Origin of the sequence: Brachybacterium rhamnosum (genome assembly GCF_039526185.1) — a bacterium.
GTDB classification, from domain to species: Bacteria; Actinomycetota; Actinomycetes; order Actinomycetales; family Dermabacteraceae; genus Brachybacterium; species Brachybacterium rhamnosum.
Genome location: NZ_BAAAIS010000002.1, coordinates 1,354,118 through 1,410,272 on the forward strand (window position 1 = coordinate 1,354,118; position 56,155 = coordinate 1,410,272).

The 56,155-nt window shown below is 74.3% G+C and carries 50 protein-coding genes and 1 tRNA gene (2 of these 51 cut by a window edge); 36 read left to right on the forward strand and 15 right to left on the reverse strand.

Annotated features, from left to right (window positions below):
• A protein-coding gene (locus ABD080_RS08015) for a heme-binding beta-barrel domain-containing protein (RefSeq protein ID WP_137769911.1) crosses the window boundary here: on the reverse strand, nt 1–528 show its 5' portion. The gene continues 120 nt to the left of window position 1, outside the view; 528 of the gene's 648 nt are visible here — the first part of the coding sequence; its start codon is at nt 526–528; its stop codon lies off the left edge, out of view.
• A 163-nt stretch (nt 529–691) separates the two neighbouring features.
• A complete protein-coding gene (locus tag ABD080_RS08020) occupies nt 692–1,441 on the reverse strand; it encodes a hypothetical protein (protein WP_137769913.1) in 750 nt (249 codons plus the stop codon).
• 173 nt (nt 1,442–1,614) lie between these two features.
• Here ABD080_RS08020 and mshD point away from each other — a divergent pair, with 173 nt between their 5' ends.
• From mshD to ABD080_RS08070, 10 genes are all read left to right on the forward strand, one after another.
• Entirely contained in the window at nt 1,615–2,499 is an 885-nt protein-coding gene (gene mshD / locus ABD080_RS08025) for a mycothiol synthase (protein ID WP_343904343.1), read from the forward strand.
• Nucleotides 2,500–2,501: 2 nt separating this feature from the next.
• Nucleotides 2,502–3,458 carry an NUDIX hydrolase gene (locus tag ABD080_RS08030; protein WP_137769915.1) on the forward strand — a complete coding sequence of 319 codons (957 nt, stop codon included), beginning with the start codon at nt 2,502–2,504 and terminating at the stop codon, nt 3,456–3,458.
• 93 nt (nt 3,459–3,551) lie between these two features.
• Nucleotides 3,552–4,139, forward strand: coding sequence for a DUF4190 domain-containing protein (locus tag ABD080_RS08035; protein ID WP_137769916.1), 588 nt, complete (start codon nt 3,552–3,554; stop codon nt 4,137–4,139).
• Between the two features lie 215 nt (nt 4,140–4,354).
• The gene (pstS, locus tag ABD080_RS08040; RefSeq protein WP_137769917.1) at nt 4,355–5,500 is read left to right on the forward strand and encodes a phosphate ABC transporter substrate-binding protein PstS; all 1,146 of its coding nucleotides are present in this window, start codon (nt 4,355–4,357) and stop codon (nt 5,498–5,500) included.
• Between the two features lie 99 nt (nt 5,501–5,599).
• Nucleotides 5,600–6,619 carry a phosphate ABC transporter permease subunit PstC gene (gene pstC, locus ABD080_RS08045; RefSeq protein WP_137769918.1) on the forward strand — a complete coding sequence of 340 codons (1,020 nt, stop codon included), beginning with the start codon at nt 5,600–5,602 and terminating at the stop codon, nt 6,617–6,619.
• Nucleotides 6,620–6,623: 4 nt separating this feature from the next.
• Complete coding sequence (gene pstA / locus ABD080_RS08050) at nt 6,624–7,787, forward strand: phosphate ABC transporter permease PstA (RefSeq protein ID WP_343904344.1); 1,164 nt, start codon at nt 6,624–6,626, stop codon at nt 7,785–7,787.
• Between the two features lie 29 nt (nt 7,788–7,816).
• The gene (pstB, locus tag ABD080_RS08055) at nt 7,817–8,602 is read left to right on the forward strand and encodes a phosphate ABC transporter ATP-binding protein PstB (RefSeq protein WP_137769920.1); all 786 of its coding nucleotides are present in this window, start codon (nt 7,817–7,819) and stop codon (nt 8,600–8,602) included.
• A 118-nt stretch (nt 8,603–8,720) separates the two neighbouring features.
• Nucleotides 8,721–9,488: an ABC transporter ATP-binding protein gene (locus ABD080_RS08060; protein ID WP_343904345.1), complete on the forward strand. Its 768-nt coding sequence runs from the start codon at nt 8,721–8,723 to the stop codon at nt 9,486–9,488.
• Entirely contained in the window at nt 9,485–10,828 is a 1,344-nt protein-coding gene (locus tag ABD080_RS08065) for an FtsX-like permease family protein (protein ID WP_343904346.1), read from the forward strand. The genes ABD080_RS08060 and ABD080_RS08065 overlap by 4 nt, the downstream gene beginning before the upstream one ends.
• Before the next feature lie 73 nt (nt 10,829–10,901).
• On the forward strand, nt 10,902–11,225 hold the full coding sequence (locus tag ABD080_RS08070) for a rhodanese-like domain-containing protein (RefSeq protein ID WP_103384981.1): 324 nt from the start codon (nt 10,902–10,904) through the stop codon (nt 11,223–11,225).
• A gap of 30 nt (nt 11,226–11,255) precedes the next feature.
• Here ABD080_RS08070 and ABD080_RS08075 read toward each other — a convergent pair whose 3' ends face one another.
• Nucleotides 11,256–12,017 (reverse strand): CPBP family intramembrane glutamic endopeptidase, encoded by a 762-nt coding sequence (locus ABD080_RS08075; protein ID WP_343904347.1) that lies wholly within the window; start codon nt 12,015–12,017, stop codon nt 11,256–11,258.
• Between the two features lie 67 nt (nt 12,018–12,084).
• Here ABD080_RS08075 and ABD080_RS08080 point away from each other — a divergent pair, with 67 nt between their 5' ends.
• Nucleotides 12,085–12,786 carry an SDR family oxidoreductase gene (locus tag ABD080_RS08080; protein WP_137769924.1) on the forward strand — a complete coding sequence of 234 codons (702 nt, stop codon included), beginning with the start codon at nt 12,085–12,087 and terminating at the stop codon, nt 12,784–12,786.
• Nucleotides 12,787–12,801: 15 nt separating this feature from the next.
• On the opposite strand, the gene ABD080_RS08085 is transcribed toward ABD080_RS08080, so the two are convergent.
• The 3 genes from ABD080_RS08085 to ABD080_RS08095 all read right to left on the reverse strand — a co-directional run bounded on the left by ABD080_RS08085 (nt 12,802) and on the right by ABD080_RS08095 (nt 15,064).
• Nucleotides 12,802–13,131 (reverse strand): metal-sensitive transcriptional regulator, encoded by a 330-nt coding sequence (locus tag ABD080_RS08085; protein WP_137769925.1) that lies wholly within the window; start codon nt 13,129–13,131, stop codon nt 12,802–12,804.
• Nucleotides 13,128–14,573 (reverse strand): adenylosuccinate lyase, encoded by a 1,446-nt coding sequence (gene purB, locus ABD080_RS08090; protein ID WP_137769926.1) that lies wholly within the window; start codon nt 14,571–14,573, stop codon nt 13,128–13,130. The genes ABD080_RS08085 and purB overlap by 4 nt, the downstream gene beginning before the upstream one ends.
• A 98-nt stretch (nt 14,574–14,671) precedes the next feature.
• Nucleotides 14,672–15,064, reverse strand: a complete 393-nt coding sequence (locus tag ABD080_RS08095; RefSeq protein WP_137769927.1) for a phage holin family protein — start codon at nt 15,062–15,064, stop codon at nt 14,672–14,674.
• 84 nt (nt 15,065–15,148) lie between these two features.
• On the opposite strand from ABD080_RS08095, the gene ABD080_RS08100 reads away from it, so the two are divergent.
• Both ABD080_RS08100 and ABD080_RS08105 read left to right on the forward strand, forming a co-directional pair.
• On the forward strand, nt 15,149–16,042 hold the full coding sequence (locus tag ABD080_RS08100; RefSeq protein WP_343904348.1) for an alpha/beta fold hydrolase: 894 nt from the start codon (nt 15,149–15,151) through the stop codon (nt 16,040–16,042).
• A 71-nt stretch (nt 16,043–16,113) separates the two neighbouring features.
• Entirely contained in the window at nt 16,114–17,241 is a 1,128-nt protein-coding gene (locus tag ABD080_RS08105) for a histidinol-phosphate transaminase (protein ID WP_343904349.1), read from the forward strand.
• Between the two features lie 21 nt (nt 17,242–17,262).
• Here the strand turns inward: ABD080_RS08105 and ABD080_RS08110 are convergent, their stop codons facing one another.
• A complete protein-coding gene (locus ABD080_RS08110; protein ID WP_343904350.1) occupies nt 17,263–18,954 on the reverse strand; it encodes an HNH endonuclease in 1,692 nt (563 codons plus the stop codon).
• A 342-nt stretch (nt 18,955–19,296) separates the two neighbouring features.
• Between ABD080_RS08110 and ABD080_RS08115 the strand changes: the two genes are divergently transcribed.
• The 4 genes from ABD080_RS08115 to ABD080_RS08130 are packed head-to-tail and all read left to right on the forward strand — an operon-like array spanning nt 19,297 to nt 24,275.
• Nucleotides 19,297–20,643, forward strand: coding sequence for an MFS transporter (locus ABD080_RS08115; protein WP_240811249.1), 1,347 nt, complete (start codon nt 19,297–19,299; stop codon nt 20,641–20,643).
• Entirely contained in the window at nt 20,640–21,242 is a 603-nt protein-coding gene (locus ABD080_RS08120; RefSeq protein WP_205750681.1) for a P-loop nucleotide/nucleoside kinase family protein, read from the forward strand. The genes ABD080_RS08115 and ABD080_RS08120 overlap by 4 nt, the downstream gene beginning before the upstream one ends.
• Before the next feature lie 34 nt (nt 21,243–21,276).
• The gene (locus tag ABD080_RS08125) at nt 21,277–22,581 is read left to right on the forward strand and encodes a Gfo/Idh/MocA family protein (protein WP_137769930.1); all 1,305 of its coding nucleotides are present in this window, start codon (nt 21,277–21,279) and stop codon (nt 22,579–22,581) included.
• A gap of 56 nt (nt 22,582–22,637) precedes the next feature.
• On the forward strand, nt 22,638–24,275 hold the full coding sequence (locus ABD080_RS08130) for a sensor histidine kinase (protein WP_343904351.1): 1,638 nt from the start codon (nt 22,638–22,640) through the stop codon (nt 24,273–24,275).
• A gap of 9 nt (nt 24,276–24,284) precedes the next feature.
• Here the strand turns inward: ABD080_RS08130 and ABD080_RS08135 are convergent, their stop codons facing one another.
• From ABD080_RS08135 to ABD080_RS08145, 3 genes are read right to left on the reverse strand one after another with little or no spacing between them, the layout of a single operon-like run.
• Entirely contained in the window at nt 24,285–25,745 is a 1,461-nt protein-coding gene (locus ABD080_RS08135) for a glycosyltransferase family 2 protein (RefSeq protein WP_240811250.1), read from the reverse strand.
• On the reverse strand, nt 25,742–26,731 hold the full coding sequence (locus ABD080_RS08140; RefSeq protein WP_137769932.1) for a HEAT repeat domain-containing protein: 990 nt from the start codon (nt 26,729–26,731) through the stop codon (nt 25,742–25,744). The genes ABD080_RS08135 and ABD080_RS08140 overlap by 4 nt, the downstream gene beginning before the upstream one ends.
• Entirely contained in the window at nt 26,728–27,093 is a 366-nt protein-coding gene (locus ABD080_RS08145) for a response regulator transcription factor (RefSeq protein ID WP_137769933.1), read from the reverse strand. The genes ABD080_RS08140 and ABD080_RS08145 overlap by 4 nt, the downstream gene beginning before the upstream one ends.
• Nucleotides 27,094–27,249: 156 nt before the next feature.
• Between ABD080_RS08145 and ABD080_RS08150 the strand changes: the two genes are divergently transcribed.
• From ABD080_RS08150 to ABD080_RS08175, 6 genes are all read left to right on the forward strand, one after another.
• Nucleotides 27,250–28,377, forward strand: a complete 1,128-nt coding sequence (locus ABD080_RS08150; protein WP_137771675.1) for a thiamine pyrophosphate-dependent enzyme — start codon at nt 27,250–27,252, stop codon at nt 28,375–28,377.
• Nucleotides 28,374–29,375, forward strand: coding sequence for an alpha-ketoacid dehydrogenase subunit beta (locus ABD080_RS08155; protein WP_137769934.1), 1,002 nt, complete (start codon nt 28,374–28,376; stop codon nt 29,373–29,375). Before ABD080_RS08150 ends, ABD080_RS08155 begins: the two co-directional genes overlap by 4 nt.
• Before the next feature lie 13 nt (nt 29,376–29,388).
• Nucleotides 29,389–30,813: a dihydrolipoamide acetyltransferase family protein gene (locus tag ABD080_RS08160; RefSeq protein WP_137769935.1), complete on the forward strand. Its 1,425-nt coding sequence runs from the start codon at nt 29,389–29,391 to the stop codon at nt 30,811–30,813.
• Nucleotides 30,814–30,874: 61 nt separating this feature from the next.
• Nucleotides 30,875–31,528 carry a fluoride efflux transporter FluC gene (locus tag ABD080_RS08165; RefSeq protein WP_240811251.1) on the forward strand — a complete coding sequence of 218 codons (654 nt, stop codon included), beginning with the start codon at nt 30,875–30,877 and terminating at the stop codon, nt 31,526–31,528.
• On the forward strand, nt 31,525–31,941 hold the full coding sequence (locus tag ABD080_RS08170) for a fluoride efflux transporter FluC (RefSeq protein WP_137769936.1): 417 nt from the start codon (nt 31,525–31,527) through the stop codon (nt 31,939–31,941). The genes ABD080_RS08165 and ABD080_RS08170 overlap by 4 nt, the downstream gene beginning before the upstream one ends.
• Nucleotides 31,938–33,740 (forward strand): copper resistance D family protein, encoded by a 1,803-nt coding sequence (locus ABD080_RS08175; protein WP_137769937.1) that lies wholly within the window; start codon nt 31,938–31,940, stop codon nt 33,738–33,740. Before ABD080_RS08170 ends, ABD080_RS08175 begins: the two co-directional genes overlap by 4 nt.
• Here the strand turns inward: ABD080_RS08175 and ABD080_RS08180 are convergent.
• Together ABD080_RS08180 and ABD080_RS08185 are read right to left on the reverse strand one after the other, a co-directional pair.
• Nucleotides 33,682–35,091 (reverse strand): flavin-containing monooxygenase, encoded by a 1,410-nt coding sequence (locus ABD080_RS08180; protein ID WP_343904352.1) that lies wholly within the window; start codon nt 35,089–35,091, stop codon nt 33,682–33,684. The genes ABD080_RS08175 and ABD080_RS08180 overlap by 59 nt on opposite strands.
• Before the next feature lie 37 nt (nt 35,092–35,128).
• Nucleotides 35,129–36,145, reverse strand: coding sequence for a BadF/BadG/BcrA/BcrD ATPase family protein (locus ABD080_RS08185; RefSeq protein WP_137769939.1), 1,017 nt, complete (start codon nt 36,143–36,145; stop codon nt 35,129–35,131).
• A 58-nt stretch (nt 36,146–36,203) separates the two neighbouring features.
• Here ABD080_RS08185 and ABD080_RS08190 point away from each other — a divergent pair, with 58 nt between their 5' ends.
• The 7 genes from ABD080_RS08190 (at nt 36,204) to ABD080_RS08220 (ending at nt 46,820) form a co-directional block, all read left to right on the forward strand.
• Entirely contained in the window at nt 36,204–37,673 is a 1,470-nt protein-coding gene (locus ABD080_RS08190) for a glycoside hydrolase family 3 N-terminal domain-containing protein (RefSeq protein ID WP_137769940.1), read from the forward strand.
• Between the two features lie 139 nt (nt 37,674–37,812).
• Nucleotides 37,813–39,474, forward strand: coding sequence for an ABC-F family ATP-binding cassette domain-containing protein (locus tag ABD080_RS08195; RefSeq protein ID WP_137769941.1), 1,662 nt, complete (start codon nt 37,813–37,815; stop codon nt 39,472–39,474).
• An 87-nt stretch (nt 39,475–39,561) separates the two neighbouring features.
• Nucleotides 39,562–40,869 (forward strand): bifunctional o-acetylhomoserine/o-acetylserine sulfhydrylase, encoded by a 1,308-nt coding sequence (locus ABD080_RS08200; protein ID WP_343904353.1) that lies wholly within the window; start codon nt 39,562–39,564, stop codon nt 40,867–40,869.
• A gap of 73 nt (nt 40,870–40,942) precedes the next feature.
• Nucleotides 40,943–41,659 carry an HAD family hydrolase gene (locus tag ABD080_RS08205; RefSeq protein WP_343904354.1) on the forward strand — a complete coding sequence of 239 codons (717 nt, stop codon included), beginning with the start codon at nt 40,943–40,945 and terminating at the stop codon, nt 41,657–41,659.
• The gene (locus tag ABD080_RS08210; protein ID WP_137769944.1) at nt 41,656–42,348 is read left to right on the forward strand and encodes an HAD family hydrolase; all 693 of its coding nucleotides are present in this window, start codon (nt 41,656–41,658) and stop codon (nt 42,346–42,348) included. Before ABD080_RS08205 ends, ABD080_RS08210 begins: the two co-directional genes overlap by 4 nt.
• A gap of 127 nt (nt 42,349–42,475) precedes the next feature.
• A complete protein-coding gene (locus ABD080_RS08215; RefSeq protein ID WP_137769945.1) occupies nt 42,476–44,395 on the forward strand; it encodes a redoxin domain-containing protein in 1,920 nt (639 codons plus the stop codon).
• A gap of 19 nt (nt 44,396–44,414) precedes the next feature.
• Entirely contained in the window at nt 44,415–46,820 is a 2,406-nt protein-coding gene (locus ABD080_RS08220) for a pyrophosphatase (protein ID WP_343904355.1), read from the forward strand.
• 12 nt (nt 46,821–46,832) lie between these two features.
• On the opposite strand, the gene ABD080_RS08225 is transcribed toward ABD080_RS08220, so the two are convergent.
• Nucleotides 46,833–47,417 carry a TetR/AcrR family transcriptional regulator gene (locus ABD080_RS08225; protein ID WP_137769947.1) on the reverse strand — a complete coding sequence of 195 codons (585 nt, stop codon included), beginning with the start codon at nt 47,415–47,417 and terminating at the stop codon, nt 46,833–46,835.
• Between the two features lie 78 nt (nt 47,418–47,495).
• Nucleotides 47,496–47,566: transfer RNA gene (locus ABD080_RS08230), tRNA-Gly, on the reverse strand.
• Between the two features lie 108 nt (nt 47,567–47,674).
• Here ABD080_RS08230 and dcd point away from each other — a divergent pair.
• Nucleotides 47,675–48,268 carry a dCTP deaminase gene (gene dcd / locus ABD080_RS08235; protein ID WP_168198032.1) on the forward strand — a complete coding sequence of 198 codons (594 nt, stop codon included), beginning with the start codon at nt 47,675–47,677 and terminating at the stop codon, nt 48,266–48,268.
• Nucleotides 48,265–49,065 (forward strand): hypothetical protein, encoded by an 801-nt coding sequence (locus tag ABD080_RS08240; RefSeq protein WP_343904356.1) that lies wholly within the window; start codon nt 48,265–48,267, stop codon nt 49,063–49,065. The genes dcd and ABD080_RS08240 overlap by 4 nt, the downstream gene beginning before the upstream one ends.
• Before the next feature lie 22 nt (nt 49,066–49,087).
• On the opposite strand, the gene ABD080_RS08245 is transcribed toward ABD080_RS08240, so the two are convergent.
• A complete protein-coding gene (locus ABD080_RS08245) occupies nt 49,088–50,431 on the reverse strand; it encodes an MFS transporter (RefSeq protein ID WP_137769950.1) in 1,344 nt (447 codons plus the stop codon).
• A gap of 143 nt (nt 50,432–50,574) precedes the next feature.
• Between ABD080_RS08245 and ABD080_RS08250 the strand changes: the two genes are divergently transcribed.
• The 4 genes in view from ABD080_RS08250 to ABD080_RS08265 are tightly spaced (at most 3 nt apart) and all read left to right on the forward strand, a layout consistent with a single transcriptional unit that may run on beyond the window.
• Complete coding sequence (locus ABD080_RS08250) at nt 50,575–53,511, forward strand: Na+/H+ antiporter subunit A (RefSeq protein WP_343904357.1); 2,937 nt, start codon at nt 50,575–50,577, stop codon at nt 53,509–53,511.
• Nucleotides 53,501–54,217, forward strand: coding sequence for a Na(+)/H(+) antiporter subunit C (locus tag ABD080_RS08255; RefSeq protein ID WP_343904358.1), 717 nt, complete (start codon nt 53,501–53,503; stop codon nt 54,215–54,217). The genes ABD080_RS08250 and ABD080_RS08255 overlap by 11 nt, the downstream gene beginning before the upstream one ends.
• Nucleotides 54,218–54,220: 3 nt before the next feature.
• Nucleotides 54,221–55,777 (forward strand): Na+/H+ antiporter subunit D, encoded by a 1,557-nt coding sequence (locus tag ABD080_RS08260; protein WP_343904359.1) that lies wholly within the window; start codon nt 54,221–54,223, stop codon nt 55,775–55,777.
• On the forward strand, nt 55,774–56,155 hold the 5' portion of the coding sequence (locus ABD080_RS08265) for a Na+/H+ antiporter subunit E (RefSeq protein ID WP_343904360.1). Its footprint extends 155 nt past the window's final position; 382 of the gene's 537 nt are visible here — the first part of the coding sequence; it begins with the start codon at nt 55,774–55,776; the stop codon falls past the right edge of the window. Before ABD080_RS08260 ends, ABD080_RS08265 begins: the two co-directional genes overlap by 4 nt.

Sequence of the window (56,155 nt, forward strand, 5' to 3'; positions counted from 1 at the left end):
CGCGGCGAGTCGCGGGTGGGAGACGCCCACGGCGGGGGCGGGCCCGTCGTCCCCCGCGAGGGCGAGCTGGATGCGCGGACCGCGCACCTCGCCGGCCCAGGGGCGGGCGTCGTCGCCGCTGTCGAGCTCCGCGGTGAGGGCGTAGGAGAGGGTCGCCTCGGGGGAGCCGGGCTTCGCGGTGCGGGCCCGCTCGAGGTCCTGGCCGGGGAGCGGCTCGCCGACGGTCCAGACGCCGCTCTCGCGCAGCAGCAGCGAGCGCTGTCCGCTGCCGGAGGGAGCGGGCGCGGCCGGCTCCTCCTTCGCGAAGGCGCTCGTGGGCGGGAGCGGGGCGGGGGCGTCGATCACGTGGATCACCGAGGTCCACGCGAGGGTGCCGTCCTCACGGGGCTCGCATCGCAGCTGCTGCTCCACACGCTGGTCCGCGGCGTCCTCGCCGTGGTGGACCGCGCCGGAGCCCTGCCACGAGCCCACGAGCCACGCGAGCGGGTAGAGCGACGGGGGGAGGGACGGGTCGAGCGTGATCGGCACGACGGCCTCAGCGGCGGTCGAAGAGGCGGGTGAGCACGAGGACCGTGAAGGCGAGCGTGCCGAGCCCCACGAGCACCACGAGCACCAGGAAGAACAGGGAGAGGAAGGACATGCCCCGCAGTGTATCGACTCCGCGGCCGCTCAGGGGTTCAGGGGCGGGTGCTCAGGTGAGCATCGCCGCGGCGAGGTGGGCGATGACGCCCGCGGTCGCGACGGGCCCCGCGGCGACGCCGAGGGCGGCGACCGGCTCCCGGGCCACGAGGGAGGAGCCCAGGAGCAGGTGGGTGCAGCTCGCGGCGACCGCGACCAGCGCGCCGAGACCGACGGCCGGGAGCGCGGCCATGGCACCGAGCTGCACGGCGAGCAGGGCGGTGATCCCCGTGCCCGCGAGGACGGCGAGGAGCGTGCGCGAAAGCACGGGCAGCGAGGTCGCGTCCAGGAGCAGGGTCGCGGCGAGGCCGGTGGCGATCGCGGTGACCAGGAGCGAGCCGCCGCCGGCCGTCGAGATCTCCTGGGCGATCGGCCAGCACGAGGCGACGGCGGCGAGGAGCACGCCCGCGACGGTGCCGGTGAGCGAGCTCGTGAGGTCGTGGCGGTCGCTGCGCAGCATCTGGTGGCCGAAGGAGGCGAAGACGCCCACCGCGGTCACGACGAGCAGGGAGGTCACGGGGGTGAGCCTCTCGGGCGCGAGCACCGTGAGCGCGGCGCCTGCGATCCCGGACCCCGCGACGACGATCCGGGTGCCGCGCGGCGAGGGCAGCTCGAGCAGGTCCGGCCAGGCCGCGCCGAGCAGCAGCGCGAGGCCCCCCGCGACGACCGCCATGAGGACGGGGGAGAGGGGGCCGGTGAGGGCGACCAGGGCGATGAGGAGCGCCAGGGCGGCACCGAGGGGTGCGCGCTCGGGTGCGGTCATGCGGGGCTCCTCAGCCTTCTCGGTGGCCTTCTCGGTCGTGCCCGGGACGTCGTCGGGACGCGCTCGGGGCGGGGTCGCGGTCGGCCTCCGGCGGGGCGGCGGTCGGGCGCTACAGTGGGCAGTCTACGAGCGCCCGCTCCCCGGGGCGGCATCGTGCGCATCGGAAGGACCACATGATCACGACGGATGCCCTGTCGGCCCAGCGGCGCGGCGCGATCGAGTCGCTGCTGACCGCCGTCATCGCACACGACGGGATCTCCCCGCTCGACGAGGCGGCCCGGCTCGCCCTCCGCGGCGAGGGGGCGACCCATCTCCTGATCGAGGACGGCGCCGCCGTCACCGGCTACGCGAGCCTGCTCGAGGACGGGACCGTGCAGGGCATGGTCCACCCCGCCCACCGCCGCGCCGGGCTCGGCACCGCGCTGCTCGCGGCCGTGCTCGAGCGGCGACCCGACGCCGGGGTCTGGGCGCACGGGGCGCTGCCCGGCGCCGTCGCCCTGCTCGAGGGCCGGGGCCTGCGCCAGGAGCGGCTGCTGCTCGTGCTGCGCCGCCCGCTGGACGCCGAGCACCCGCTGCCCCCGGTGCCCGCCACGGACCTCCCGGGGGTCGAGGTGACCTCCTTCGAGGCGGTGCGCGACGCCGAGGACTGGGTCGCCCTGAACGCCGCGGCCTTCGCCTCCCACCCCGAGCAGGGTGCGCTCACCCGGGAGGACCTGGACGAGCGCCTCGCCGAGCCCTGGTTCGACCCGGAGGACATGGTCCTCGCACGCACCCCGGAGGGCCTCGCGGGCTTCGTCTGGGTCAAGCGGGAGGAGACTGCCGACGCGGAGCTCCCTGACGCGGAGATCTATGTCGTCGCGACGGCGCCGTCCGCGCAGGGCCACGGGGTGGCCGGGCATCTGCTGGGCACCGCCCTGCGGCGGCTCGCGGAGCGCGGCGTCCCCGGCGTCGAGCTCTACGTCGAGGGCGACAACGCCCCCGCGCTGGCCCTGTACGAGCGCTGGGGGTTCGCCGTCTCGGGCCGGCACCTGCAGCTGCGCCGGGCGACGGAGGGCTGAGGGTGCGCGTCGCCCCCGGGACCCCGCCGCCCGTCCTCGCCGCCGGCGCCCTCGCCTGGCGCGAGGGCGCCTCCGGCGTGGAGGTCATGCTGGTGCACCGTCCCCGCTACGACGACTGGTCGGTGCCCAAGGGCAAGCTCGACAAGGGGGAGACCTTCCCCGCCGCGGCCGTGCGGGAGGTCGCCGAGGAGACGGGCTACCGGGTGCGGCTGCACCGCCCGCTCCCCGCCTCCGTGTACCTGCTGCCCGACGGCCGCACGAAGATCGTCCAGTACTGGACGGCGACGGTGCGGGCGAAGGTCGCGCCCGGCCCGGAGAACCCGCGCGAGATCGACGAGGTGCGCTGGGTGGACCTCGACGAGGCGACGGCCCTGCTCACCCGGCAGAGCGACGTGGTGACGGTCGAGTCGCTGCGCCGCCACCTCGACGCCGACGAGCTGCGCACGGTGCCGATCATCATCCAGCGGCACGCGGCGGCCGTCTCCCGTGCGAAGTGGCGCAAGGGGGAGAGCAAGGGAGAGAAGAGCAGGCCGCTGAGCGGCAAGGGGAAGAAGCAGGCGCAGGCCCTGCCGCCGCTGCTGGACGCCTTCGATCCGTCGCGGATCCTCTCGAGCCCCTGGAAGCGATGCCGGACGACGGTCGAGCCCTTCGCCAAGGAGGCGGGGCTGGACGTGCGCACGAAGGCCGAGCTGACCGAGGCCGGCCATGCGGACCGGCCCTCGCGCACGGCCGCCGTGGTCGAGCGGGTCATGCACGAGGCGCGCGCGACGGTCGTGTGCACGCACCGCCCGGTGCTGCCCACGATCATCGAGTCGGTGCGCCGGGTCTCCGCCCGCGGGGCGGCGCTCGAGCTGCCGCGCCAGGACCCGTACCTCGCCGCGGGGGAGGCGCTCGTGCTGCACACGACGCCCTCCGGCAGCGTCGTCGCGATCGAGCGACATCTCCCGAACATCGGCTGATCGGACGGGGCGGGCGTCCCCGCACGGCCGGTAGCATGCGGGGCTGGACCCCGGGGCACCACCGATCCGGGGACGAGGGGAGACGGGGCGACGATGAGCGACGGACACAGCGGCGGCCAGGGCGGCGACGGGAGCTGGGGGTACGGCACCTCCGATCCCTATTCCTCCTCCGACCCCTACGGCTCCTCGGATCCCTACGGCTCCACGTCCTCCGGCTCGGCCTCGGACCCCTACGGCGCGTACGACCCGTACGCGACGACGAGCTCCGCCACCGGCGGTGAGGACCAGCTCGCCTCGCCGGGCTTCGGGCCGGAGTTCGGCGGCTCGCCCGTCGCCGCGCCCGCCGACGCCGCCTACGCCACCCCCGCCTACGCGACGGCGGGCTACGGCATGCCCGCCTACGCGGTGGCGCCGCCCACGGCCGGCAGCGCGATCGCCGCGCTCGTGCTGGGGATCCTCTCCCTCACGCTGTGCCAGGGCATCGTCGGACCCGTCGGCCTGATCTTCTCGATCATCGCCATGCGCCAGACGGCACCCGGGGCGGTGCCCGTGCAGGGCGGTCGAGGTCTCGCGATCGCGGGTCTGGTGACGTCGATCCTCGGCACGCTGCTCCTCGCCTTCTGGATCGTCTACATCGTCCTCATGTTCGTGCTCGTGGCGACGGTCCCGACGGACTACTGACGCCCGCCGCAGGTCCTGTGACCGGACCGTGACCAAACCTGTGACGTAGACGATTCGTCCATCTGACCTGCGCATTCACGGAGACGTGGATCCCGTTCACCCAATGTTCATGCGCGTGGGGGAACCCCGTCACCTCCCCTCCCTACCGTCACTGCCGTCAGACCTCCAGACCTTCGACGGAACAGTCCGGGCTCCGGCCCCCGAAAGGACTCGCAGTGAACGTTCGCCAGAACAAGCTCGCCTCCCTCGCCGCGCTCGGCCTCGTGGGCGGGCTCGCCCTGACCGCCTGCGGCGGCGGGTCGGACACCGGCTCCACCTCCGGCTCCGGCTCGGACAACGGCGGCGCCGCGGCGTCCGGCGACTACGCCTCGCTCACCGGCAGCCTCGCGGGCGCCGGCGCCTCCTCGCAGCAGAACGCCCAGACCGCGTGGACCGAGTCCTTCATGGGCCTCGTCCAGGCGCAGGGCGGCTCGCTCAACGTCACCTACGACTCCGTGGGCTCGGGCACCGGCCGTGAGCAGTTCCTCTCCAACCAGGCCGCCTTCGCGGGCACCGACGCCGCCCTCACCGAGGAGGAGCTCGCCTCCTCCAAGGAGGTCTGCAACGGTGAGCAGGCGTTCGACCTGCCCGTCTACATCTCCCCGATCGCCGTCGTCTTCAACCTCGACGGCGTCGACTCGCTGAACCTCTCCCCGGAGACCATCGCCGGGATCTTCTCCGGCAAGATCACCAAGTGGAACGACGAGGCGATCACCAAGGAGAACCCGGACGCGACCCTCCCGGACCTCGACATCGTCCCCGTGCACCGCTCGGACAAGTCCGGCACCACGGAGAACTTCACCGAGTACCTCTCCGAGACCGCGGGCGACGTCTGGACCGACGGCCCCGTCGAGGAGTGGCCCACCTCGGGCGGCCAGTCCGGTGAGGGCACCTCCGGCCTCATCTCCACCGTCGAGGGCGGCAACGGCACCATCGGCTACGCCGACGCCTCGCAGGCCGGCAATCTCGGCACCGCCGCGATCAAGGTCGGCGAGGAGTACGTCCCCTACTCGGCCGATGCCGCCGCCAAGGCCGTCGACGCCTCCCCGCGCGAGGAGGGCCGCGAGGACCACGACATCGTCGTGAAGCTCGACCGCACGACGACCGAGTCCGGCGCCTACCCGCTCGTGCTCGTCTCCTACCTCGCGGTCTGCGGCTCCTACGCCGATCAGGCCACGGGCGATGCGGTGAAGTCCTACGCCTCCTACATCGTCTCCGCCGAGGGCCAGAAGGCCGCCGCGGACAACGCGGGCGCCGCCCCGCTCTCCGACGAGCTCTCCTCCGAGGCGCAGGCCGCGATCGACGCGATCGCCGTCGGCTGACATCCTGCACACAGCGCACACCGCCGTGGCGCCGGGCCGTTCCACGACCCGCCCCCACGGCCGCGCTCCCCGTCCCGTGATCCTCGAGGAAGGCCCATCGTGAGCAGCACCGACGTCGCCCCGGATGCACCGGAGGCGCCCGAGCAGTCCTCCCTGAGGAGCGGCGGCCGTCGCTTCGGCGACACCCTCTTCTCCACCCTGAGCGTCGGATCCGGGATCCTGATCTTCGTGACGCTCGCGCTCGTCGCGATCTTCCTGACCGCGGAGTCGATGCCCGCCTTCCGGGAGAGCAAGGAGCTCGCCGGGATCTTCGGCACCGCCGACCCCGCCTTCTCGCTGATCGGCGGGGTCGCGCCGTACATCTTCGGCACGGTGCTCGCGGCGCTCATCGCGCTCGTCATCGCGATTCCCGTCTCGATCGGCATCGCGCTGTTCATCTCGCACTACGCGCCCCGCCGCATGGCCGCCGGGCTCGGCTACATGATCGACCTGCTCGCGGCCGTGCCCTCCGTGGTCTACGGCCTGTGGGGCGGCGTCTGGCTCGTGCCCCGCCTCGAGCCGCTGTACGTGTTCCTCAACCAGACCCTCGTGTGGCCCTCGTGGGTGCCGCTGGTCCCCTCCGGCGAGGCGATCATCCCGCTGTTCGCCGGCGATCCCACCGCCCCCATGCGCAACCTGGCCTCCGCCGCCGTCGTCCTCGCCGTGATGATCCTGCCGATCATCACCGCCATGGCCCGCGAGGTGTTCCTCCAGGTGCCTCGGCTCCAGGAGGAGGCGGCGCTCGCGCTCGGCGCGACCCGCTTCGAGGTTGTCAAGACCGTGGTGCTGCCCTTCGGCCGCTCGGGCGTCGTCGCCGCGTCGATGCTGGGCCTCGGCCGCGCCCTCGGCGAGACGATGGCCGTGCTCATGATCCTCGCCCCGGGCGCCACCTTCTCGTGGCACATCCTCGAGGTCGGCATGCACAACACGATCGCCGCGAACATCGCCTCCAAGCAGGCGGAGTCCTCCGGGGCGGACATGTCCTACCTGATCTACACCGGCCTGGTGCTGTTCGTGCTCACGTTCATCATCAACGCGATCGCCCGGTGGATCGTCTCCCGCACGACCGTGAAGGGCTGAGGTCATGAGCACCGCCACCACCACTGCGAGCACCCTCTCCGGGGCACGGGCCGCCGAGCGCCGCCTGCCCCTCTGGCACCTGCTGCTGACGGGGGCCGCCTCCCTCGTGCTCGCCGCCCTGGTCCTCGCCACGTTCGGGAACCTGTCGATCGTGGGCGTGATCCTGCTGGGCTACGTCCTGCACCTGGTCGTCACCTACGTCTACTCGCGGGTCCGCGAGGGTCGGCGCTGGGCCGCGGACCGCGTGGTCATGCTGCTCGTGATCGGTGCCTTCGCGATCGCGCTGTTCCCGCTGCTCTCGCTGCTGTGGAAGGTCATCGTCGAGGGCGGCTCGCGGGTCGTGAAGGCCGCGCCGCACCCCTTCGCCTTCTGGACCTCGGACATGTCCGGGGTCATCGGCGGGGCCGACGCCGGCGGCGTGCTCCACGCCGCGATCGGCACCCTGCTCATCACCTTCTGGGCCTCGGTCATCTCGATCCCGATCGGCCTGTTCACGGCGATCTTCCTCGTGGAGTACTCCTCGACCGGCTGGAAGCGCACCCTCGCCATGGGCGTCACCTTCCTCGTCGACATCATGACCGGCATCCCGTCGATCGTCGCCGGCCTGTTCGGCCTGGCTCTGTTCCTCGCCTTCATGCCGGACCAGAGCGTGCGCATGGGCATCATGGGCTCCGTCGCCCTGTCCCTGCTCATGATCCCGACGGTGGTCCGCTCGAGCGAGGAGATGCTGCGCCTGGTGCCGCTGGACCTGCGCGAGGCGGCCTACGCGCTCGGCGTGCCGAAGTGGCTCACCGTGGTGCGGGTCGTGCTGCGCACCGCGATCGCGGGCCTCACCACGGGCATCACCCTCGCGATCGCGCGCGTGATCGGCGAGACCGCGCCGCTGCTGCTCACGGTCGGCATGGTCACCGGCGTCAACTGGAGCATGTTCGACGGCCGCATGGCCACCCTGCCGACCTTCATCAACCAGCAGTACCGTGCCGGCAAGGCCAACTGCATGAGCGACACCGTCACCAACGTGGTCAACGGCGACGTGTACTCCTGCTCGATCACGACGAACATCGACCGTGCCTGGGCCGCCGCGCTCACGCTCATCGTGATCGTCATGGTGCTCAACATCATCGCCCGCCTCATCAGCCACTACTTCTCCCCGAAGCTCAGCCGCTGAGGCGGCGGGACCGCGAAAGGACACACGAGATGGCAGCCCCCCAGCCCATCACCGTCGAGGACCTCAACATCTACTACGGCGACTTCCTCGCCGTGGAGGACGTCAACGTGACGATCCAGCCGCGCTCGGTGACCGCGCTCATCGGCCCCTCCGGCTGCGGCAAGTCGACGTTCCTGCGCACCCTGAACCGGATGCACGAGGTGATCCCGGGCGCCTACGCGAAGGGCACCGTCGAGATCAACGGCGAGAACATCTACGCCCAGGGTGTGGACCCGGTGAACGTGCGCCGCCGCGTCGGCATGGTCTTCCAGAAGGCGAACCCGTTCCCCACGATGTCGATCCGCGACAACGTGCTCGCCGGCGTGAAGCTCAACAACCGCCGCATCAGCAAGCGCGACGCCGACGAGCTCGTGGAGTCCTCGCTCAAGGGCGCGAACCTCTGGAACGAGGTCAAGGACCGCCTCGACAAGCCCGGCATGGGCCTCTCCGGCGGTCAGCAGCAGCGCCTGTGCATCGCCCGCACCATCGCGGTGCGCCCCGAGGTGGTGCTCATGGACGAGCCGTGCTCGGCCCTGGACCCGATCTCGACCCTCGCGATCGAGGACCTCATCCATGAGCTCAAGGACAACTACACGATCGTCATCGTGACCCACAACATGCAGCAGGCCTCGCGCGTCTCCGACCGCACGGGCTTCTTCAACATCGCCGGCACCGGCAAGCCCGGCCACCTCATCGAGTTCGACGACACCGAGAAGATGTTCACGAACCCGGAGAACAAGCAGACCGAGGACTACATCTCCGGTCGCTTCGGGTGAGCGGAGGCGGGACTCCCCCTGGGAGGAGCCCCGCCTCACACCACGGTCTGACGTCGGCCCCGGGAGATCGATCCCGGGGCCGACGCGCGTCCCGGTGGCCGCGACGGAAGCTCGTGCCATGACCACAGCGATCCCCTCCACCTACCGCTCCCCGTCCGAGCCCGACCCCTCCGCCGGCCCTGCCGTGCTCTCCGCCCGCTCCCTCGTCCGCGACTTCGGGGACTCCGGCCGGAAGGGCCCCACGACCCGCGCGCTCGCCGGGGTGGACCTCGACATCGCCCGGGCGGACTCCCTCGCGATCATGGGCCCCTCGGGCTGCGGCAAGACGACGCTCCTGCACGTCCTCGCCGGCATCCTCCGCCCCTCGGCGGGCACCGTGCACCACGACGGCACCGACCTCTCCTCGCTGCCCGACGCCGCGCGCACGCGGCTGCGGCGCGGCGCCTTCGGCTTCGTCTTCCAGGAGGGGCGGCTGCTGCCCGAGCTGACCGCGCTCGAGAACGTGATCCTGCCGCGGATGCTCGCGGGCACGCCGCGCCGCACCGCGACGGCGGACGCCCGCGGCTGGCTGGACCGGCTGGGTCTCGCGGGGATGCACGACCGCCGTCCCGGCCAGCTCTCCGGCGGCCAGGCGCAGCGCGTCGCGATCGCCCGCGCCCTCGCCGGTCGTCCCCCGGTCGTCTTCGCCGACGAGCCCACCGGTGCCCTGGACCAGGCCACCGGCCGGTCCGTGCTGGAGGTGCTCGTGGGCGCCTGCCGCGACTCCGGCGCGAGCCTCGTCATGGTGACCCACGACCCGCAGGTCGCCGCCGTCTGCCGGCGCACGGTCGCCATGCGCGACGGCGTCATCGTCCAGGAGTTCCAGCGCACGGGGGAGGCACGATGAGCGTCCTCGCCGCCGCGCCGCTGCTGCTGCGCCGACGCAGCGCCCTCGCTGACACGCTGCCCGTCCTCGCCTTCGCCGCCTCCACCGCGATCACCTCGACCGTCCTCGGCGGGCTGCTCGCCTTCGTGGGCCGCATGCCCGCGGATGCGCTGGGGCCCTCCGCCTCGGGGGAGGACTCGATCATGGGCATGCTCGCCTTCTGCGCGCTCACGGCGAGCGTGCTGCTGGTGCCGAGTGCCGTCGGCTTCGGCGGGGCCGCCGCGCGGCTGTCCCTCGCCCGCCGCGAGCGGGACCTCGCCGCGATGCGCCTGGTGGGCGGGACCTCCGCCCAGGTGGGCGGGATCGCGCTGCTCGACGTCGCCGCGCAGGCGCTGCTGGGCTCCGTGCTCGGCGTGCTCGCGCACCTCGCGGTGACCCCCGCGCTCACCGCGCTCGACTTCGGGATCGCCCCGTTCGCCGTGGGGGAGCTGCTGCTGCCCGTGTGGGCCTACCCGCTCGTGGTGATCGGCATCCTGCTGGTCGCCCTGGGCTCCGCGGCGGTCGCGCTCGCCGGGGTCGTGCTGAGCCCGCTCGGGGTGGCGCGGGAGTCACGCACCGTGCGGATGAGCCTGCTGCGGCTCGCGGTCTGGGCGGTGCTGATCGTGCTGCTGGTCGCCGCGACCCAGCTGGCCCAGGTCGTCTCCGCGGTCGCGGGTCTGGCCGGGATGCTGATCATCATGATCGTGCTGGTGGGCGGGGTCGTCGCCGGGGTGAACGTGGTGGGCCCGCTCGTGGTGTGGCTGCTCGGCCGAGCTCTCGCAGCCACGGCCCCGACCGCGGGGCTGCTCGTCGCCGCTCGCCGCCTCGCCGCGGATCCCCGCGCCGCCTGGCGCACCGTCTCCGGGATCACGATCGCCCTGGTCGTCGCCGGGCTGCTCACGGTGATCTCGAACCTCGGCGAGGCGTCGACACCGGAGGACGCGATCCTCATGACCGCGATGAGCACGGGCGGCCTGCTCACCCTCGCGATCGCCGCGGTGCTCGCCGCGATCTCCACGGGGATCACCCGCACCGCGCAGGTGATCGACGAGATGCCCGTGCTGCGGGCCCAGCACGTGGCCGGCGCGCAGGTGGGTCAGCTGCAGCGGGCGCGCATGCTGCAGGCGCTGCTGCCCGTGCTGCTGAGCTCCGTGCTCGCGGCGGGGACGGCGCTGCTGGTGGTCGTCGCGACCGTCGGCGCCTCGACGCCGGACCCCGCGGCGCTCGTGCAGTACGTGGCGACCGTGATCGGGGCGTACGCGCTCGTGCTCGGTGCGGTCGCGGTCTCGGCGCCGCTCGTCCGCCGCGGCGTGCGGGTCTGATCGGGAGGCGGGGAGGCGGGGATCCTCGCCTCCCCATCGCGCGCCCCGCCCCACTACGCTGGACGCCATGGAGATGCAGAACCAGGTCGTCACCCCCGCCGAGGTGCCCGAGGGCGCCCACCTGATCGACGTGCGCGAGCAGAACGAGTGGGACGCCGGGCACGCCCCCACCGCGACGCACCTCGCCGCGAGCGGGCTGCTCGAGAAGCTCGACGAGCTGCCCGAGGACGGCGACCTGTACATCGTGTGCCGCTCCGGCGGGCGCAGCGCCCAGGTGACCCAGTGGCTCAACGGCAACGGGTACGACGCGATCAACGTGGTGGGCGGCATGGACCTCTGGTTCGAGTCGGGCCTGCCGATGGTCTCCGACGGCGAGGGCGAGCCGTACGTGCTCTGAGCCCCGCCGTCGGCCGGCCGCCGGGCCGGACTACAGCGGGAGCACGTCCTTGACGAGGCCGTAGCCCACGAAGGCGAAGGCGTCGATGAGCGTGTGCGCGACGATCAGCGGCGCGGTGCGACGGGTGCGGCGGAACCACTGCGCGAACACGAGCCCCATGACGAGGTTCGCGACGCCCGGGCCGAGGCCCTGATAGGTGTGGTACGCCCCCCGGATCACCGCGGAGACCATGACGATGTGCCTCCCCGACCAGCCCAGGCGCTCGAGCCGCTGCACGAGATAGCCGACCACGACCACCTCCTCGATGATCCCGTTCTTCAGGGCCTGCAGGAGGAGCACCGGGATCGTCCACCAGTGCGCGTCGAGGGCCGCGGGGATCACCTCGACCGTGATGCCGAGGGCGCGCCCCACGAGGTAGAAGGCGAGGCCGGGAACGCCGATCGCCGCCGTGATCGCGACGCCCTGCCACAGGTCGCGGCCCGGCCGGCGCAGGTCCAGCCCCAGGTCGCCGAGCGCCTGGGCGAGGCTCCCCGCGGTGAGCGCGAGCAGCAGCACCGCGAGCGCCGCCGGCACGAGGGTGAAGCCGATCGAGAGCAGCTGGTAGAGCAGGTCGAGCCACGGGTCGCGCGCCTGCGAGGTGTTCAGCGAGGTCGACTGCCCGGCGAGCGGTCCCGCCGCGAGGGCCTGGACGAGCGCGATGAGCGAGTAGACGGCGCTGCGGCCCAGCGACAGCCCGAGCACGATGAGCAGCTCGGCACGGAGCAGCCCCCGGGTGGGGGAGACGGGTTCCATGGGGCACATGCTCCCACCCACCGTCTAGCGTCAGGAGCAGCGGCGGCACCGATGGCAGACTCGAGGCATGAACGACAGCACTGCCCTCCCGCGCGTCCTCGTCACCGGTGCGAACCGGGGGATCGGTCGCGAGATCGCGCTCGCCCTCGCCCCGGACCACCACCTCCTGCTCGGCGGTCGTGACGAGGCGGCGCTCACCGCGCTCGCCGCGGGGCTCCCCTCCGCGGAGACCTTCGTCGCCGACCTCGCGGACCCCGCCGCGACGGCGGCCGCCGTCGGCGCCCTCGACCTCCCCGGCGGGCTCGACGGCCTCGTGCACTCCGCGGGCGTGCTCGTCAGCGGCCGGGTCGAGGACCTCTCCACGGCGGACTGGACCCGGTCGCTCACCGTGAACGTCACCGCCGTCGCGGAGCTGACGCGGCTGCTGCTGCCGGCGCTGCGGGAGGCCCGCGGCACCGTCGTCACCATCAACTCCGGCAGCGGCTACACCGCCAAGGGCGGAGGCGGCGCCTATGCGGCCTCGAAGTTCGCGCTGCGTGCCCTCACCGACGCGCTGCGCGACGAGGAGCGCGCCCACGGCGTGCGCGTCAGCTCCGTGCACCCGGGCCGGGTCGCGACGGACATGCAGCGCCAGCTGCGGGACTTCGAGAAGGGCGAGTACCGCGAGAGCGACTACGTGGACCCCGCGACGGTCGCCGCGACCGTGCGGCTCGCGCTGGACCTGCCGGCCGAGGCGAGCATCGACGAGCTCAGCGTCCGCCCGCGCTGAGCTCGCGGGGCGGCGTCACTTCATGAGCCGCTTCACGGCGGCCATGATCTCCGCCATCTTGCGGTCCAGCTCCTCGGAGTCCCCGGACTCCGCGGCGTCGTGCACGCAGTGGTGGATGTGGTCGTCCACGAGGCCGAGCGCCACCGACTGCAGCGCCTTCGTCGCCGCGGAGACCTGGGTGAGGACGTCGATGCAGTAGGTGTCCTCCTCGACCATCCGGCCGATCCCGCGCACCTGCCCCTCGATGAGCCTCAGCCGTCGCAGGTAGGCGGCCTTGGAGTCCTGGTACCCGGGATCCCCGTGCGTGCCGTGGTCGCCGTGGGCGGCCGCCTCCGGAGCGGTCATGACGCGGTCGACCCCCCGGTGTCGCCCCCGACAGGGTCCTCGTCGAGGTGGCCGACGAGGCGCGCCGCGTAGCCGACGTAGGTCGCGGGGGAGAGGGCCAGCAGGCGGTCACGCTCGGCCTCCGGGAGCCCGAGGCCCTCGATGAACTCGCGCATGCCCTCGCCGGTGACGCGGTGACCGCGGGTGAGCTCCTTGAGCCGCTCGTAGGGGTTGTCCATGCCCGTGGTGCCCTGCACGCCGAGGGTGCGCATGACGGACTGGACGGCCTCGCCGAGCACCTCCCAGTTGCCCTCGAGGTCCGCCGCCATGGCGTCCGGGTCGACGTCGAGACCCGCGAGGCCCTTGCGCAGGTTCGCGATCGCGAGCAGCGAGTGGCCGAGCGCCGTGCCGATGTTGCGCTGCGTGGTCGAGTCGGTGAGGTCGCGCTGGAGGCGCGAGGTGACGAGGGTCTGCGACAGCGAGTCCAGCAGGGCACCGGAGATCTCGAGGTTCGCCTCGGCGTTCTCGAAGCGGATCGGGTTGACCTTGTGGGGCATGGTCGAGGAGCCGGTGCCGCCCTGCGCGGAGAGGCGCTGGCGGAAGTAGCCCTGCGAGATGTAGGTCCAGACGTCCGTCGCGAGGTTGTGGAGGATGCGGCCGGCGCGGGCGACGTCCGCGTAGATCTCCGCCTGCCAGTCGTGGGACTCGATCTGGGTGGTCAGCGGGTTCCACGTGAGGCCGAGGTGCTCGACGAAGCTGCGCGAGACCTCCTCCCAGTCCGTGCCCGGCACCGAGATCGCGTGCGCGGCGTAGGTGCCGGTCGCGCCGTTGATCTTGCCGAGGATCTGGTTGGCGGGGATCCTGCGGGCCTGGCGGCTCAGGCGGTGCACGAACACCGCGAGCTCCTTGCCGAGTGTCGTCGGGGTCGCGGGCTGGCCGTGGGTGCGGGAGAGCATCGGGACCTCCGCGGTGTCCCGGGCGAGCTGCGCGAGGTCGCCGATGACGGCCTCGTAGGCGGGCAGCCACACGTCGTGCACGGCCCCGCGCACCATGAGCGCGTAGGAGAGGTTGTTGACGTCCTCGCTCGTGCAGTAGATGTGCACGATCTCGGCGAGCGGCTCGAGGCTCGTGCCGGCGAGGCGGCGCTTGATGTAGTACTCGACGGCCTTGACGTCGTGGACGGTCTCGCGCTCGATCTCGGCATGCTCGGCGATGCCCTTGGCGCCGAACTCCTCGGGGATCGAGCGGAGCAGGGCGCGCTCGTCCTCGGTGAGGGTGCGCAGGCCCGGGATCGCCTCGCGGTCCAGGAGGTGGATGACCCACTCGGTCTCGACGACGAGCCGCGCCCGGTTCAGGGCCGCCTCGGAGAGGTGGTCCACGAGCGGGGCCACCTGCGAGCGGTAGCGCCCGTCGAGCGGGGTGAGGGCGATCGGGGGAGTGATGTCCGCGAAGGAGTGAGCCATGGGGGTGATTCTCCCAGAGATGCGGGCCGCCGTCGGCCCCTGCCCGGGGGTCGGGCCGGGCAGGGGCGGGATGCGCAGGGGAGGGCGGGCCTCCCGGGTCAGGCGTCCTCGCGGTCGCCGATCCCCGTGACGGCCTCCACGATCGCGGAGAGGATGCCGATGATGACGCCCGCGAGCAGCGCCCACCAGAAGGTGTCGAAGGCCAGCGTGAGCCCGAACAGGCCGGAGACCCAGCTGGTCAGCAGCAGGATCAGCGTGTTGATGACGAGCTGGAAGAGACCCAGCGTCAGGCACGTGATCGGCAGGGCGAGGAGGGACAGGATCGGCTTCACGATCGTGTTGAGGATCGCGAGGATGAGGGCGATCGCCGCGATCGTGAGCACCTGGGTGAGGATCGAGGCGGAGTCGTCGCCGAGGTGCATGCCGGGCAGGATCAGGGCGGTGACCCACAGGGCGAGGGACGTGACGATGATGTGGCCGAGGAATCGCATGCCCCCATCATCGCCGTCGGCCCGGGCGGGCGCACGGGGGATATCCCCGTGCCGGGCCCTCGATCGCGCTGCGAGGATCGGCGCATGAGCGCTCTCTCCCGCCATCTGGTCGTCGACGGCCGTCGTGTGCACCTGCTGGGGTCCGTCGGCTCGACGGACGGGACGGCGGTGGGGGACCCGGAGGGGGACCTCGTGCTGCTCGAGCCGGGGCTCGGGGCGGGGGCGGCGAGCTGGGGAGCGGTGCTCGACGGCCTCGCGGCGGCAGGGCCCGTCGGCCCGCTGCAGGTGCTCGCCCACGACCGTGCCGGCTACGGGGCCAGCGACCCGGCGGGCGGCCCCCGGGACCTGGGTGCGCTCGCCGCGGAGCTCGGGACGGTCGTCGCGGCGGTGCCGCACCGACGGCTCGTGCTCGTGGGCCACAGCTGGGGCGGACCCGTGGTGCGCACGCTCGCCGCCGACCTCGCCGCCCAGGGGCGCGCGGTCGCCGGCGTGGTGCTCGTGGACCCGGCGGACGAGCTCGCCGACCTGTACTTCACCCCGACGGTCGAGGTGATGAACCGCGTGCAGGGCCACGCGATGGTGCTGCTGGACCGGGCGCACCTGCTGCGTCGCCTCCAGCGTTCCGCGACCCGCGGACTGCCCGAGGCCCATCGCGAGCAGGCCGCCGCGTCCGTCGCGACCGCCGCCGCGGCGCGCACCGTGCGCGAGGAGGCCCGCCACATCACGCGCGGCCTGCGGCATCTGCGGCTCGACCCGCCGGACCTCCGCGGGGTGCCGCTCACGGTCATCTCAGGCAGGCGACCCGAGGGGCTCGGCCGGCGGCTGCGGGACGAGCTCACCGCGGCGCACCGCGAGCGCGCCGGGCCGAGACCGGGCGCAGGTGCGGGCCGGTTCGTCGCCGCGGAGCGGTCGGGGCACCTCGTCCCCGTCGACCAGCCCGAGCTCGTGGTCGAGGAGATCCTGCGGCTGCTGGGCTGAGCGACACTCTCCGCTCCTCGCGCCCCACGGACGCGGCGGTCGGCAGGGTCGGGACGGCATACCCTGACGGCATGCCCGACCAGCCCTCCCAGCCCCAGCCTGCCCAGCCCGTCGAGTCGATCCGCGTGCGGCCCGCCCTCGAGGCGCTCCCCGCCTACGTGGCCGGCCGGCCCCCGGCCGACGACGGGCGCCGCCGCTTCAAGATCTCCTCGAACGAGTCGCCGTTCCCGCCGCTGCCGGAGGTGCGGGACGCGGCGATCGCGGCGATGACGGGCACGAACCGGTACCCGGACGCGGCCGCGCTGCAGCTGCGCGAGGCGCTCGGTGCGGAGCACGGCGTGGACCCCTCCCAGGTGGTGCTCTCCACCGGGGCGGTCGCCGTGAGCGGCGACCTCGTGCGGGCGCTCGTGGGCGACGGGGACGAGGTGGTCTTCGCCTGGCGCTCCTTCGAGGCGTACCCGATCCTCGTGGGCTCGCACGGTGGGACCTCCGTCCCCGTGCCGCTCACCGACGCCCTCGAGCACGACCTCCCGGCGATGGCCGCGGCGATCACCGAGCGCACCCGGCTCGTGCTGCTGTGCACCCCGAACAACCCCACCGGCGTCTCGCTCACCACGGAGGCGATCGAGGAGTTCCTGGGGTCGGTGCCCGAGGACGTCGTCGTCGCGATCGACGAGGCCTACCGCGAGTTCCACGACCCGCGGACGGTGCTGGACACCGCCGCGCTGTTCCGGCGCCACGGGAACGTCGTGGTGCTGCGGACCTTCTCGAAGATGCAGGGCCTCGCGGGCCTGCGGATCGGGTACGCGATCGCGCACCCGCGCCTGGCGCGTGCGCTGTCCCAGGTGACGGTGCCCTTCGGGGCGAGCCTGCCGGCGCAGGCCGCGGCCCTCGCGACCCTGGAGCCCGCTGTGCGGGAACGGCTCGACGAGCAGGCGGCATGGATCCGCTCCGAGCGCGGACGGGTGCAGTCGGCCCTCGCCGCGCAGGGCTGGGAGCTCCCGGCCTCGCAGGGCAACTTCGTCTACTTCCCGCTCGGTGAGGACTCCGCGGCCTTCGCGGCCTTCGCCGAGGAGCGGGGGGTCGTGCTGCGCAGCTACGGCACGGACGGCGTGCGTGCCTCCATCGCCGAGGCGGAGGCGAGCGATCTGCTCATCTCTGCGGCCGCCGCCTGGCGGGAGCGCGCCGACCAGCGCTGAGCACCTCTCTCCCCGGGAGCGTCATCCCCGGGGAGGCCGGTGACCGGCGAGGAGCCTCTCGAGGGCGACCCCGAGAGGGTGGGCCGGCGCAGGCGGCCGGCGACGGCGACGGAGGTGCGTCCGCAGGCTCTCCTGGGTCGAGGAGCCGGGCGACGCCGAGACGGACGGCGCGCGCTTCGCGGGCAGGGGTCGGACCAGCGGGCGCGGCCCGGTGACGCGCGTGACGCCGCTGTGCCCGGTCCACGCCACGCGGTGCGCGGGCGGACTCTGCTGCGCGGTGCCGCCCGGCGGATCGGCATGCTCCGCCGCCGCACCGATCGTCTCGACCCGCGCGAGCTGCTGCTCCTTGTCGTTGCAGTGCGCGCAGAGCTCCTGGCCGTTCCTCGCGCTCGTGGGCCCGCCCCGTGCGTGAGGGTGCACGTGGTCGTGCTGGCGGGCGGCGGCGTTGCAGAACGGACCACGGCAGGAGGTGTCCCGCCAGGTGAGGAAGCGACCGAGCGCCGCGGGGAACGCCCGGCCCTGGGACTCCACCGCGACGAGCTCGCCGCTCGTGGGATGCGTGTACAGGCGTCGCAGCACCGCGCGCACCTCGGGGCCGTCGGCCCCGAAGGGGTCGGCGACGGGGTGGTCGACGGAGGACGGTGCGGGCGGCGTCAGGCAGGCGCGCAGCTGCTCGCGGATCGCCTCGGGCGGGACGGCTCCGTAGCCGGCGATGCGGGCGGGGTCCCCGGAGTCCGGCAGCAGCAGGGCGCGGTCGGTGATGATGACGCCGACGTCGAGCTCGACCTGCTCCATCGCGCCTTCGCGTCCCAGCACGGTGTCCACGAGGGAGTCCGCCATGATCGCCACGTGGCCGTCCGAGGCGCCGTCGGCGCGACGACGCTCCGCCTCGAGGGAGAGGCGCTTGTGCACGAGGTGCGCGTCGACTGCGGGCAGCAGGGCGGAGAACCGGGCCATGCCGTCCGCCCCCGGGGTGAGCGTGACGGAACGGGTGCGACGGGCCCGGCGATGGCGCAGGGTCGCGCCCTCGGGGTCGAGGCCCGCGATGATCCCGTGGGCCTCGTCCCTCCAGTCCCGCAGCCCGGCGCCGTCGAGGTAGGGCAGGCGCTCGCCGAGGGCCGCGTCCACCTCGCGACGCTGCGCGGAGGTGACCGTCGCGGTCGCCGTCGCGAGCGCGGTGGCGACCTCGGGGGAGAGGAGGTGGCGGGCGAGCGCGGTGCGGACCTGCGGCATCTCCTCGACGAGCCGGTGGGCCACGGCGAGGGCGCGCCCGGCGTGCGCGGGGGAACGGCTGGAGATCAGCGAGAGGTCGCGGCGCGCGATCGCGGCGGCGCGGTCGTCGAGCGCGGTGGGTGACGGGAGCGCGGCCTGCTCGTGCGCGGCCTCGTCCCGGGCGCGGGCCTCGACCTCCCGGCGGGTCTGCGTCTCGAGGGCCACGGCCGTGCGCGCCTCGAGCACCTGGAGCGCGGCGCGCAGGTCCTGCTGGACGGCGAGCAGGTGGACGAGGGTGCGGGAGCCCGCCTCCGCTGCGGTGGTGGGCGCCTCGGGGGTGAAGAGCTCACCCGGCTCCGCGGCGAGATCGGCGAGGCAGTGCGCCACGTCCCCGAGCAGGTGGCCGAGTCCCGCCAGGTCGCCGTCGCGCAGGCTCGCGGCCGTGGCCCGGAAGGGCGTGGGGCCCTCCTGGGCGGCGGGGGAGCGGGGCGTCGTCGACATGCCTCCATTCTCCCATGAGCGAGTCGATTTCGAAAGGGTGTACGACGAATCTGTGGACAGGTATCCGTGGACAGATGGTGACATCACTCGAGGTCAGTGGGTGTCCCCGATGTCAAGGACTGCACCGTGAATGTGGATGGATGGGCCGTGGGGAGGAAAGGTTGGACCTTGGGGTGCGGAGGGAGGGGCGTGCGGGAGCGGCGGGGTGGCGGAGGGTGACGCGGAGGTGGTCACCGGTGAGGTGCGAGCGGCTGCGCCGCTACCCTGGGAGCGTCGGACGAGGTGGATCGGCGCGCGCCGCGCAGGCCCTGCGCGGGGACGGCGCCGGCAGGGGAGGACTGCATGGTGCGGGGTGCCGCGACGAGTGCCCGGGAGCGGATGCCCGCACGGCTCGGGGGTCCGCGGGCGCATCTCGTCTGGATCGTCGCGATCCTCGCCTATGCGATCGCGGTCCTGCAGCGCACCACGATGGGCGTCTCCGGCCTCGAGGCGACCGAGCGCTTCGGCACCTCCGCCACGATCGTCTCCACCTTCGTCGTCCTCCAGCTCCTCGTCTACGCGCTCGCCCAGATCCCCGCTGGCCTGCTCCTGGACCGCTACGGCTCCCGCGTCACGCTCGTCGCCGGGGCGCTGCTCATGGGGAGCGGGCAGCTGCTGCTCGCCCATGCGGACGTCGTCGGCACCGCGATCCTCGCCCGCGTGGTCGTGGGTGCCGGGGACGCGCTGACCTTCTCGAGCGCGATCCGGCTCGTGCCCGCCTGGTTCCCCGCCTCCCGCGTCCCCGTGCTCACGCAGCTCACCGGCATCCTCGGCCAGGTCGGCCAGATCGCCTCCGCGGTGCCCTTCGTCGCCCTGCTCGGCGCGGCCGGGTGGACCACGGCCTTCACGGGCGCCGCCGGGATGAGCGCCGTCGCCGCGCTGCTCGTCCTGCTGATCGTGCGCGCCGTGCCGCCGGGTGCGCCGCGGCCGCGGGCCCGACAGGACCTGCGCCGGATGCCGCTGCAGGTCGCGCGGATCGTGCGCCATCCCTCGACCCAGCTGGGCTTCTTCTCCCACTTCACCGCCGGCTTCCCCGGGATCGTCTTCGCGATGATGTGGGGCTACCCGTACCTGACGGCCGGGGAGGGGCTCGGCCGTGCGGCGGCCTCGGGCGTGATGACGGTGCTCGTGGTGGTCTCGATCGTGGGTGGCCCGCTCGTCGGTGCGCTCACCCAGCGCCATCCGCTGCGCCGCTCGACCCTCGTGCTGCTCATCGTGCTCTCGATCGTGCTGCCGCTCACCGCGCTCGTGCTCTGGCCGGGGCCGGCGCCGCTGTGGCTGCTGCTGGTCATGGTCGCCGGGTTCTCCGTGGGCGGCCCCGCCTCCTCGGTGGGCTTCGACTTCCCGCGCACGGACCTCGCCCAGCACCGCCTCGGCACGGCGACGGGCGTCGTGATCATGGGCGGGTTCATCGGCGGGCTCGTGGCCACGCTGCTGATCGGCGTGCTGCTGGACCTCCAGCGCCCCGCGGGCGACTACGACCTCGAGGCCTTCCGCCTCGCCTTCGCCGTCCAGCTGCCGCTGCTCGCGCTCGGGGTCACGGGGATGCTGGTCTCCCGCTGGCGGCTGCGCCGACGGATGGCCGCGCGCGGCCTCCAGGTGCCGCCGTGGCGCGAGGTCTGGCGCAGCGGACGCTGGCGCCGGCTGTGAGCGCCCTCGCGGGATCGGCGGGATCGACGGGGCCGACGCTGCACCTCACCGTGGGGCTCCCGGGCACCGGCAAGACGACCTGGGCGCGGGCCTTCGCGGAGCGGCACCGGATCCTGCGGCTCGCCCCGGACGAGTGGATGAACCCGCTCTTCGGGGCGTCGGACGTCGACGGCAGCCGGGACGTGCTCGAGGGGCGCATGATCTGGACCGCCGTGCAGGTCCTGCGCGGCGGCTCCTCGGTCGTGCTCGACTTCGGCTGCTGGTCCGCGGAGGAGCGGTGGTCGCTGCGGGCGATCGCCGCGGCCGCGGGGGCCGGGTTCCGCCTGGAGTCCTTCTCCGTCCCCGAGCCCGAGCGGCGACGCCGCGCCGACGAGCGCTTCCGCGCCGCCCCGCACACGACCTTCGCGATGTCCGACGAGGACCACGACCGGTACCTCGCCCTGTTCACGCCGCCCACGGCGGACGAGATCGCGGGCACCCCGTTCCCTGCGCCGCCCGTCGGCCATGCGACGTGGACGGCGTGGGCGGACTCCCGCTGGCCGGCGCTGGGCGACATGGGGGCGGGAGACCCCTTGCCTCCGTCCCCGCACGTGCCGTAGCGTTCCTCCCGACACTTTATTTCAAGGAGGAAGTATGTCGTTCACGCTGGGCATCATCGGGATCGGACAGTTCGGGTCCCACTTCGCGGAGCTCTTCTCGGCCCATCCCGACATCTCCGCGGTCTACGCCGTGGACGACGTCCCCGAGCGCATCGACGCGCTCGAGCAGCGCCCCGAGCACGCCGTGAGCTTCGCCGGCCGCTTCGGCTCCGTCGAGGAGCTCCTCGCCTCCGACGTCGACGCCGTCGCGATCTTCACCCAGCGCTGGACCCACGGGCGCATCGCGATCGCCGCCCTCGAGGCCGGCAAGCACGTCTACTCGGCCGTGCCGATGGCGATCGAGGAGGCGGAGATCCGCGAGATCACCCGCCTCGTCCAGGAGACCGGGCTCGTCTACATGATGGGCGAGACCAGCCAGTACAACGCCGCCGTCGTGCTCGCCCGCCGGATCCACCGCTCCGGCGCGTTCGGCGAGGTCTTCTACGCCGAGGGCGACTACGTCCACGACATGGACCTCGGCTTCTACGACGCCTACAAGTACTCCGGCGGTGAGGGCTGGAGGTCGACCGCCTCCTACCCGCCCATGCTCTACCCGACCCACTCGATCGGCGGGATCCTCGGCGTGCTCGGCGAGCGCCACGCGGTGTCAGTCTCCTGCATCGGCCGGCCGGACACCCGCGGCGACGGCGTCTTCGACAAGACCGTCTCCCAGTTCGACAACGACGTCTCCAACGCCTTCGCCCTGTTCGAGATGGACAACGGCGGCGCCTTCCGCACCAACGAGCTGCGGCGCGTGGGCTACCCGAGCCACAAGCGCGAGTCCCGCTTCCGCTTCTTCGGCGAGGAGGCGAGCTTCGAGGAGACCGTCGACGTCACCTACTGGCACGACAAGGAGACCGTCCTCGAGGTCACCGAGCTCGTCGCGACCGGCAGCACGATGAGCCTGGACGACCCGCGCCTGGCCGACGTCTCTCCCACCCTGCGCGACGCCTTCGTCGCCGGCGCCTCGCCCGCGCACCACCAGACCCGCCTGCCCGCCGAGTTCCAGGGCATGCCCAACGGCCACGAGGGCGCCCACCACTTCCTCGTGGACGACTTCGCGCGCGCCGTCTCCGGCGGCCACCAGCCCGTCGTCAACGCCTGGCAGGCCGCGCGCTACACGCTCCCCGGCGTGATCGCCCACCAGTCGATGCGCGCCGGCGGCGCCCGCCTGGAGATCCAGGACCTCGGCGACTGCCCGCTGCCCGTCGTCGACCTCGACGCCGAGCAGGAGACCCTCGACAAGGCCGCGCTCGAGCGTGCCGTGGCGGAGGCGGGCGGCACGACGACGGGCGCCTGACCCGACACCGGCCCCCTGCGGCGCACGAGGGTCGGTGGCGTCGCTAGGCTTCACGGATGAGCCCAAGAACCCCTCTCGAGCAGCTCCGCCGTCGGCTGCTCGCCACAGGGCCGGGGCCCCGGCTGCTGGGTCCTCGTGCTGCGCTCGCCCACCAGCTCACGCTCTCGGCGTGCCTGCTGGTGGGCGTGCTGCTGGTGAGCGACCGGACGCTCGGCAACCCGGCCCTGTACTGGGGCGGCCAGGTCGCCGTCCACCTGTTCACCCTCGTCCTGCTCGTCACGGTCGTCGTCGGCCGCGCGGGCCGGGTGGCACGACCCCGCTCCGCGGACCTCCTGATCCTGCTCCCCGTCGCGGACCTGCTGGTCCTCGCCGTCTCGCGGTGGTCGCTCGCGAACGTCATGGGGTTCCAGGGTTTCCTCATGGCGGTGCCCTGCGTGTGGCTCGCCGCCCAGCTGCGCTACCGGGGCGCGATGCTGGGCATCGGCATCTCGCTCCTCTCCGTGCCGCTGGGCCTCGTGATCACCCCGGCGCTGGATCCCGTGGCCGTGCTCTCGAGAGGACTGGCCTCGAGCCTGCTCGTGGCCGCCATGGGGCTCGTGGTGGCGTCGGCGATGGTGCGGCTGGACGAGCACACGCGCCGCCTCGAGGCCGTGAGCGCGTCCCTCGGCGTGGTGAGTCTCGTCCTCGACGAGGACGGCCGCGTGCTCGAGTCCTCCGGCCGGCTGCGCGGCGCCTCCCGCGGCCTCGACGTCCACGACCTGCTCGCCGATCCCGTGTTCGGCGAGAGCGGGCGCAGTCCGTTGCCCCCGGAGCGTCACCCGCTGGCCCGTGCCGCCCGCGGCAGCGAGCTGGACGGTGAGGCGGTCTGGTCCTCGGGGGCGACCGGGCGCCGGGTCGCGCTCTCCGTCTCCTCCACGCGGCTCGACCCCGACCGCATGCTCGTCGTCGTGCACGACGTGACGGCCTCCCTGGGGGCGGTGCTCCAGGAGGAGCAGTTCCTCGCGAACATCTCCCACGAGCTGAAGACCCCGCTGACCTCGATCACCGGGTACGTCGAGCTGATCGAGGACGAGGTCGCCGAGGGGGCGGGCGGCGACCCCGAGACGATCCGCCGGCACCTGGCCGTGGTCAGCCGCAACGTCGAACGCCTCCAGCGTCTGATCCTGGGGCTGCTCGAGACCGCCCGCACCGTGAGCGGCGACCGGATCGGGTCCGGCGGGGGACCCCGTCGCGTCATCGCCCTGGACGAGCTCCTCCGCCGGCAGGTGGAGGCGCTCGAGCCGCGGCTGCGGGCCCGCAGGCTCCGCGTCGACCTTGCCGGGGTCGCCGCGTCCGTGGAGCTGGTCAACGCCGACCCCGAGCGGCTCGGGCAGGCCGTCGACAACGTGCTCACCAACGCCGTGAAGTACGCCCACGAGGGCGGGACCGTCACCGTGTCGCTCGGCACCGAGGGGCCCGATGCCGTCCTGGGTGTCGCCGACGAGGGCATCGGCATCGGCGCGGAGGACCTCGAGCGCCTGTTCACGCCGTACTTCCGGGCGCGCACGGCCACGGGCGCGGGCGTCGCCGGGTACGGCCTGGGGCTGATGATCACCCGTCGCATCGTGCGCGCGCACGGCGGGGAGATGGCGATCTCCTCCGAGGTGGGCGTGGGGACCCGGGTGGAGATGAGGATCCCGCTGGTGCGGACCTGAGGACAGGGGTCAGGAGGCGTCGAACCCGGAGCGGGTCATCTCGCCCCACACCGCCGTCCTCCCGCGCACCGCCTGCCACCAGCCCTGGAGACGCCACACCGCGGTGAGCTGACGGTAGCCGAGGTTCTCCAGCAGCGCGCAGCCCATCATGAGCAGGAGGTCCCCCGCGGTGGAGGCGCGTCGCAGGGAGATCTCCTCGAGGAGCACGGAGAGGATCGTGACCAGCACGCCGCATCCGATCGCGACGCCCAGCAGGGCGAGGGTCATCGTCGCGTTCACGGCACCGGTCAGCAGCGCGGCGAGGATGATCACCGCGCCGAGCACCTCGAACAGCGGCGCGAGCAGCTCGAACAGCCAGTAGTAGGGGAGCCCCAGCATGCCGATGCGCCCGTAGCGGGGGTTCAGCAGCATGCCGCGGTACTTCCACAGGACCTCCCACAGCCCGCGGTGCCATCGGGCGCGCTGGCGGTGCAGCACGGCCAGGGTGGAGGGCACCTCGGTCCAGCAGGTCGGCTCGGAGACGTACACGACGCGGTAGTCGCGGCGTCGCCGGCGGCACCAGCGATGGACCTTGAGGGTGAGCTCGAAGTCCTCGCCGATCGTGTCGGGGTCCAGTGCGCCGACGGCCAGCAGCACGTCCCGTCGGTAGACGCCGAAGGCGCCGGAGATGAGCAGCAGTGCACCGAGGCGGGACCACCCCGCCCGGCCCAGGCTGAACGCCCGGAGGTACTCGACCACCTGGAAGCGGGCCAGCCAGGGGCGCGGCATGCCCTCCGCGGTGACGCGGCCGGCGACGACGCGGCTGCCGTTGACGGCGCGGATGTTCCCCCCGGCGGCGACGACCCGCAGCGGGTCGTCGAGGAAGGGCTGGACCGCGAGGAGCAGGGCGTCGGGGTCCATGACGGAGTCGGAGTCCATGATGACCACGAGGTCCTTCGCGGCGAGGCCGATCCCCGCGTTGACGGCGTCGGAGCGCCCGGAGTTCTCGGTGTCGAGCACGACGAGCGGGATCGAGGGGTCGCGGGGCTCGAGCACGCCCCGCACGCGGCCGCGGATCTCCAGATGCGGCCCGGTGTCCACGACACGGCGGCTCTCGACGAGGTCGAAGGTCTCCCGGAGGACGGCGAGGGTCGGGTCCGTGGACCCGTCGTTGACGACGACGACCTCGTGGTCGGGGTAGTCGAGGGCGAGCGCGGAGCGCACCGACTCGATGATCACCGCGGACTCGTTGTACGCGGGGAGGATCACCGTCAGGCCCAGGGAGACCGGGGACGTGGCTGTCTCGGCGAGGTCGAGGACGGAGCGCCGTGCGGCCGAGCGCCGGGTGTCCGCGAACCCGAGCAGCACCAGGCACAGGTAGACGGCGTTGATCGCCACGAAGTACGCGAGGGTCGGCCAGGCGGTCCAGATCAGCACCGTCCGGACGACCTGGTGGGCGGTGGTGCCGGTGAGGTCCAGGAGCTCGATCACGGGTGGGCCTCCGGGGACGGTGGTGCGGGTTGCGCCGCGAGCAGCGGGGTGAGGAGGGGATCGGGCCGACGCGCCACCTCGGCGAGGGCCGCGGCGGTGACCTCGCGGGGCAGGGCGAGGAGGGCGAGCAGGCTGTGCGTGCGCACCGGGCCCCAGGGGGAGCGGGTCCCGTCCAGGAGCGCCGGCACGGCGGACGCCCGGCCGACCCGCTCGAGGGCGGTGGCGGCGGCGAGCTGCACCCCGGGGGTCGGGTCGCGGCGCAGGAGGCGGCCCAGCGCCGCGGCGTCGGCGGTGCTCGTGAGCTCCCCGAGCGTCTGGGCGCACGCGGCCCGCACGCGGCTCGACGGGTCGACGAGGCCTTCCCGGATCGCGGCCAGGGCGTCGGCGGACGCGGCACCCTGGGCGATGAGCGAGGTGACGACCACCAGCGCGGGGACCTCGCCGCGGCCGCGGAGACGCTCGAGCGCCGCGGCGACGGAGGCGCGGCCGGGGTACGACGCCGCCGCCCGGATCGCGATCGCCGCGACGACGGGTGAGGGGTCGGCGGTGGCCCCGCGGATCAGGTCCTCGTCGGTGGGGAGGGCGAGCTGTCCGAGCCGGCGGAGGGCGGCGGCGCGCACGGTCGTGCGTCGGGACCGAGCCCGTCTCCGCAGCCGGGGCGGGTGCCCCCGGTCCACGAGCAGGGCGACGATGCGCTCCCGGGAGTCGCCGCGGAGGGTCTCGAGCACGGAGAGGAGGCGCTCGTCCACCCGGTCGCCGAAGGCGCCGGAGGCGCGGGCGAGGGTGCCCTCGAGCGCGGGGTCGTCCTCCTCGGCGAGGGCGAAGCGCACGACGAGGGGACGGGCCCTGCGGTCCAGCTCCTCTCGGTGCCGGGATCTCCCCCGGCGCAGGGCGTGGGAGAGGAGGATGAGCAGGACCGTCGCGGCGATGAGTGTCCAGAGCGCGGCGAGGGCGACGAGGATCAGGTGCGGCGTGAGGAGCGTCATCGGCGGGCGAGCATCGCGCCGACCCGGGCTGCGAGCTCACGGGGCGAGAAGGGCTTGGTCATGTAGTCGTCGACCCCGGCGGTGAAGCCGTTCTCGAGGTCGCGCTCCTGGCTGCGGGCGGTGAGCATGAGGATCCTCAGCTGCGATCCCTCGGCGCGCAGCGCCCTCACGAGGTCCACGCCGGTCATCCCGGGCATCATGTGGTCGACCACCGCGAGGTCCACGTCGCGACGGGAGGCGAGCACATCGCGCGCCGCCTCGCCGGAGCCCGCGACGGTCACCTCGTGCCCACCCGCGCGCAGCTTGAGGGAGACGAGCTCCACGATGTCCGGGTCGTCGTCCACCACGAGAATGTGCGCCATGGGTCAAGCCTAGATGCCGGTGCGGCATGCGGTGCGACCGCCGGCGGGGCACCTCCCTGCACGGAGCCCTGCTTGGAACCTACGCCACCGTAGGTTAGTCTCTCCGCCGTGAGCGTGTTCCAGACGACGATCCCCGCCGTGGCCGACCAGGAGCCGATGATCCAGCTCCTCGCACCGGACGGCACACGGACCCCGCACGACGAGTTCGACGCCGTCCTCGACGGCAGCGCGGGCGGGGGCGGTGACGACGACCTCCAGACCCCCGAGCGCCTGCGCGGCTACTACCGCGACATGGTGATGATCCGCGCCGCGGACCTCGAGGCGACGAGCCTCCAGCGGCAGGGCCAGCTGGGCCTGTGGGCGAGCGCCCTGGGGCAGGAGGCCGCGCAGATCGGCGCCGGCCACGCGTCCCGCGCCCACGACTACCTCGTGCCCACGTACCGCGAGCACGGCGTCGCGTGGGCCCGCGGCATCGAGCCCTGGCGCCTGCTCGAGATGTTCCGCGGCATCAGCCACGGCGGCTGGGACCCCGCGGAGCTGCGCACCCACCCGTACATGATCGTGCTCGGCTCCCAGGCCCCGCACGCCGTCGGCTACGCGATGGGCCTGCAGCGCGACGGTCTCGTCGGCACCGGCGACCGGGACACCGACACCGCCGTGCTCGCCCTGTTCGGCGACGGCGCCTCGAGCGAGGGCGAGGTCGCGGAGTCCTTCACCTTCGCCGCCTCCTTCCAGGCGCCCACCGTCTTCTACACGCAGAACAACCAGTGGGCGATCTCCGTCCCCACCGCCGTCCAGTCCCGCGTGCCGCTCGCCCAGCGCTCCCGCGGCTGGGGCATCCCCTCGGTGCGCGTGGACGGCAACGACGTGCTCGCCGTCATGGGCGCCGTGCGCAGCGCCCTCGACGCCGCCCGCGCGGGGGAGGGGCCCCGCTTCATCGAGGCCGTCACCTACCGCATGGCCGCGCACACCACGAGCGACGACGCCTCCCGCTACCGTCCCGGCGCCGAGGAGCAGGAATGGGCGGAGAAGGACCCGATCCTGCGGCTGCGCCGCCACCTCGAGCAGCTCGGCGAGATCGGCGAGGACTACGTGAAGCGCTGCGACGAGGAGGGCCACGACCTCGCGATGCAGCTGCACCACCACATCCACGGCATGGAGGACCCGGACCCGGTGATGATCTTCGACCACGTCTACGCCGAGCCCCACCCCGTCGTGGACGCCGAGCGCGAGCAGTACCTCGAGTACGCCGCCCAGTTCGAGGACGAGGAGACCGCGCGATGACCGAGACCCGCTCCGGGCACGCCACGACGCTGCCCATCGCCAAGGCCATCACCGCCGGTCTCCGCGACGCCATGCGCGCCGACGACCACGTCATGCTCATGGGCGAGGACATCGGCCGCCTCGGCGGCGTGTTCCGCGTGACCGACGGCCTCTTCGACGAGTTCGGCGCCCTGCGCGTGGTCGACACGCCGCTCGGCGAGGCGGGGATCGTCGGCACCGCCGTCGGCCTCGCGATGCGCGGCTACCGGCCCGTCGTCGAGATCCAGTTCGACGGCTTCGTCTTCCCCGCCTTCAACCAGATCACCACGCAGGTCGCGAAGATGCACTACCGCACCGGCGGCCGCGTCACCCTGCCGATGGTCATCCGCATCCCGCACGGCGGCGGCATCGGCGCGGTCGAGCACCACTCCGAGAGCCCCGAGGCGCTCTTCGCGCACACCGCGGGCCTGCGGATCCTCGCCCCCGCCTCCGCGCAGGACGCCTACTGGATGACCCGCCAGGCCATCGAGTCCGAGGACCCGGTCATCATGCTCGAGCCCAAGAAGCGCTACTGGATCAAGGGCGACGTCGACCCCGACCACCGCCCCGAGCTGTCCCCGTGGCAGGCCCGCGTGCTGCGCGAGGGGACCGACGCGACGCTGCTCGCCTGGGGGCCGAGCGTGCCGCTCGCCCTCGAGTCCGCCGGCGCCGCGGAGGAGGACGGCACCTCGCTCGAGGTGATCGACCTGCGCTCCCTCGCGCCCCTGGACCTGCCCACCGTCACCGACTCGGTGCGCCGCACCGGCCGCCTCGTCATCGTCCACGAGGCGCCCGTGACCGGCGGCCTCGGCGGGGAGATCGCCGCCCGCGTCGCCGAGGAGTGCTTCTACCACCTCGAGGCGCCCGTGACGCGGGTGGGCGGCTACTCCACGCCGTATCCGCCCGCGCGCACCGAGCACGCCTACCTCCCCGACCTCGACCGGGTGCTCGATGCGGTGGACCGCGTCCTGCAGCACTGAAAGGATCACCGCCATGAGCTCCCAGCCCACCCCGTCGCTCGTCACGATCGACCTCACCGATCCCGGTGAGGGCCTCACCGAGGCGGAGATCCTCGACATCAAGGTGAAGCCCGGTGACGCCGTCGCCATCAACGACCCGGTGATCGAGGTCGAGACCGCCAAGAGCGCCGTCGAGCTCCCCAGCCACGTCGCCGGCACCGTCACCCGCGTGCTCGTCGCCGTGGGCGACGAGGTCGCCGTGGGCGCCCCGCTCATCGAGGTCGACACCGCGGGCGGCGCAGCGCCCTCCGGCGCAGCGACGCCCGACGTCGACACCGAGGTGCCCTCGCCCGAGGAGCCCGCGGCCGCGGCGCCGGACCCTGCCGACGCCGAGCCGAAGAACCTCGTGGGCTACGGCGCGAAGGAGGCCCCGCAGCGCCGGCGCCGCCGCCCCGCGGCCCAGGAGGAGCAGGCGGGGGACGAGCAGTACCCGGCCGAGCGCGCCCTCGCGAAGCCGCCCGTGCGCAAGCTCGCCCGCGACCTCGGCATCGCCCTGTCCTCCGTGATCGCGACGGGCCCCGGCGGCACCGTGACCCGCGAGGACGTGCTCGGCGCCCAGCAGCGCGCGATCTCCGGCACGACCTCCGGCGAGAGCGACGCCGACTTCTTCCCCGAGGAGTCCCCGCAGGTCCCCGAGGGGCTCGGCGGCGCCATGAAGTCCGTCCGCGACCAGCCCTTCGCCGGCGTCACGAGCGACGAGCGCACCACCCGCGCGCCCATCCGCTCCGTGCGCAAGCGCACCGCCGAGGCGATGGTGGCCTCCGCCTTCACCGCCCCCCACGTCACCGTGTTCAACGAGGTGGACATCACCGCGACCTGGGACATCGTCCAGCAGCTGAAGGCGTCACGGGAGTGGAAGGACGTCAAGGTCTCCCCGCTCGTCGTGGTCGCGAAGGCGCTGCTCGTCGCGATCCGCCGCAACCCCGAGGTGAACGCCTCCTGGGACGAGGCCGCCGGCGAGATCGTCTACAAGCACTTCGTGAACCTCGGCATCGCCGCGGCCACCCCGCGCGGGCTCATCGTGCCCAACATCAAGGACGCGCACCTCATGACCCTGCGCGAGCTCGCCGACGCGATCGACGACCTCGCCCGCACCGCCCGCGCCGGCCGCACCCCGCTCTCCGCGACCCGCCAGGGCACGATCACCATCACGAACTTCGGCGTGTTCGGCATCGACTCGGGCACCCCGATCCTCAACCCGGGCGAGTCCGTGATCCTCGGCGTGGGCGCGATCAAGGAGAAGCCGTGGGTGGTGGACGGCCAGATCGTCCCCCGCCGCGTCGTGCAGCTCGCCGCGAGCTTCGACCACCGCCTCATCGACGGCGCCCTCGGCGCGGAGCTCCTGCGGGACGTCTCCGCGGTGCTCGAGAACCCGAGCATGGGCCTGGTCTGGGGGTGACCGGTGGCCGGTCCGGGGCCACCCTGGGTCCGGTCGGGACGAGCATCGGTACCCTGATCCGGTGACCTCGACCCCTCCAGCCCGCGACAGCTCCGCGCGCCGCGACGACCCGCGGATGCACACGGTCGAGATGGCCGCCCTGCAGCTCGACGAGGTCGAGGCTTCGCGGGTGCTCGGCTCCGGCCCCGTGCAGCCCGGCGGGCTCACCGCGCGGCGCACCGCCCTGCTCGTCGGCATCGGCGGCGCCGTGGGCGGCGGCCTGCGGTACCTGATCTCGGTCATCGCGCCGACCGTCACGACGCCCACCCTCGTCGAGATCCCGTGGGCGACCCTCTGGGCGAACGTCATCGGCTGCCTCGCGCTCGGCGCGCTCACCGGCGTGCTCGAGGTGCGCCGCGCCCCGGCCTGGACGATGCCGCTGCTGGGCACGGGGCTGTGCGGCGGCTTCACGACGATGTCAGCGGTGGTTCTCGAGGGCTCGGCGATGCTCGGCGCCGACTTCCCGATCCTGGCCCTCGCCTACGGCATGCTCACCGTCTCCCTGAGCCTCGGCGCGGTGGTGCTGGGCCTGCTGATCGCCCGCCGGATCGCCCGCCCCGTCGCGGACCCGGCCCTCCACGACGGCTCCCGCACGCCCGCCGCGCTGCCCGGCCCGGGTGCCCGGGTGCGCTCCGCCGAGTCGCCGGTGTCGCCGGTGGAGGGGGAGGCCCGATGACCACCGCGCTGCTGGGCCTCGGAGGCCTGCTCCTCGTCATGATCGGCGCCGGCATCGGCACCGTCGGCCGCTGGGCCCTCGCCGAGCACGGGCCGCGGCTCCTCGCACGCCGCCTGCCCGAGGTCGACCTCGCCGTCGTGCGCCCCTGGATGACCTGGACGGCGAACGTCGTCTCGAGCTTCCTGCTGGGCATCGTCGTCACCCGCCTGGGCGCAGCGACCGGCGGCGCCGGCTACGTGTTCCTGCTGCTCGGGACCGGGCTCTGCGGTGGCCTCTCGGTGCTCTCGACCGCCGCGATGGACGTCGTGGACCTCGTGCGCCGCGGCACCGCCTCGATCGCGCTCGGCTACCTCATGCTCTCCGTCGGCGTCTCCATGGCCTTCCTGTGGCTGGGGCTGGTGATCGGCTCGTGACCACCCGTCCCCATCCCGGCGCGCTCCTCGCCGCCGGCGGCGTCCTCGTGCTCGTCGCCGTCGTCTCCGTCCTCGCGGCCGACGCCGCGGGCGGCGGCGCCCTCGCCCTGGCCGACGCGGGCGCCGTCGCCCGGCACGGCGGCCCCGTCGCCTCCCTGATCGCCGATCTCGCCGCCGCGGTGCTGCTGGGCGGCGCCGTCGTCGCCGGCTGGCTGCTGCGCGAGGACGAGGACCGCGTGCGCGCCATGGCCCTCGTCGCGATCGCCGGCGGCGTCACGACCCTCGCCCGCGGCGTGTCCCTCCTGTTCTCCTACGCGGTCGCGACCGGGCAGCCCGTGGGCAGCGCACGCTTCGGCTCGGACCTGCTCGTCTTCGTCTCCACCGACCTCGGGGTCTGGCTGATCACGGCGGTGGTCCTCGCGGCGATCGCGACCACGGCCGCCGCGACCGGCTCCTCGGTGGGCCTCGCCCGCACGGTCGCCGTGCTCGCCGGGATGCTCGCCTTCAGCGCCGCGATGACCGGGCACGCGGCGGGGGACTCGAGCCACGAGGTCGCGACCTCCACGATGCTCGTGCACCTGCTCGCCGTGGGCGTCTGGCTCGGCGGCCTCGGCACCCTCCAGCTGCTCCCCGAGCGCTCCCGGGACGACGCCCGCGTGGTGCGCGGCTACTCGCACCTCGCCCTCGTGTGCTGGATCGCCCTCGCCCTGAGCGGCGTGTGGGCGCTCGCGGTGCGGATGAACGGCCCCGGCGACCTGCTCACGAGCGCCTACGTGCAGATCGGCCTCGCGAAGGCGGCCCTGCTGATCGCCCTCGGCGTGCTCGGCGCCCTGCAGCGCCGCGAGCTCGCGACCGCGGGGACCGTCTGGGCGCGGGGCTCCGTCGCCGCCTACCGCCGCCTCGCCCTCCTCGAGCTCGTGCTCATGGCGCTCGCCGTCTCCCTGGCCGCGGCCATGAGCTCCTCCCCGCCGCCCGCCGAGCAGTCCACGCCGCCCTCGGGCCCCGCGGGTCTGCTCACGGGCTACGTGCTGCCGCCCGCGCCGGAGCTCCCCGCGCTGCTCGCCCAGTGGCGCCCCGCGCCCTTCCACCTGGCGCTCTGCGCGGTCGTGCTGCTCGTGTGGTGGCGCGCCGCCGCCCCGGCCCGCCCGCGCCGCGCGACGGTGCGCCTGCTGCTGGGGCTCGGGGCGCTGCTCGTGCTCACGCAGGGCCCCTTCGAGGTCTACGCGACCGTCGCCTCCTCCGCGCACCTGCTGCAGCACGTGCTGCTCGCCGCGCTCGCCGGGGTGCTGATCGGCAGCGCCCTCACGGTGCCCGAGCGGTGGCGCGCCCTCACCGGGCGGTCGCAGCTGCTGCTCCTGCTGCCCGCCGCGGCGCCGCTGCTGCTGGTGGGCGCCGCCTATGCGGTCTCACCCGTGCTGCACCTCGCCCTGGACTCGCATCCCGCGCACCTCGCCCTGCAGCTGCTGTCGCTGCTCGCGGGGGTGCTGCCGGTGCTCGCCGTGCGGGCCTCGACACGGCCGCTCCTGCTGGCCGCCGTGCCGCTCGCGCTCACCGCGGCGGGCGGGGCCGCGCTGCTCGGCACCGACGTGCTGCTCGCGGCGAGCTGGTTCGGCGCGACCGGACGCACCTGGTGGGCCGACGCCCTCGCCGATCAGCGCCGCGGCGGCGCCGCGGTGCTGGGCGTGGCCCTGCTCACCGCGATCGCCGCCGTCGTGACGCTGCTGCTCCGCCGCTCGCGGATCAGGAGAGCAGCGAGCGCACCGTCCGCAGGCGCGCGAGGAGCTGCTCGCGGTCGGTGAACGGCACGAGCCGCTCACCGGTGCCCTCGACCGCGGCGGGCCGGCGCGCGCCGCCGCCCAGGAGCGACCCGAGCCGGCCGCGCAGGCCCTCACCGCCCGGGGCCGGGGCCGTCGGGACCGCGGAGTCCGAGCCCGCGCGCAGGCGGCGGAACTGCTCGATCCCCGTCGACCCTGCGGCGCCGTCGAAGCGGGCGCGCAGGAGGTAGGCGGCGACGTCGGCCTGCTCCACGAGCACCGGCAGCACACCGCCGGTGACCCGCTGCTGGCCGAGCACCACGAGGTCGTCGCGGCCGCGCGGGAACGCGCCGAGGAAGAGGTCCAGGTCGCCGTTCGCCGTGCGGGGCACGACGCCCTCGGGGAGGTGGCCGGCGCCGGTCTCGTAGCCGGTCGCGAGGATGATGAGATCCGCGGCGACCGGGCCGAGCCCTGCGACCACGGGACGGCCGTCCTCGATGCCGGTCACGGCGCCCACGGGGGTGATGCGGCCCTCGCGCACGCGGTCCAGGACGTCGTCGGAGACGATCACGGAGTCCTCGAGCAGCGGGGCGGTCGGGGCGGGCAGGCCGACGGAGGCCGGATCGCCCGCGGCGCGGGAGACGACCGCCTCGGCGATCCTCCCGTTGAGGCGGCCCAGCACTGCCGGCTCGCGCGCGGCGAGCACGTCGCCGGGGGTCCCGGCGATGCGGCGCGGCACCACCCAGTGGCCCGTGCGGACGGACCACTGCACCTCGAGGGCGCGGCGGGCGGCGTCCACGGCGATGTCGGCCGCGGACTGCCCCGAGCCGACGACGAGCACGCGCCGGCCCTCGAGGCCGTCCGCCCCGTTCCACTGCGAGGAGTGGATGACCGTGGTGCCGTGGCCCACCTCCGACGCCCACGCGGGGCGGTGGGGGCGCTCGGCGATGCCGTGCGCGGAGACGACGGCGCCGTAGACCTGGATCTCCCCGGTGGAGAGCTCCACCTGCCACACGCCGTCCTCGAAGGGGCGCGCCGAGCGCACCTCGACGCCGGGGCGGAAGTGCGCGGTGAGGTCATGGCGCGCGGCGTAGGCGCGCAGGTACTTCGCCATCTGCCCGGGCGTGAGGAACTCGGGGAAGGACACCGGCTGCAGCATGTCCTCGTACTGCGTGCTCTCGCGGGAGGAGACCATCTCGAGCGCGGGCCACACCGGGGAGTCCTCGCGCTGCAGGTTCCAGATGCCGCCCACGTCCTTCGCGCGGTCCACGAGGTCGAAGGGGACCTCGAGCGCCTTGAGCGCGGCCGCGGCGGCCAGTCCCGCCGGACCGGCACCGATGACGAGCACCTTCGCGCGCGTGGGGACCGGATCGTGCGGGTCGTGCTGCTCGGGCATGGAGAGCCTTTCGGATCGAGGAGCGGGCGGGCCCATCCTAGACGCCCGCGGTGGCCGCCTCCCGGGCCAGCTGGAGCGCGCCGGGGAGGCCGTCGATCGCCTCGCGGTGCTCGCGGCCCGCGGCCTCGAAGCCCGTGACGAGCTCGTCGTGGATCGGCCCCGGGGTCGCGAGCACCGAGCCGGCGAGCACCACCGGCAGGTCGAGCGCCGGATCGAGCTGCCGCACCGTCTCCGTCACGTGCCGCACCACCGAGTCGAGGATGTCCCGCGCCGTGGGGTCCTCGGGGACCGTGCCCGGCAGCGGCGCGAAGCGGCCCAGCTCGGCGAGGTTGCCCGGAGGGGCGATGCGGGCGATCGCCCGCGCGAGGTCGTCGCGCACGTCCCCGGTGGGCGAGGGCGGGAGCAGCCCGTCGCGCAGGTCGAGGTCGAGCATGTCGCCCAGACGCTCGGTGAGCAGCGTGCGACGGCCGCGGCCGTCGATGTCCGCGGCGACGACCTGCAGGGTGCGCCGTCCGATCCACACCGCGGAGCCCACGTCCCCCAGCAGGGGACCCATGCCGTCCCGCCGCGCGACGACCCGGCGGTCCTCGATGCGCACCGCGACGGCGCCCGTGCCGGCCCGGACGAGCAGACCCGAGTCGCCCACGCCGCCCGCGAGGAAGGACGTCAGCAGCCCGCGCCCCACGACGATCCGGGAGGCGGGGATCGCCGGGCGGGCGAGCGGGGAGAAGAGGCCCTCGCCGAGGGACTGCGCCTCCTCGAGCTCCGTGTGGGCGAGGCCGTGCACGCCGAGGGACACGGCGACCAGGTGCGGGGGAGCGCCCCGCTCCACCCGCAGCGCGTCGATCGCGCGATGGGCGGTCGCGCCGAGGAGGTCGAGCTTCTGCTCGGGGCGGGCCCCGGGCGTCGCCCCCGGGCCGTCGAGGTCGAGGACGGGCGACGTGCCCGCGGCGACCGGGGCGAGCACCACCCGGCTGCGGGTCGTGCCGATGAATCCCGCGAGCACGAGCGGGGCGCTCGACGAGGGGCCGGAGGAGGGGGTGACGGGGTCCATGGGCTCTCCCTGCGCAGTCCTATCCTGAGCGGGACGCACGTCCCGAGGAGGTGGGCACATGATCGCACGGTCAGCAGGGGATCCCGTGGCCGGGGAACCCGCTCCGGGGACGAGCCCGCTCCCGCTCGCGGCCCGCCTCCCCGCCGGCGATCCGCTCGGCACCCTCGAGCGGATCGCCGCCCGTCCCGTGCACCCGGCCGTGCTCGAGCTGCCGGCCGTGGACCCGGGCCCCTGGGCGGAGCTCGCCGCCGCGGCCCGGGAGGTCCAGCCCGGGGCGCTGCTCGCCGTGCGTGCGCAGGAGGACCCGACGGCGGGGGACCCGACGGGGGAGGGTCTCGCGGCGGGGGCGGGGCTCCTCCCCTCGGCCGCGGCGCTGGGCACCGTCGACGACGTGGACGCGACCCGCGCCCTCGGCGACGCGCTCGGCGACCTGCTCGCGGGACTCGGCATCGACGTGCTCCTCGGCCCCGTGCTGCACGTGGCGAGCGGACCCGACCCGCTCGTCGGCACCGCCGCCGTGGGCCGGGACGGGGACCTCGTCGCCCGGCACGGGCGCGCGCTCGCCGCCGGCGTGCGGGACGCCGGGATCGCCGCCTGCGGGCTCGCCCTGCCGGGACTCGGCGGGATCCCGTGGGCCGACGCGGCCGGGGACCGGCCGGGGGAGGGGGTGCCCCTCACCGGTGCCCAGTGGCGCGACCACCTGCTCCCGTGGGCGATCGCCCCGTGGCTCGACGCCGTCCTCGCCGCCCCCGTCGCGGCCTCCGCGCTCGGCGAGGGGACCGCCGCCCTCGCTCCCTGGCCGCTGCGGCTGCTCGAGGAGTCCGCCCACGCCCCCTTCCACGGCCTGCTCGTCGCCGGTGAGCTCGGCGTCGCCGCCGCCCGCGACGGCCTCGACCTGCCCGCGGCGGTCCTCGCCGCCGCCCGCGCCGGGGCGCACGTGCTGCACGTCGGCGACCCGTCGGCCCTGGCCCCCGCCGCCGCGGCGCTCCGGGAGGCCGAGCGAACCGGGGAGCTGCCCCCGGAGCTCGTCGCCCGGCGCACCGGGGCCGCCGCGGAGCGGCTCGCCGCGCTGCGCGCCCGGCGCCGTTGGCTGCCCACCCCGGATCCCGCGGCGGCCGCCGCGGTCCTCGCGGCGCGCTCCGCCGCCCTCGGCCTCCGGGCCGTGCGGGCGCGCCGCGCCGCCCTCGACCTGCGCCCCGTCGCCGTCGTCGACCTCCGCGCGCAGGCCGGCGCGGCCGCGCTCGTGGACGCGCTGCGGGCGCGCCACCTGCAGGCGGAGTCCCCGCTCTACGCGGCGGATCTCGAGGCCGCGCCGCAGATCCTCGCGGTCACCGGCCGCGGGACCCGGGACCCGGGGGAGACGGAGCGCCTGCGCGCGCTGCTCGCGGCGCGGCCGGACGCGATCGTCGTCCACACGGGACCGCGCGAGACCCTGCCCGAGGCCGAGCGCACCGTGAGCGCCCTCGGCGCCTCGAGGACCATGCTCGACGCCGCCGTCGCCGCCCTCCTCGGGGATCGACCGGCCTGACCGGGGAGTGCGCGCGGGTCACGCGGAGAAGCAGCGGAAAAGAAGTGGAGCGACGGGACGGACGGTCGTACCGTCGTCCCCATGCGTCTGTGACCCGCCCCCGTCCGTGCCCGCTTCCCGCACCCACCGGAGCTGATCCATGTCCCAGAACGCCTCCTCCCTCGCCGCCCTGCACCTGCGCGCGGAGGGCATCTCCCACGCCTTCGGCGACCGCCGCGTCCTCACCGACGTGAGCCTCACCGTGCCCGCGGGCGTCCCCACCGGCCTGCTCGGCGAGAACGGCTCCGGCAAGTCCACCCTGCTGCGGATCCTCGCCGGCGAGCTGCACCCCGACGTCGGCACGGTCGACGCCCCCGGCCCCGTCGGCATGCTCCACCAGGAGCTGCCCCTGGACCCCGAGCGCACCACCGTGGACGGCGCCGTCCAGGACGCCCTGCGCCACGCCCGCCGGCTCGAGCGTGAGCTCACCGCCGCCGGGGAGGCGCTCGCCGAGGTCGGCGAGGGCGGACCCGCGGGTGACGCGGGCGCCGCCGCGGCCGCGGCGCGCTACGACGAGCTGCTCGCCCGCGCGACCCTCGCGGACGTCTGGAACGCGGAGGTCCGCGCCGCGGAGGTCCTCGCCGGCCTCGGCCTCGCGGGCCTGCCGGGGGACCGGCTGATCGCCCGGGTCTCCGGAGGGCAGCGCGGGCGCCTCGCCCTCGCCCACCTGCTCATCACGCGCCCCACGACGCTCCTGCTCGACGAGCCCACCAACCACCTCGACGACGAGGCCGCGGACTACCTCGCGACCCTGCTCGGGGAGCATCCCGGGCCCGTGCTCATCGCGAGCCACGACCGCGCCTTCCTCGATGCCGCGACCCGCGGCCAGCTCGACCTCGACCCCGCGCCCCGCCCGCTCGAGGAGGAGCCCGGCGGGCTCACCGCGTACACCGGCACCTTCACCGACCACCTCCACGCCCGGCTCGACGCCCGCGAGCGCTGGGAGCTCCGCTTCCGCGACGAGCAGGAGGAGCTGAAGCGCCTGCGCACCCAGCTCCAGGACTCCCACCAGGTGGGCCACGAGGGCCGCGGTCCCCGCACCGAGGCGCGCGCCTCGAAGAAGTTCTACTCCGACCGCAACGCGACCGTCGTCTCCCGCCGCGTGCGCGACGCCGAGCGCCGCCTCCAGGAGCTCGAGCGCACGCAGGTGCGCAAGCCCCCGGCCGAGCTGCACTTCACCGGGGTGCCCGGGGCGAGCCGCGCCGACGGCGGCGTGCTGCTCTCCGCGGCCGACGCCGCCGTCGAGGGACGGCTCGCCCCGACCTCGGTGAGCCTCAGCGCGGGGGAAAAGCTGCTCATCGCCGGCCCCAACGGCAGCGGTAAGTCGACCCTGCTCGCCCTCCTCGCAGGGACCCTCGAGCCCACCTCCGGCACCGTCTCGACGACCTCCCGGCGGGCCCTGCTCGCCCAGGACGAGGAGGTCGACGAGGACACGACCGTGCGCGCCCTGCTCGGCGGCCAGCCCGGCGAGGCCGCCCCCGAGCTCATGGGGCTCGTCCACCCCCGCGACCTCGACCGGCCCCTGGGACTCCTCTCCCGGGGCCAGCAGCGGCGCGCCGCCCTCGCCGCCCTTCTCGCCGACCCGCCCGGGCTGCTCCTGCTCGACGAGCCGACCAACCACCTCTCCCTCGACCTCGCGACCCGCCTCGAGCGGGCCGTTCAGGACTGGGAGGGCACCGTCGTCATCGCCTCCCACGACCGCTGGCTGCGACGGCGCTGGCGGGGACGCACGCTCGAGATCGGCGACGACGCCCCGTCATGACCGTTCACGTTCCTGGCCGCTGAGCACCGGCGCGGGCGAGGCTGTGCCGCATCCGGCACCCCGCCGCCCAGCACCCCTGGAGGAACGATGACCGACACCGCCGCGCCCGGCCCGCGCTTCGAGACCCTCGCGATCCACGCGGGGCAGGAGCCCGATCCCACGACCGGCGCCCGCGCGCTGCCGATCTACCAGACCACGAGTTACGTCTTCGACAGCGCGAAGACCGCCGCGGACCGCTTCGCGCTCGCCGAGCTGGGCCCCATCTACACCCGCATCACCAACCCCACCCAGGAGGCCGTCGAGAACCGCATCGCCGCCCTCGAGGGCGGCGCGGCCGCGCTGCTCGTCGCCTCCGGGCAGAGCGCGATCACGCTCTCGATCCTCACGGTCGCCCAGGCGGGGGACAGCGTCGTCGTCTCCCCGAGCCTGTACGGCGGCACCTACAACCTCTTCAAGAACACCCTCTCCCGCCTCGGCATCGAGCCCGTGTTCGTCGGGGACCCCGACTCCCTGGACTCCTGGCGCGCCGCCGTGCGCCCGAACACCAAGGCCTTCTTCGCCGAGACGATCCCCAACCCCCGCCAGGACGTGCTCGACATCGAGGGCGTCTCCGGCGTCGCCCACGAGGCGGGCGTCCCGCTCATCGTCGACAGCACCATCGCGACCCCGTACCTGCTGCGCCCCCTCGAGCACGGCGCCGACGTCGTCGTCCACTCCGCCACGAAGTTCCTGGGCGGGCACGGCACCACGATCGCCGGTGTCATCGTCGACGGCGGCACCTTCGACTACGCGGCCGAGCCGGAGCGCTTCCCGCTGCTCAACGAGCCCGACCCGAGCTACCACGGCCTCGTCTACACCTCGCTGGTCCCCGCGCTCCCGCCGTACGCGATCCGCGCCCGCGTGGCCCTGCTGCGCGACCTGGGCCCCGCGATCGCCCCGCACAGCGCCTTCCTCATCGCCCAGGGCCTCGAGACCCTCCCGCTGCGCGTGCAGCGCCACGTGGAGAACGCCAAGAAGGTCGCGGAGCACCTGACCACGAAGAAGGGCATCGTCTCCGTCGCCTACGCGGGCCTCCCGGAATCGCCCTACTTCGAGCGGGCGCAGAAGTACCTCCCGCTCGGCGCGGGCTCGGTGCTGGGCTTCACCCTCGAGGGCGGCCTCGAGGCGGGCACAGCCTTCGTCGACGCCCTCGAGCTGCACTCGCACGTCGCGAACGTCGGCGACGTGCGCAGCCTCGTCATCCACCCCGCCTCGACGACGCACTCGCAGCTGAGCCCCGAGGAGCAGCGCGCGGCGGGCGTCGAGCCGGGCTTCGTGCGCCTCAGCGTGGGCATCGAGCACATCGACGACATCCTCGCGGACCTCGACCGCGGCTTCGCGGCGCTCGGGCTCTGAGGAGCGACCACCCGGGCCGCGCTGGGCGGGTGCCTCGGCACCCGCCCAGCGCGGTCGATACGCTGGGGACATCATGAGCCGACGCCCTGCCCCCGCCCGCCCGCAGCCGCTCCCGTCCCCGCTCGCGAGCTGGCCGCCCGCGTGGACCCCCGCGGCCGTCGTCTTCGACTGCGACGGCCTGCTCGTGGACACCGAGTCGCGCTGGGTCGTGCTCCAGGACGCGTACCTCGCCTCCCACGGCGCCGCCTTCGACGAGGCCACGCGCCGCGCGGTCACCGGGCAGTCCGCGGAGGTCGTCGTCACCACGATCGCCGAGCACGTCGGCAAGGAGCCGCTCCTCGTCGCCGACGAGCTGTTCGCCGCGCACCGTGAGGACGTGACCGAGCAGGAGCCCCCGCTCCCCGGCGCCGTCGAGATCGTGCGCGCCGCCGCCGCGGCCGTCCCCGTCGCCGTCGCCTCGAACTCCCCGCGGGACATGCTCGACGCGAAGCTCGCCGCGATCGGTCTGCTCGACGTGGTGGACGCGACCGTCAGCATCGACGACGTCGCCCACGGCAAGCCGGCCCCGGACCTCTACCTCACCGCCGCCGCGGCCCTCGGCGCCGCGCCGGGCGACTGCCTCGCCCTCGAGGACTCGGAGGTGGGCGGCCGCGCCGCGACCTCCGCGGGACTGCACCTCCTCGCCGTGCCCTCCGTCCCCGGCCAGGCGCCGGAGGCCCCGCGCACCCTCGCCTCCCTCGAGGACCCCGTGCTGAGGGAGTGGGTCGCCGGATGGGAGCGCCGCCGATGACCGCCGACGCCCCCCGCCCCGTCCCGGACCGCTTCCGCGCGGCCTTCGGCGACTGGACCCCGCAGGCCGTGGTCTTCGACTGCGACGGCCTGCTCCTGGACACCGAGACCGTCTGGCAGAGCGCCCAGGACGCCGTCGTCGCCCAGATCGGCGCCGTGCTGCTCCCCGAGGACGACGAGGTGCTCCACGGCTCGACGATCGAGGTCGCCGCCGAGGTCCTCGCCGCCCGCTCCGGACGCGAGGAGCCCGCCGTGCTCGCGCTGCTGCGCCGCGAGTTCGACCGCGAGCTCTCCGGCGGGATCCGCCTCATGCCCGGCGCCGAGGACACCCTGCGCGAGGCCGCGGCCCGGGTGCCGCTCGGCTGCGCGTCGAACTCGTGGCTCGAGGCGCTCGAGCACAAGCTCACCGCGGGCGGCCTGCGGGACCGCTTCACGGTGCTCGAGGCCTCCGACACCGTCGAGAACCCCAAGCCCGCACCGGACATGTACGCCGCCGCGGCCCGCGCCCTCGGCGTCGAGCCCGGCGCCGCCCTCGCCCTCGAGGACTCCGGCACCGGGGCCCGCGCCGCCCGGGCCGCCGGGCTGCGCCTCATCGCGGTGCCCGCCGCCGGCGCCACGGCGCCGCCGGCGGACCTCGTGCTCGGCAGCCTCGCGGACCCGGAGCTCGCCGCCTGGATCCGCACCTGGTGACCCAGGTCGCGTCCGGCGGCCCGCAGATGACACGGATGTGACGCACTCGTCCGCCCCCGGGCGCGTCGTGTCCGCTCCTGGTGGATGAGTTGGCCACCGTCCAGGCTCGCGGTGTTCACTGGTCCCCATGACGACCCCCGACGACGCCTCCCGGCCCCTCACCGCCCGTGCGCACGGTTCCGCCCTCCGGGGCCGCGGCTGGCTCAACACGGGCGGGGCGGACCTCAGCCTGGAGGACCTGCGCGGCAAGATCGTGCTCCTCGACTTCTGGACCTTCTGCTGCGTGAACTGCCTCCACGTCCTCGACGAGCTGCGGCCGCTCGAGGAGAAGTGGGCGGAGGAGCTCGTCGTCATCGGCGTGCACTCCCCGAAGTTCGAGTTCGAGAAGGACCCGGTCGCGCTCGAGGCGAACATCGAGCGGTATGAGGTCACCCACCCCGTGCTCGACGACCCCGAGCTGCTCACCTGGACCGAGTACGGCGCCCGCGCCTGGCCCACCCTCATGGTGCTCGACACACAGGGCCGCATCGCCGGCAACCTCTCCGGCGAGGGCCACGCCGCGAACCTCGACCAGCTGATCGGCCGCCTCGTCGCCGAGGGCGAGGCCGACGGCTCCCTGCGCCGCGGGCCCGCCCCCACCGTGCTGGCCGAGCGCGTGCCCCAGACCCTCCGCTTCCCCTCGAAGCTCGCCGCCCTGCCCGACGGCCGGCTCGTCGTCTCCGACGCGGGCCAGCACCGGCTCGTCGTCTTCGAGGTCGACGGCGCGACCGTCGACGAGGTCATCGGCGAGGGCCGGCGCGGCCGCACCGACGGCGACGCGGAGACCGCGCAGCTCGCCGAGCCCAACGGCGTCATCGCCCTCCCGGAGGAGATCGCGGAGGAGGTCGGCTACGACCTGCTCGTCGCGGACACCGCCAACCACCTCCTGCGCGGTGTGAAGGTGGGGCAGGACCGCCTGCTGCGCCCCCGCACCGCCACCGAGGTCACGACCGTCGCCGGCACCGGCGCGCAGTGGATGCAGGGCGAGCCGCTGCCCCGAGGCGAGGGCGACCCCCGCAGCTTCTCCCTCTCCACCCCGTGGGACCTCACCTGGTCCCATGCGCTGAACCGGGCCGTGATCACCATGGCCGGCATCCACCAGATGTGGACCTTCGACCCCGTCACCGGGGCGCTCATGGTGCTCGCCGGCACCACGCAGGAGGGCCTCGTCGACGGCCCCGTCGTCAGCTCCTGGTGGGCGCAGCCCTCGGGCGTCGACGAGCTCGCCGACGGCCGCATCGTCGTCGCGGACTCCGAGTCCTCGGCCGTGCGCGTCATCGACCCGCAGACCATGACCGTCTCGACGCTCGTGGGCAAGGGCCTGTTCGACTTCGGCCACGTCGACGGCCCGGCGGAGGACGCGCGCCTGCAGCACCCGCTCGGCGTGACCGCCCTGCCCGACGGCCGGATCGCCGTCGCGGACACCTACAACGGCGCGATCCGCCTGATCGACGAGCACGGCGCCGAGGACGGCTCCGCGACCGTCGTCACCGTCGCGACCGATCTCGACGAGCCCTCCGGCGCGATCGTCGGCCCGCCCGTGGACGGGATCGGCCAGCTCGTCGTCGTGGAGTCCGGTGCCCACCGTGTGACCTGGGTGCCCGTCGCGAAGGCCGCCGAGCGCGTCCTTGACCACGGTGCCCAGCGCTCCGAGCGCCCCGCGACCGAGGTGGGCCCCGGCCCGCTCACCGTGCGGGTCCTGTTCACCCCGCCCGAGGGGCACAAGCTCGACAACTCGCTCGGCCCCTCGACCCAGGTCACCGTCTCGACGACCCCGCAGACGATGATCACGGCGGGCGGCGGGGTCGGCACCGACCTCGAGCGGACCATCGAGCTGGACCCCGCGTACACCGAGGGCGTGCTGCACATCAACGCGCGCGCCGCCTCGTGCGATGCGGACCCGGCCGTCGAGTTCCCCGCCTGCCACATGCACCAGCAGGACTGGGGGGTGCCGATCCGCGTCGTCGAGGGCGCCCCCACCACCCTGGACCTCTCGCTGCTCGCCTGACCCCTCCCGGAAGCTGATCGTGGACCTCATCACCGACTTCCCGCTCGGCGACGACCTCGCCGTCGCGCTCCTCATCCTCGGCGTCCTCTCGATCGCCGCGCTCGTCGCGGGGGCCGTCGTGCCCTCCCGGCTGCGGCGCGACGAGGACGGCGCGGAGATCGACCCCGAGCTCGGCCTGCGCCTCGGGCGCGGGCTCAGCGCGGGCGGCTCCGTGATCCTGTGGATCGGCCTCCCGCTCGTGCTGCTCGCGCTCCTCCTGCCGGGGGACACGGACCAGCGGATCCTGCGCTCGGCCCTGATGCTCGTGGGGCTGCTGCTGGGGCCGCTCGCCGCGTGGCGCGGGACCGCCGTGCAGATCGCGGCGCTCGGCCTGGACGAGGAGCGCCGGGGGACCCTGCTGCCGCGCCTCGGCGCGCTGACCGTCGCCGGGGCCCTCGCGCTCGTGGTGCTCCCGGTCTCGCTGTCCCTGTGGTTCCTCCAGCAGGCGGCCTCCGCCCCGCTCGTGGCGCTCGCCGCGGGCGCCGCCGTCTCCGCCCTCGCCCTGCGCGCGACCGCCGTCACCGCGGACGCCGCGGGCGACGCGGCCGCCCTGCTCGTGGGCACGGACGAGCACGAGCTCGCCGCCGACGCCGAGGACAACCTCGGCGCCCCGCTGCTGCGCTCGGCGCGGATGGCCCGCCGCGGCGGCGGCCTCGCCGCGGACCTCGTCGCCGTCGCCGCCGCCCTCGCGGCCCTCGGCCTGCAGATCGGCCTGCCCGTGCTCGCGGGCGAGGCGGTGCTCGTGGTGCTGCTCGCGCTCGGCACGTCCGTGCTCGTCGCCCTCGCCTCCGCCCTCTGGCCGGTGGTGCGCGGGGAGGGGCCGATCGCCGGGCGACTGCGCCTGGGCGGTCTCGCGCCCGCCCTCGCCGGCGGCGTCGGCGCCGTGGTCGCCGCTGCGCTGTGGCTGCCCTCGGCGTACAAGAACCTGCGCTTCGACCAGGTCGGCATGGGCAAGTTCACCGACACCGCGATCGCGGGCAACGAGCCGATGGCCCGCACCGATCTCGAGCCGCAGATCGAGTCCGCGGTCACCGACATGTCGCAGTGGATCTCCGCGACCGACGACTCCCGGGACGCCGGCGCCTTCCTCGACGTCCTCACCCTGTACACGATCTCCCCGGCGACCGTGGTCGCGGGCGCCCTCGCGCTCGGCGCCCTCGTGGCCCTCGGCGTCGTGCTGCTCGGCGGGACGCTCGCGGACCGCCACGGCCGGAGCGTGCTGCGCGCGGCCCGCACGAGCCGCACCGGCGGGGCCCTCGGCACCGTCGCGGGCCTCGGCTCCGCGGCCCTCGTCGCCGCCTCCGCCCTGGGCCTCGTGGTCCTCGTCACGGCCGTGATCAGCGTGCTCTCCGCCGGGATCCCCGCGCTCGCCCTCGCCCTGCTCGTCCATGCGGGTCTCGGCGCCCTCGTCGTCGTGAGCGGCTTCGGGGCGTCCTTCCTCGCGACGACCCTGCTGGACCGTCCCGGCGCGGACCGCGAACGGCGCGAGGCGGCCACCGCCTCCGCGACCGGCCCCCGCCTGGCGCTGCTGCTCGCCGCCGTGCTCGGGGGCCTCGCGGCCGTCGGCCCCGTCGTCACGACCGTCCAGGTCGCCGCCCGCGCCTCCTCGGTGTGGGAGGAGCGGGCGCTGCACGCGGTCACCCCGCAGTCCGTGACCCTACTGGGCGGCCTCGCCCTCGGCATCATGGCCGTGCTGCTGGTCCTCGCCTCGCTCGCCGACGCCGCGCGCCGGGCGGGCGCCCTCGCCGTGGTCGCCGCGCGCGCCGCGCTGCTCGAGGACCAGGACCGTCTGAGCGTCGGCGACCTGCGTGACGGCTCGCGCCGCGCCGCCGTGCCGGCCCTCGCCGTCGCCCTGCTCGCCCCCGTCGTCGCCGCCTACGGGCTGGGGCCGAGCGCCCTGGCCGGCTACGTGGTCGGCGCGGCGCTCACCGCGGCCGGGCTCGGCGTCTGGGCGATCGGCTCCGCCGCGACGCTCGAGGGCGCCGCGGACACGATCGCCGCGGGCCGTTACGGCGGTCCCGGCTCCTGGGGCCATTCCGGCGCCCTCGGCGGCGCCGTGCTCACGGGCGTCCTGCGCTCGACGCTCGGCGCGACCGCCGCCCCGCTGCTGCTGGTCGGCGCGCTCGCGGGGGCCCTCGTGGTCTCCTCGCCGGTCGCGATGATCACCGGCGGCACGAGCCACTACCTGCGCTGGGGCGTGGCCGTCGTCGCGATCGCGATCGTCGTCGTCACCTGGGTGGTCGCCGCGACCGCTCCCGAGGTCGATCTCGAGGACGGGGAGGGCGAGGTCTCCGCGCCGCTCTTCGGCCGCCGGGACGACCGCGACGACGAGGAGCTCGAGACCATCGACTCGATGAGCTGGGAGAGCGACGAGGACCGTCGCTGACGGCCTGCGGGATCAGGCCGTGGGATCCGCGCCGAGACCGCGCAGGACGAAGTCCTCGAGCGCCTCGGGGGAGTAGCGCCGGGCCGTCGGTCCCACGACGAGGCCGTTGACGATCCGCACCGTCGCGTCGACGTCGAGCGCGGGCGAGAAGGAGCCGTCGGCCACGCCGTCCCGGACGATCGTGCGCAGCACCTCCTCGATGAGCACGACGTGCTCCCGCATCCGCGCCGCGTTCTCCGCCGTGAGGGCGGTGCGCATCGTCGAGGACTGCGGCATGTGGAAGGTGAGGGACAGCTCGAGCTGGGTGCGCACGTAGCGGCGCACCGCCTCGACGGGGGAGGGGGCGCCCGCGGTCGAGGCGCGGAGCTGCTCGATGTATCCGGCCGTCTCGTGCATCGCGTACGCGACCAGGAGCGTGTCCTTGTCCGGGAAGTGGTTGTACATGGCGGTGCGACCCACCCCGGCGCGCTCGGCGATCGCCGAGAAGGTCACCGCGTCGAAGTCCTGCGCCTCGAGGAGCTCGCCGAGCGCCGCGAAGATCTTCTCCCGAGTGCGCTCGCGGTGCTCCTCGAGCGAGCCTCCGATGATCTTGGGCATCACGCCTCCGGGGTCGTGGGGCCCACGCCCCCGTGTACGCAGGAACCGCAGGCCGATGGCCTGCGGTTCCTGTCCGAGAGCGGGTGACGGGAATCGAACCCGCGCTGTCAGCTTGGGAAGCTGAAGTTCTACCATTGAACTACACCCGCATGCGCCGGCATCGGCCGACGACCTCCGAGAGCATACCCCGTGCCCAGGCCGCGGCGCGAATCGGACGCCGGCTGACGACCACGACGGGGCGGGCTAGGCTGGCACGCGTGCTGCTGAGCGACCACGACATCCGGACCGAGATCGAGGGCGGGCGCGTGCGCCTGGACCCCTTCGACGCGCAGATGATCCAGCCGGCCTCGGTCGACGTGCGCATCGACCGCTACTTCCGGCTCTTCGACAACCACAAGTACGCGATGATCGACCCGTCGGTCGAGCAGGGGGAGCTCACGCGCGAGGTCGCCGTGGACCCCGACGAGCCGTACATGCTCCACCCCGGCGAGTTCGTGCTCGCCTCCACCTACGAGCAGGTGACCCTGCCGGACGACGTCGCCGCGCGGCTCGAGGGGAAGAGCTCGCTCGGGCGCCTGGGCCTGCTGACCCACTCCACCGCGGGCTTCATCGACCCGGGGTTCCAGGGGCACATCACCCTCGAGCTCTCGAACATGGCGACGCTCCCCGTGGCGCTGTGGCCGGGCATGAAGATCGGGCAGCTGTGCTTCTTCCGGCTGTCCTCCGCCTCGGACAGCCCCTACGGCAGCGAGGGCAACCTCAACCGCTACCACGGGCAGCGCGGCCCCACCGCCTCGCGCTCGCACCTGAACTTCCACCGCACCCGCATCCCCCTCCAGGAGGAGCAGTGACCGCTCGCACCTCCCACCGCCTGCAGCTCCCGCGGGACACCGCGCCGGAGGACGTGCTGACGATGATCACGAACGTGCGCCCCGCGGCCTCCCGCCGTGAGGACGGCGCGCTCGATCTCGGCGACGCGGCGCTGCTCGTCCCGGACACCTCGCCGCGCGGCGCGGGCCGCTGGACCCTCGAGGTCGACCGGGACCGTGAGGACCCGGCCCCCGAGGGCGGCGACGACCTCCGCGGCTACGGCCGCGCCTTCCCCGGGGGCCTGCCCTTCGGTGCGGAGCGCGAGGCGCTGGACCTGCTGTGGTCCCTCGCGCGGCGCCTGCACGGCGCGGTCGTCACCGACGGCGGCGTGCGCCTCGAGCCGCACCCCTTCCACGTCCGCGACCTCACCGTGGTGAGCCCGCACGCACTCGCCCCGGAGTCCCTCGCGCAGCTCATCGCGCCGCTCGAGCCCGAGGCGGAGCTCGACGAGGTGCCGGACGGCGCCTCCGCGACCGGCTACAGCGTCACGATCCCGGTGGGGGAGGGCGAGGAGATCGCCCTGCGCGTGGGACGCAGCTCCGCTCCCACGGCCCTCGCACGGCTGGGCTGGATCGACGGGGCCGTGGACTACGCGATCGTGCACCTGCCCGCGGATCCCGACGAGGAGGAGACCGAGCTGCCCGACGCGGCGACGGGGGAGCGCTGGATGGCGGCCTACCGCCGGATCGGGCTGCTCGCGGGCCTGCTCGTCGAGAGCGTCGGCGGCTACGTCGTGGACCTCGAGGGCTTCCTCGTCGATCCTGCGGATCTCGCCTGAGCTGTCCTCGCCCGAGCGGGGCTCAGACCGAGGCGGAGGCCGCGCGCCCCGCGCCGCCCAGGCGGATCGGCACGAAGGCCAGCAGGCCGATCGCGATGACGACGACGATCCCGAGGATCCCGGTGCGGGTGTCCTGCGCGATCCAGACCACGAGCGCGAAGGCCGCCGTGCCGAGGAAGCCCAGCGCCCGGCCCGTCGTCGCGTAGAGGCCGAAGTTCTCCGTCTCCCGGCCGGGCTGCGAGAGGCGCGTGAGCAGGTTCCGCGAGGCGGACTGCACCGGGCCCACGAAGAGGCAGATCGCGAGGCCGGCGACCCAGAACACGGCCGTCGCCGGCAGGAACAGGACCACGAGGCCCAGCACCACGATCGCCGCGCAGCCGCCGATGATCACCGGCCGCGGCCCCACGGCGTCGTCGATCCGGCCGCCCAGGAACACCCCGATCCCGGCGACGAGGTTCGCGGCGATGCCGAACACGATCACCTCGACGGTCGTGAAGCCGTACGCGTTCGCCGCGAGCACGCCCGCGATCGAGAACACGGCGCCCAGGCCGTCGCGGTAGATCGCCGAGGCCACGAGGTACTGCAGCATGACGGGCTCCTCACGCACCGCCCGCACCACGCGACGGACGATGTCGGCGTAGCCCTGCCAGGGCGTCCACCGCGCCACGGGCTCGAGGGCCTCGTGGCGGGGCGCCCACAGCAGCAGCGGCAGGGTCAGGGCGAGGATCCACAGCGCGACGAACACGGGGATCGCCCGCAGGTTCCAGCCCGCCTCGCCCGTGATCCCGAGCAGGCCCGTGCCCGGCATGACGAAGCCGACCAGCACCACGCCCAGGCACACGATCGAGCCCCAGTAGCCCACCGCCCACGCGGTCCCCGAGATGCGGCCGCGGTTCGCGGGCGTGGAGATCTCCGGCAGCACCGAGTTCACGAACACCCCCGCGAGCTCGCTCGTCACGACGCCGAGCGCGATGAGGACCGCGCCCCAGACCAGGAAGTCCGCGTCCCGGGCGACCGTGGGCATGAGGGCGACGATCGCGACGGTCGCGAGCGTGGTGATCCGCAGCAGGGCGTTGCGCACCCCGCCGCGGTCCGCGAGGTTCCCCAGGAGCGGGGCGAGCAGCGCGATCGCGACCGCGCCGACGGCCTGCCAGGTGGTGAGGACCTGCGAGCCGTGGTCCTGCGCGGCCTTCACGGCGGCGTCGCCCACGGCGCCCTCCGCGGCGACGGCGCTCGCGACGTAGGTCGAGAACACGAAGGTGAGGATCACCGAGCTGAAGGCGGACATCCCGCCGTCCCAGAGCGCGAAGGCGGTGACCGCGCGGCGCAGGGAGCGGGGGGCGGCGGGGCGCGAGGTCGCGGGCATGGGGTCACTGTACGAAGCCCGCGGGCGCCGGCGCAGGATGCCCGTGTTCGCCGAGAGTGAGAAGTGTCCCGGACGGCGGGAGGGGGCGGACCCCGGACAGTAGACTGGACGAGGCCCTTTCCCCCGCGATGGACGGAGACCGCATGCTGTTCATGCTCCTCGCCCATCTGCTCGCCGCGCTCCTCGCGCCGCTGCTGGTGAGGATGCTGGGCCGCAACGCCTTCTACCCGCTCGCGCTCGTGCCCGCGGGCTCCGCGCTCTGGCTCGCCACGGCCTTCGACCCGGCGTCCCTCGCGAGCGCCCCGGTCGACATCTCCGCGGACTGGATCCCGGCCTTCGGGATCGGGCTCGCCTTCCGTGTGGACACGCTGAGCTGGGTGCTCGCGCTCATCGCGACCGGGATCGGCGCGATCGTGCTCCTGTACTGCGCCCGCTACTTCAAGGACACCGAGCCCGCGCTGGGGCGCTTCGCCGGGGTGCTCACCGCCTTCGCCGGCGCGATGGTGGGCCTCGTCCTCGCGGACGACGTCATGGTGCTCTACACCTTCTGGGAGCTCACGACCGTCTTCTCCTACCTGCTCATCGGGCACTACCAGGAGAAGCAGTCCTCCCGCCGCGCCGCGATGAACGCGCTCGTCTCGACCACCGCGGGCGGCCTCGCGATGTTCGTGGGCCTGCTGATGCTGGGCCAGGCCGCCGGGTCCCTCCGGCTCTCCGCGATCCTCACCGACCCGATGTGGTCCGCCCCCGGCCCGTACCTCGTCACAGCCGTCGTGCTCGTGCTCGCGGGCGCCATGTCGAAGTCCGCGCTCGTGCCCACGCACTTCTGGCTGCCCGGCGCGATGGCCGCGCCCACCCCCGTCTCCGCCTACCTCCATGCCGCCGCGATGGTGAAGGCCGGCGTGTACCTGATCCTGCGCCTCGCCCCGGCGCTGTCCGTGCTCGACGTGCTGCAGGTCGTCGTCTCGGTGATCGGGGCGGCGACGATGCTGCTGGGCGGGTGGCGCGCCCTGCGGCAGACGGACATCAAGCTCCTGCTCGCCTACGGCACCGTCTCCCAGCTCGGCTTCCTCGCCGCGATCGGCGCCCTCGCCACGCAGGACGCGGTGCTCGCGGGGCTCGCGATGCTCGTCGCTCACGCCGTGTTCAAGGCGCCCCTGTTCATGGTCGTCGGGATCATCGACAAGAAGTTCGGCACCCGTGACCTGCGCGTCCTCTCCGGGGTGGGGCGCGCCGTGCCCGTCGTCGCCGTGATCGGCATCGTCTCGGCCGCCTCGATGGCCGCGGTGCCGCCGCTGCTGGGCTTCGTCGCGAAGGAGTCCGTGTACACGGCGCTCTGGTACGGCGGCGCCTACCAGCGGGGCCTGCTCGTCGCGCTCGTCGCGGGCTCCGTGCTCACCGTCGCCTACTCGTGGCGCTTCGTGCAGGGCGCCTTCGGTCGCTCCGCCGGTGCCCCGCGCGCCCGCACCCCGCAGATCCCCGTGCTGTTCTGGCTGCCGCCTGCCGCGATCGCGGCGCTCTCGGTGGTGCTCGTCGCCCTCGCGGGGCCGCTCGAGGACCTGCTGACCGGCGCGGCCGCGGTGCTGCCGGAGCAGGAGACCCACGCCCACCTGCTCGTCGTGCCCCACCCGGGGGTGCCGCTCCTGGCGTCCGTGGTCACCCTGGGCCTCGGCGCGCTGCTCGCGGTCGCCGCCCGCCCGGTGCAGCGGCTCCAGCGTGCGGTCTCCCCGATGACCTGGGCGCGCGAGGGGCTCCAGGAGTTCCTCGACGCGGAGCGCCTGTTCCGCCGCACGATGCGCGGCGTCGACGCGCTCGCCGTCGCCGTGACCCCGCTGTTCCAGCGCGGCTCCCTGCCGTACACGCTCGGCACGATGCTCGTCGTGATGATCGCGCTGACCGTCCCCGTCGCGCTCACCCAGGCCCCGCTGCCGCAGAACCTCGTGCCCTTCCACTCGCCGGTCGAGCTGCTCGTGCTCCCGGTCGCCGCGCTCGCCGCGATCGGCGCGGCCCGCTCCCGGCGCCGGCTGCGGGCCGTCTTCCTCATCTCCGTCACCGGCTACGGCGTCGCCGTCCTGTTCCTCGTCTCCGGTGCCCCGGACGTCGCCCTCACCCAGGTGCTCGTCGAGACCGCGATGACGGTCGTGCTCGTGCTGGTCCTGCGCCGCCTGCCCCTGCACTTCTCGCGCCGACCGCTGAGGATCGGGGCGATCGGGCGCTGGGGGATCGCGATCGGCACGGCCGTCACCCTCTGCGGCGCGGCGCTCTACGCGGCCGACGCCCGCTACCTCGACCCGCTGGGCCCCGAGCTCATCGAGCCCGCCTACACCTCCGGCGGCGGGCACAACGTCGTCAACGTGACCCTCGTCGACGCCCGCGTGTGGGACACCTTCGGCGAGATCACCGTGCTGCTCGTGGTCGCGACCGGCGTCGCCTCCCTCATCTTCGTCACCCGCCGCGAGCAGGGCATCTCCCGCGTGCGGGACCTGACCGCGGGCGCCTCGATCTGGCGCCGCCACCCGGACACCCCGCTCCCGCAGAACGTCCTGAACTTCGACGCCCGCACCGACGAGGTCACCGGCGCGAACCGCTGGCGCACCTGGCTCTCCGCGGGCCTGACCCTCGCCCCCGAGCGCCGCATGGTGATCCTCGAGGTCATCACCCGCCTCGCCTTCCCGGTGATGATGATGTTCTCCGTGTACCTGCTCATGGCGGGCCACAACCTGCCCGGCGGCGGGTTCGCAGGCGGCCTCGTCGCCGGTCTCGCTCTGACCCTGCGCTATCTCGCGGGCGGCCGCTACGAGCTCACCGAGGCCGCGCCCGTCCAGGCGGGCCTCGTGCTCGGCACCGGCATGGCGATCGCCTCCGCCGCCGCGGTGCTGCCGCTGCTGTTCGGCGGCACGATCTTCCAGACCGTCACCCCGGTCCTGCACGTGCCGCTGCTGGGCGAGGTCCACCTGCCGAGCGCCCTGCTCTTCGACGTGGGCGTGTACCTCGTGGTCCTCGGCGTGATCCTCGACTTCCTGCGCACCCTCGGCGCGCAGATCGACCAGCAGCAGGAGGCGGAGTCCGATGTCCGTTAGCCTCGCCCTCCTGCTCACCGCCGGCGTGCTCATCGCCTGCGGCGTGTACCTCGTCCTCGAACGCACCCTCACCCGCGTGGTGCTCGGCTTCGTGCTGCTCGGCAACGGCGTGAACCTGCTGTTCGTCGTCGCGGCCGGCCGTCCCGGCACGCCGCCCTTCGAGGGCACGGCGGAGCCGTCGGAGATGACGGACCCGCTGCCGCTCGCGATGGTGCTCACCGCGATCGTCATCTCGCTCGGCGTGACCGCCTTCGGCATGGCCCTCGCCTACCGGGCCTGGCAGCTCTTCGGCCACGACGAGGTCCCCGACGACGTCGAGGACCGCCGCGTGCTGCGCCGCAGCCGCCGCCGCAGCGGGGACGCCGACGACCTCCCGTGGTCGCAGGCCCTGAGCGAGGAGGCGCGCCGCGGTGCGCTGCGCCGCTCGCAGGAGGCGGGCCGGCCCGAGGACCCGCTGGGCGACGACCTCTCCGGCGCCGAGGACGTCCCGCAGGACGCGACCGAGGCCGACGAGGGCGAGGCGCAACCCGCGCGCCGGCCCGCCGGGGCCGCGGGTGCGCGCGACGAGCCCGACGGACCCGAGGATCCCGGCGGCCCCGACGAGACCGACAGCGCGCCGACCACGGGGGATCCCGCCCAGGCGCCCGGCGCCGGGCCCGCCGTCGAGACCGACCACCACCACCGCGACGGCAGAGGGGAGGCCTGAGACATGGAGCTGCTCCTCGCCCTCCCCGTCGTCCTGCCGCTCGCCGGGGCGGCCGCGACCCTGCTGCTGCGCCACCGCCACAAGGTCCAGCTGTGGCTCGCGATCCTCACCCTCGCCGCGATCCTCGCGGTCGCGATCGCGCTCATCGCGCTGGTCCCCGGGAGCGGCGTGCTCGTCCTCCAGATCGGCGACTGGACTCCCACCCAGGGGATCGTGCTGGTCGCGGACAGGATCACCGCGCTCATGCTGCTCGTCTCGAGCGCGGTGACCCTCGCGGTGCTGCTCTACTCGAGCGGGCAGACGGTCGCCGAGAACTCCGAGCGCACCCCGGTCGCGATCTACCACCCCACGTACCTCGCGCTGGTCGCGGGCGTGTCCATGGCCTTCCTCGCGGGGGACCTGTTCAACCTCTACGTGGGCTTCGAGGTGCTGCTCGCCTCGAGCTACGTGCTGCTCACCCTGGGCGGCTCCGCGAGCCGCGTGCGCGCCGCGACGACCTACGTCATCGTCTCGCTGCTGAGCTCCGTCATCTTCCTCTCCGCGATCGCCGCGATCTACGCCGCGACCGGCACCGTCAACATGGCGATGCTCGCGGTGAGGCTCGACGGCCTGCAGGAGGGCACGCGCATGGTGCTCGAGCTGCTGCTGCTCGTCGCCTTCGCGATCAAGGCCGCGATCTTCCCGCTGAGCGCCTGGCTGCCGGACTCGTACCCCACCGCGCCGGCGCCCGTCACGGCGGTCTTCGCGGGCCTGCTCACCAAGGTCGGCATCTACGCGATCCTGCGACTGGAGACGCTGCTCTTCCCCGCCTCGCAGCTGTCGAACCTGCTCCTCGCGGCCGCCGCGCTGAGCCTCGTGATCGGCATCCTCGGCGCGGTCGCGCAGACGGACCTCAAGCGCGTGCTGTCCTTCACCCTCGTCTCCCACATGGGCTACATGCTGCTGGGCCTCGGCGTGAGCACCCGCCTGGGCATGACGGCGACGATCTTCTACGTCGCCCACCACATCACCGTGCAGTCCACGATGTTCCTCGTCGCGGGTCTCATCGAGCAGCGCGGCGGCACCACGAACCTCGCGCGGCTGGGCGGCCTCGCGAAGGCCGCTCCCGTGATCGCGGTGCTGTTCTTCATGCCCGCCATGAACCTCGCGGGCATCCCGCCGTTCTCCGGCTTCATCGGCAAGGTGGGGCTCGTCGAGGCCGGCATCGCCTACGACCGGCCCGCCGGCTGGATCCTGGTGGGGGCGAGCGTGCTGACGAGCCTGCTCACCCTGTACGCGATCGCGAAGATCTGGAACCGCGCCTTCTGGCAGGCGCCCTCGGAGGACGTCGTCGCGAACGACCATCCCGTGCCGCGCGTGATGACGGGGGCGACCACCGCCCTCGTGGCCTTCTCGGTGGGGCTCACGCTGGTCGCGGGCCCGCTCATGACCTACTCCGACGAGGCCGCCCGCGCCGTTCTCGAGCGCACCCCGTACGTCTCCGCGGTGCTCGGTGACGAGGCCGCCGGCGAGCTCCAGTACCGCATCGACGACGCCGGCGAGAAGGTGGTGGAGCGATGACCCGCACGTCCGGCGACCTGCGCCGCTCCTGGGTGGGGCTGCTCCTGGCGGTCGTCGTGTGGTGCCTGCTCTGGGGCGCGGTCGACCTCAAGACGGTCCTCGGCGGCCTGCTCGTCGCGGCGCTCGTCATGGTGCTGTTCCCGATGCCGCCCGTCGGCCACGAGCTGACCCTGCGGCCGCTGCGCTTCGCGTCGTTCCTCGTGCGCTTCCTCGCCGACCTCATGGTCTCCGCGGTCCAGGTGGGCTGGTACGCGATCCGACCCGCGGGACAGCCGCCGAGCTCGGTGATCGCGGTGACCCTCGCGAGCCGCTCCGACTTCTTCCTCACCATGACCGCCGTGCTCGCGACCCTCATCCCCGGCTCCGTCGTGGTCGAGG

Coding starts and splice junctions, on each gene's coding strand:
- ABD080_RS08205 (WP_343904354.1), top strand. CDS start 40,943: ATGAGCCGACGCCCTGCCCCCGCCCGCCCGCAGCCGCTCCCGTCCCCG.
- ABD080_RS08210 (WP_137769944.1), top strand. CDS start 41,656: ATGACCGCCGACGCCCCCCGCCCCGTCCCGGACCGCTTCCGCGCGGCC.
- ABD080_RS08185 (WP_137769939.1), bottom strand. CDS start 36,145: ATGGACCCCGTCACCCCCTCCTCCGGCCCCTCGTCGAGCGCCCCGCTC.
- ABD080_RS08065 (WP_343904346.1), top strand. CDS start 9,485: ATGAGCGTCCTCGCCGCCGCGCCGCTGCTGCTGCGCCGACGCAGCGCC.
- ABD080_RS08080 (WP_137769924.1), top strand. CDS start 12,085: ATGAACGACAGCACTGCCCTCCCGCGCGTCCTCGTCACCGGTGCGAAC.
- ABD080_RS08200 (WP_343904353.1), top strand. CDS start 39,562: ATGACCGACACCGCCGCGCCCGGCCCGCGCTTCGAGACCCTCGCGATC.
- mshD (WP_343904343.1), top strand. CDS start 1,615: ATGATCACGACGGATGCCCTGTCGGCCCAGCGGCGCGGCGCGATCGAG.
- pstA (WP_343904344.1), top strand. CDS start 6,624: ATGAGCACCGCCACCACCACTGCGAGCACCCTCTCCGGGGCACGGGCC.
- ABD080_RS08145 (WP_137769933.1), bottom strand. CDS start 27,093: ATGGCGCACATTCTCGTGGTGGACGACGACCCGGACATCGTGGAGCTC.
- ABD080_RS08190 (WP_137769940.1), top strand. CDS start 36,204: ATGATCGCACGGTCAGCAGGGGATCCCGTGGCCGGGGAACCCGCTCCG.
- ABD080_RS08105 (WP_343904349.1), top strand. CDS start 16,114: ATGCCCGACCAGCCCTCCCAGCCCCAGCCTGCCCAGCCCGTCGAGTCG.
- ABD080_RS08075 (WP_343904347.1), bottom strand. CDS start 12,017: ATGGAACCCGTCTCCCCCACCCGGGGGCTGCTCCGTGCCGAGCTGCTC.
- purB (WP_137769926.1), bottom strand. CDS start 14,573: ATGGCTCACTCCTTCGCGGACATCACTCCCCCGATCGCCCTCACCCCG.
- ABD080_RS08215 (WP_137769945.1), top strand. CDS start 42,476: ATGACGACCCCCGACGACGCCTCCCGGCCCCTCACCGCCCGTGCGCAC.
- ABD080_RS08140 (WP_137769932.1), bottom strand. CDS start 26,731: ATGACGCTCCTCACGCCGCACCTGATCCTCGTCGCCCTCGCCGCGCTC.
- ABD080_RS08170 (WP_137769936.1), top strand. CDS start 31,525: ATGACCACCGCGCTGCTGGGCCTCGGAGGCCTGCTCCTCGTCATGATC.
- ABD080_RS08160 (WP_137769935.1), top strand. CDS start 29,389: ATGAGCTCCCAGCCCACCCCGTCGCTCGTCACGATCGACCTCACCGAT.
- ABD080_RS08125 (WP_137769930.1), top strand. CDS start 21,277: ATGTCGTTCACGCTGGGCATCATCGGGATCGGACAGTTCGGGTCCCAC.
- ABD080_RS08095 (WP_137769927.1), bottom strand. CDS start 15,064: ATGCGATTCCTCGGCCACATCATCGTCACGTCCCTCGCCCTGTGGGTC.
- ABD080_RS08245 (WP_137769950.1), bottom strand. CDS start 50,431: ATGCCCGCGACCTCGCGCCCCGCCGCCCCCCGCTCCCTGCGCCGCGCG.
- ABD080_RS08060 (WP_343904345.1), top strand. CDS start 8,721: ATGACCACAGCGATCCCCTCCACCTACCGCTCCCCGTCCGAGCCCGAC.
- ABD080_RS08035 (WP_137769916.1), top strand. CDS start 3,552: ATGAGCGACGGACACAGCGGCGGCCAGGGCGGCGACGGGAGCTGGGGG.
- ABD080_RS08020 (WP_137769913.1), bottom strand. CDS start 1,441: ATGACCGCACCCGAGCGCGCACCCCTCGGTGCCGCCCTGGCGCTCCTC.
- ABD080_RS08130 (WP_343904351.1), top strand. CDS start 22,638: ATGAGCCCAAGAACCCCTCTCGAGCAGCTCCGCCGTCGGCTGCTCGCC.
- ABD080_RS08070 (WP_103384981.1), top strand. CDS start 10,902: ATGCAGAACCAGGTCGTCACCCCCGCCGAGGTGCCCGAGGGCGCCCAC.
- pstB (WP_137769920.1), top strand. CDS start 7,817: ATGGCAGCCCCCCAGCCCATCACCGTCGAGGACCTCAACATCTACTAC.
- ABD080_RS08250 (WP_343904357.1), top strand. CDS start 50,575: ATGCTGTTCATGCTCCTCGCCCATCTGCTCGCCGCGCTCCTCGCGCCG.
- ABD080_RS08195 (WP_137769941.1), top strand. CDS start 37,813: ATGTCCCAGAACGCCTCCTCCCTCGCCGCCCTGCACCTGCGCGCGGAG.
- ABD080_RS08255 (WP_343904358.1), top strand. CDS start 53,501: ATGTCCGTTAGCCTCGCCCTCCTGCTCACCGCCGGCGTGCTCATCGCC.
- ABD080_RS08100 (WP_343904348.1), top strand. CDS start 15,149: ATGAGCGCTCTCTCCCGCCATCTGGTCGTCGACGGCCGTCGTGTGCAC.
- ABD080_RS08150 (WP_137771675.1), top strand. CDS start 27,250: ATGATCCAGCTCCTCGCACCGGACGGCACACGGACCCCGCACGACGAG.
- ABD080_RS08085 (WP_137769925.1), bottom strand. CDS start 13,131: ATGACCGCTCCGGAGGCGGCCGCCCACGGCGACCACGGCACGCACGGG.
- ABD080_RS08155 (WP_137769934.1), top strand. CDS start 28,374: ATGACCGAGACCCGCTCCGGGCACGCCACGACGCTGCCCATCGCCAAG.
- ABD080_RS08225 (WP_137769947.1), bottom strand. CDS start 47,417: ATGCCCAAGATCATCGGAGGCTCGCTCGAGGAGCACCGCGAGCGCACT.
- ABD080_RS08260 (WP_343904359.1), top strand. CDS start 54,221: ATGGAGCTGCTCCTCGCCCTCCCCGTCGTCCTGCCGCTCGCCGGGGCG.
- ABD080_RS08180 (WP_343904352.1), bottom strand. CDS start 35,091: ATGCCCGAGCAGCACGACCCGCACGATCCGGTCCCCACGCGCGCGAAG.
- ABD080_RS08110 (WP_343904350.1), bottom strand. CDS start 18,954: ATGTCGACGACGCCCCGCTCCCCCGCCGCCCAGGAGGGCCCCACGCCC.
- ABD080_RS08115 (WP_240811249.1), top strand. CDS start 19,297: ATGGTGCGGGGTGCCGCGACGAGTGCCCGGGAGCGGATGCCCGCACGG.